Here is a 56,831-nt window from a genome sequence, read left to right as displayed (position 1 = left end):
GCCCGGCCAACTCGTTCGCGTCAAACAACGTACTGCCTGGCACGGCTGTTCCGCGAGTGGCAATACTTGATGGTCAATCCGGTCGTCGTGGTCCCCGATCATCCATGGTCCACGAGGGGAGAGCTGTGGCAACCCATCGCCGCCTGGGCAGACGTGCTGGGCTCGGCCTCGTGCTGCTGGCGATTGTGCTGGCCCTCGGAACGCTGGCCGGGCCCGTTCGCGGCTTGGCGGACCCGCCCGGGCGGGTCACGCTGTATTTCTTCTGGGGCGAGGGCTGCCCGCACTGCGGGGCCGCGAAACCGATGCTCACGCAGCTACGAGAACGCTATCCGGGCCTGGAGGTACGCGACTTCGAGGTCCGCGGCAACAGCGACAACCAGCGGTTGTTGGTCGACATGGCCGATAAGTTCGGGTTCACACCCACCGGTGTGCCGGTGTTCTTCCTGGGCGATCAGCATTGGGTCGGCTACTCAGAGCCCTCGACGCCACGACAGTTGGAGGCCGCGGTGGCCCGATGCCTCGCGCACGGCTGCCCGGACGCCGGGGCGGGCGTCGTCGTAGCGGGGCCGGAGCAGTCCGCCGACTCACGACCGCCTCCGGAAGGACCGGGCCCCATAGCGGACGTCATCCGATTGCCCCTCATCGGGGACATCGATGCCAGCCATCAGTCGCTGGTGCTGACCACGCTGCTCATCGCCGCAGTCGACGGTTTCAATCCGTGCTCGCTGTGGGTGCTCTCGGTCTTGCTGGCGCTGACGCTGCGTACCGGCTCGCGGCGCACGATCGCCACGATCGGGCTGGTCTACATCTTCGTGACCGCGCTGGTGTATGCGCTGTTCATCGCGGGGCTGTTCTCCGTCTTCACGGTCCTGAGCCTGGCGCCCTGGGTACGTACCGTTGTCGCCCTGATCGCCGGGGTGTTCGGGCTGATCAACATCAAGGACTTCTTCTGGTTCAAGAAGGGTGTGTCGCTCTCGATTCCGGAAGGCCAGAAACCGGGCATCTACCAACGGATGCGCCGCGTGCTCGCCTCCGCTGATTCGATGCCGGCCCTCATCGGCGCCACCACCCTGCTGGCGGCCGGCGTGTCGTTCGTCGAACTCGCCTGCACCGCGGGTTTCCCGGTGTTGTGGACCAATCTGATGGCGTCCCACGAGGTCACGCCGGTCATCTTCGTGCTGCTGTTGGCCCTCTACATGGTGGTGTACCAACTCGACGAGCTGGCGATATTCGGCGCCGCGGTGGTCACGATGCGGGCGACCAAGCTCCAGGAGCGCCAGGGTCGGCTGCTGAAGCTGATCGGCGGGTTGGTGATGCTGAGCCTGGCGGGCGTCATGCTGGTCAATCCCGCACTGATGAACGATGTCCGATTCGCGGTCCTGGTGTTCGCCGGCGCGGGTGCGGCCGCCCTGCTGGTGCTGCTCCTCGACCGTCTCGTGGCGGGCCTACGCAGTTCCCGCAGTTCTGACGAGTAACGTCGCGCCGAGGAGTTTCGACCCGGCGGTCTTGTGACGAATGACTCCTGCGTGGGTCGCCCCCCGTATCTAGCGTCGAAACCAAGAAGACTCAACGAGAGGATCTCGATGACACGCGGAGAATCACCGCAGGGAGTTATCGCGGGCGTCGACGGCTCGGCGTGTTCGACCACCGCGGTGCAATGGGCTGCCCATGATGCCGAGTTGCGCGGCGTGCCGCTCACACTGGTCTATGTCGTGGCTCCGATCATCTTGGCGGCCGAACCGTGGCCGGAGGTCACGGCGCCGGCGGAGTACACCCAATGGCAGGAGGACGAGGCAGACCAAGCTCTCGCCCGGGCCCGCGAGGCGGCGCTGGCAGCGTCCGCCCTTTCCGCCGAACAGGTTTCGACCGAGATCCTGCACGGCCCGATCGTCTCCACGCTCGTCGACCTGTCCGATTCGGCCGACCTGTTCGTGGTGGGCTGCCGGGGACAGGGCGCGGTGTCTCGCGCCCTGCTCGGCTCGGTCAGCTCCGGGCTCGTCCACCACGCCCACTGCCCGGTCGCGGTGATCCACGAGGAGACCCCGCCCACCGCGGCTACCGCCGGTGCGCCGGTGATCGTGGGTATCGACGGCTCGGCGTGCTCGGAGTACGCCACCGAGATCGCGTTCGACGAGGCATCGCGTCGCGGTGTGGACCTGGTGGCGATGCACGCCTGGAGTGACATGGGGCCCATCGACTTCGCCAGCGTCAACTGGGCGCCGATCGAGTGGAGAAACATCAAGGTGGCCGAAGAGGAGGTCCTCGCCGAACGCCTCGCCGGGTGGCGGGAACGTTACCCCGATGTCACCGTGCACAGGCACGTCGTGTGCGACCGACCGACCCCACGGCTACTCGAACGGGCGCAGAGTGCCCAGCTCATCGTGGTCGGTAGCCACGGTCGGGGCGGATTCGAGGGAATGCTGCTCGGCTCGGTCGGCGCGGCAATCGTCAATTCCGCACTCATCCCGGTGATCGTCGCTCGAACCCGTTCCGCTAAGAGCTGATTCGTCGCATCTGGATGACGTTGTCGATGAGGCGGACCTGCTGGCCGTCGGGCCCGACGGCGTCACGTTCGGCGGGCCCCAGCCGCACCGTCTCCCACTGTGCGTCGTCGAGCGTCAGTCCGGCCAATACCTCCTGCGCGGACGGGAATTCGTGGTGATGCACCTCTTCGGGGGCCCATGGCGGGGCCGCACCATGGTCGACGATCAGCAAGGTGCCCCCCGGCGCTACGGTGGCGGCCGCCCGGCGCAGAATCGCCAGCCGGTCCATCTCCAGCATGGTGTGGAAGAAGTGTGCCGACACCAGATCGAACGGGCCCTCCGGGAGGGTCTGAGTCAGATCGTGTTGCTGGAAGTCGATGTGCCCCAGTACCCCTCGCGCTCGGGCGTCTTCGGCGGCACGGGCCAGCGCGGTCGTGGAGACGTCGACGGCGACGACCTGCCAGCCGTGTTCGGCCAGCCACATGGCGTCGCCGCCCTCGCCGCAGCCCAGATCCAGGGCGCGGGTACCGGTGAGCTCGGCTGCGATCTCGGCGAGGCGAGTGTTGGGGCGTCCGCTCCAGATCCGCGGCTTCTCCGCGTAGCGCGTCTCCCAATGGGCGTGGTGGTCGGTATCCATGTCCCGAGCTTGCCCAAAGCACACCCATGGTGGCAATGTTTTTTGCCATGCAGGCAAACGACGACGTAGATCTCCGGGTGCGCAGGCGGCTGCGGGAACTGCGCGGGCGGCTCGGCCTGACCCTCGAGGACGTGGCGTCGCGGGCCGGTATCGATGTGTCGACGTTGAGCCGGCTGGAATCGGGCAAACGCCGGCTCGCGCTCGACCATCTGCCGAGGCTGGCCGCGGCACTGTCGGTCAGCACCGACGAACTGCTCGGGGCCTCCCCGGCCCTCGACCCGCGGGTTCACCCGTCGTCCCACACCAGGAACCTGATCACCTTCTGGCCGCTGACCCGCCACGGCGGGGCCGGCGGGCTGCAGGCCTTCAAGATCCGGATCAGTGCGCGGCGGCAGACCCCGCCGGCCGAATTGCCCACCCACGAAGGTCAGGAATGGCTCTACGTGCTGTCCGGCCGGTTGCGGCTGATCCTGGGCGAGCAGGACTACGTCATCTCCCCGGGTGAAGCGGTGGAGTTCAGCACCTGGACACCGCACTGGTTCGGCGCCGTCGACGGCCCGGTGGAGGCCCTTACCCTGTTCGGCCCACACGGGGAACGGGTGCACCTGTTGGGTTAGGACTCAGCCGAGGTAGGCGGTCTGGTTCACCAGCCGCACCGACGATCCGCCGTCGGGATAGAACTCCGCGATGCTCAGCGACGCCAGGTCCAGGTGCAACCGGTGCAGGATGCCGGTGCCGGCGTCCAAGGCCAGTCGCAGCAGGGTCTTGATCGGCGTCACATGCGAGACCACCAGCACGGTGCCGCCCGGATGGTCAGCGAGGATCCGGGTGCGGGCCCGCTGAACCCGATCGGAGACTTCGTCGAAACTCTCCCCGGCGGGCGGGTGCAGACTGGTGTCGCGCAGCCAGCGGCCGTGCAGTTCCGGGTCACGTTCGCGGGCCTCGCCGAACGTCAGCCCCTCCCAGGCGCCGAAATCCGTCTCGATCAGATCCTCGTCGACCGTCACGTCCAGTCCGAGCGCCGCCGCGGCGGCCGCGGCGGTGTCATACGAACGCCGCAGCGGCGACGTGATCACCGCGTCGATACCACCGCGCTCGGCGAGGTAGCGGGCCGCGGCCTGCGCCTGGCCACGACCGGCATCGGTCAGTTCGGGGTTACCGCGGCCCGAATAGCGGCGCTCGCGCGAGAACTGGGTCTGCCCGTGCCGCAGCAGCAGTAGCCGGGTCGGGGCACCCTGATTGCCCGTCCAGGCCGCCGGAGGCATAGCCACCGCTGCGGCCGGTGGGTCGGCCGCGTTGGCGGCAGCGTTCATGGCTTCGTTGGCCAGCCGGTCGGCGTAGGGGTTCTGTTCGCGTGGAATCCATTGGTAGATCACCGAGTCGAACGTCGACGCCAGCGCACGTGCCTGCTGGTGGAGCTCGGCCAACCCGGCGTGTTTGACCTTCCACCGGCCGGCCATCTGCTCCACCACGAGCTTCGAATCCATAAAGACGTCAACCTCATTGGCGCCGAGCCGGCGGGCCTCCTCGAGTCCGGCGATCAGCCCGCGGTACTCGGCGACGTTGTTGGTGGTGATCCCGATCGCCTGCCCGTGCTCGGCCAGGACCGTCTGGTGATCGGCCGAGTAGACAACACATCCGTAGCCGGCCGGGCCGGGGTTGCCCCGCGATCCGCCGTCGGCCTCGATGAGCACCTTCACGACTACGCCCCGCCGAGGCGTAGCAGGATGGCCTGACATTCCGGGCAGCGCACGACCTCGTCCTCCGGTGCGGCCGAGATCCTGGCCAGCTCACCGCGATCGAGTTCGATGCGGCAGGCGCCACACCGTCGGCCCAGCAGCCGGGCGGCCCCGGCACCAGACGCCGCGCGCTGCCGCTCGTAGAGTTGCGCCAGCGACGGGTCCAGCCCGGCGATGATCGCGTCCCGCTGAGCCGTGCGCTGACCACGCAGCTGGTCGATCTCGGTCAGCGCCTCGTCGCGATTGTGCCCCGCGGTGGTCAGACCCGCTTGGAGCGCTTCGACTTTCGCGCGTTCGGCAGCCTGGTCGCCGGTCAGTTGTTCGACCCGCTCCATCACCTCGAGCAGCGAATCCTCCAGGCTGGCCTGCCTGCGCTCCAACGTCTCCAGCTCGTGCTGCAACTCTTCGAGCTGCTTGGGGTTGACGGTGCCGGAATCGAGCAGTTTCCGATCGCGGTCCTCACGTTGGCGAACCCCCTCGATTTCGGATTCGAACCGGACCACCTGGGCGTCGATATCCTCGAGCGCGATCGCCAGCGCGGCCAGTCGATCACCGGCTTCGCGATAGTCGGTCTGTGCCTCCTCGTAGCTCTGCTGCTCGGGCAGATTGGCCGCACGGTGGGCCAGCCGGGCCAGCTCGGCGTCCAGCTCGGCCAGCTCCAGGAGCGAACGCTGCTGTGCCAATTCAGCTTTCACGACGTGCCTTTCGAACTATCGATGTTCCACGGGTCGGTGCGCAGAGTGCAGACATCGACGGGCAGCGCGGCGCCGAAATGGCCGCGCAGCAGCGATGCGGCCTGCGCGCACCACGGATACTCGCTGGCCCAGTGTGCGACGTCGATCAACCCGACGCCACTGGCCCGTCGATGCTCGTCGGCGGGATGGTGGCGCAGGTCGGCGGTGAGGTAGGCGTCCACCCCAGCGGCGGCGGCCGCGCCCAGCAGGGAATCGCCGGCGCCCCCGCACACCGCCACGCGGGCCACCGGCGCATCCGGGTCGCCCGCGGCGCGTACCCCCCAGGTGGTCTGCGGTAGCACCGCGTGAGCTCGTGCGACGAAATCGCCGAACCGCAGCGGGTGCGCCAGTGTGCCGATCCGGCCGATTCCCACCCCGGCCGGCAGCGGGGCCCGCGGCACCACGTCGAACGCCGGCTCCTCGTAGGGATGCGAGGCCCGGATGGCCGCCAGAATCTGAGCGCGCAGCCGCGTCGGAGCCACCACCTCGACGCGGTCCGCGTCGACCCGCTCCAGCGAGCCAACCGTTCCGACGGCCGGTGAGGCACCGTCGAGTGGCAGGAACTGGCCGGTGCCGGCCACACTCCAACTGCACTGCGCGTAATCGCCGATGTGGCCCGCGCCCGCGGCGAACACGGCCGCCCGGACCGCTTCGGCGTCGGCGGGCGGGGTGAAGATCACCCATTTGTCGGTGTCGGGACCGGCGGCGATCGGATCGAGTACGCCGTCGACCGTCAGCCCGAGGACGTCGGCCAGCGCGTCAGACACCCCCGGGTTGGCCGAGTCGGCGTTGGTGTGGGCGGTGAACAGCGCGGCCCGGGCCCGGATCAGGCGGTGAATCAGCGCGCCCTTCGGGGTGCTGGCCGCCACCGTGTCCACCCCGCGTAATAGCAGCGGGTGGTGAGCCAGCAGCAGCCCGCGCGGGCCCACCGTCGCCACGACGTCGGTGGTGGCGTCCACGGCCACAGTCACCGAGTCGACGACGTCGTCGGGGTCGCCGCATACCAGGCCAACGGAGTCCCAGCCCTGCGCCAGGCCGGGTGGGTAGACGGCGTCGAGCACGGCGATGACCTCGGCCAGTTTCACGCTCATGACGTCTGCTCCACCACGTCAAGCACAGTAGTGCGCGACGATCGGCCACAATGGTCGGGTGACATGCACGGCCTCCGATACTCGTCCTCAGTTGGTGATCTTCGATCTCGACGGGACTCTCACCGACTCGGCCGACGGCATCGTGGCCAGCTTCCGGCACGCGCTGGCCGCGGTCGGCGCCGACGTGCCCGCCGGTGACCTGGCCGGCCGGGTAGTCGGCCCACCGATGCATCTGACCCTGGCCGGCATGGGGCTGGGCGAACGCGCCGACGAGGCGATCGCGGCCTACCGCGCTGACTACACCAGCCGGGGCTGGGCGATGAACAGCCTGTTCGACGGGATTCCGCAGCTGCTGGGCGACCTACGCGCGGCCGGGATTCGGCTGGCGGTGGCCACCTCCAAGGCCGAGCCCACCGCCCGGCGGATCCTCGAACATTTCGAGCTGGCCGACTACTTCGACGTGATCGCCGGCGCCAGCCCCGACGGTTCACGGTCAAGCAAGGCCGACGTGCTGGCCCACGCACTGCGCCAGCTCCATCCGCTGCCCGACCGGCTGCTGATGGTCGGTGACCGCGCGCACGACGTGGAGGGCGCGGCCGAACACGGTATCGGCACGATCGTGGTCGGGTGGGGCTACGGCGCGAGCGATTTCCTCGAGCCGCACGCCGCCGAGGCGGCCGCCGCCCACGTCCCGACGGTTTCGGCGCTGCGTGAGGTGCTCGGTGTCTAGACCAGGGGCAGGAGCGCAGCGACCCGGGGATCGGGCTGTGCACATCACGTTCGTGTGTTCGGGGAACATCTGCCGCTCCCCGATGGCGGAGAAGATGTTCGCCCACCAGATCGACCAGCGCGGCCTGGCCGACCTGGTCCGGGTGACCAGCGCCGGGACCGGTAACTGGCATGTCGGCGACGGGGCCGACGAGCGCGCCAACATCGTCCTGCGCCAGCACGGCTACCCGACCGAGCACCGCGCGGCCCAGGTGGGCGACGACCATCTGGGGGCCGATCTGGTCATCGCACTGGGCCGCAATCATCTGCGGATGCTGACCCACCTCGGCGTCGAGCCTGAGCGGGTGCGATTGCTGCGGTCGTTCGACCCGCGGTCGGGTCGGCATCCCGACGATGTCGAGGACCCCTACTACGGCGGCCACGCCGATTTCGAGGAGACGTTCACCGTGATCGAGGCGGCCCTGCCCGGCCTGCACGCCTGGGTCGACGAACGGCTGGCCGGGGCGGACCTGACCGGCTGATGAAGCGGCTGACGTTCCTGCTGCGCCCGGGCTGGCTGGCCCTGGCGTTGGTGGTGGTGGCCTTCGCCTATCTGTGCTTCACCGTCCTGGCGCCATGGCAGCTGGGTAAGAACAGCAAGGCCAACCGGGAGAATCACCAGATCGAGACCTCGCTGAAAGCCGATCCCGTCCCGGTGACAACACTTCTGCCGCATCAGGATTCGTCGGCACCAGACGCGCAGTGGCGTCAGGTGACGGCCACCGGCCACTACCTGCCCGACGATCAGGTGCTGGCCCGCCTGCGCGTGGTGGGCGGCGCGCCCGCCTTCGAGGTGCTGGTGCCCTTCGCGGTGGACGGTGGCCCCACGGTGCTGGTCGACCGGGGTTATGTGCTCGCGGTACAGGGTGCGAAGGTGCCCGATATCGCGCCCGCGCCGTCGGGCACGGTGACGATCACCGCGCGGCTGCGTGACTCCGAGACCGCCCCGGCCGACAAACCGCCCTTCAGCGAGGGCGGCTACACCCAGGTGTACGCGATCGACACCCAGGTGGTGTCGGCGGTGAAGCTGGTGCCATTGGCGGGTTCGTATCTGCAGCTCGTGGAGAATCAGCCGGGCGCGCTGGGAGTGGCGGAGTTGCCACATCTGGATGCCGGGCCGTTCCTGTCGTACGGCATCCAGTGGATCGCTTTCGGCATCGTGGCGCCCATCGGGCTGGGCTACTTCGCATATTCGGAGATCCGCGCCCGCCGCCGCGAGGCCGCGGCCGCCGCCGCCAAGCCGGCGGGCCCGGTCACCGTCGAGGACAAGCTCGCCGACCGCTACGGCCGACGGCAGTGATACCGACCGCGACCAGCGCCGCGGCCGCCTGAACCGTGCGCGACAGCCGCACCGCCCGGCGCAGGTCGTCGACGCCGGGGATGTGACCGTCGCCGAGAGTGGGGCGGATCTCGAGCTGATGGTGGTACTGGGTCGGGCCGCCGAGGCGTGCACCCAGCGCACCGGCGAACGCTGCCTCCACCACGCCGGCGTTCGGGCTCGGGTGCCGCGCCGCGTCGCGGCGCCACGCCCGCAGCGCGCCGCCCGGCGAACCGCCGACCAGCGGCGCGCATACGACCACCAGCGCGCCGCCTACCCGCGCCGCCGCATAATTGGCGATATCGTCCAAACGTGCTGCCGCCCAACCGAACCGGGCATAGCGCGGCGAGCGGTGCCCGATCATCGCATCCAAGGTGTTGACGCCGCGATACACCACGACGCCGGGCACTCCCCCGACCGCGGCCCACAACAGCGGCGCGACGTGGGCGTCCGAGGTGTTCTCCGCCACCGATTCCAGGGCCGCCCGGGCCAACCCGTCGGCGTCGAGCGCCGACGGGTCGCGACCGCACAGCGACGGCAGCAGCGCCCTGGCGCCGTCGATGTCATCGCTGGCCAGCAGGTCGGCCACCCGCTCACCGGTGCGGCCCAATGTGGTTCCCCCGAGGGAGGCCCAGGTGGCGGCGGCCGTTGTCACGGCCAGCAGCGGGCCGCGGGCTTCACGCTGCACCAGCACACCGGCGCCGGCCAGTCCACCCAACAGCACACCGACATGCAGTGCACCCGCACCCCGGCTGTCGCGATAGGTCAGCTTCTCGAGTGCGGCTGCACACCAACCGAACCCCGCCACCGGATGACCGTGCGAGGGATCACCGAGAACCATGTCGGCCAGCTGCGCGGCAAGGATGCCGACACCGGCCCACCGTCTGCGCGCAAACACCCCGGCACTCTCTCACACGTGATGTACTGCCCCCATGAGGGCGCGATGACGCGACATCCCAGGAGGGTTTCCGACCTGCTCAATCCGGCGGCGGTGCTGGCGCCGGCGGCCAACGTCATCATGCAGCTGGCCCATCCCGGCGTCGGCTACGGCGTTCTCGAGAGCCCGGTGGACAGCGGCAACGTCTACAAGCATCCGATCAAGCGGGCGCGCACCACCGGCACCTATCTGGCGGCGGCCACCATCGGCACCGATGCCGACCGTGACCTCATCCGCTCCGCGGTGGACACCGCGCACGCCCAGGTCCGTTCGGGCCCGGCCAGCCCGGTCTCCTACCGCGCCTTCGATCCGCGGCTGCAACTGTGGGTGGCGGCCTGCCTGTATCGCTATTACATCGACCAGCACGAGTTCCTGTACGGTCCGCTCGACGATGCCGCGGCCGACGCGGTGTACGCCGACGCCAGCCGTCTGGGCACCACGCTGCAGGTGCGGGCGAGCATGTGGCCGCCCGACCGCGCGGCTTTCGACGAGTACTGGAAGCGGTCGCTGGACGACCTGAGCATCGACCCGCCCGTACGCGAGCATCTCAAAGGTGTTGCGGCCATGGCGTTCATGCCGTGGCCGGTGCGGGCGACGCTGGGCCGGTTCAACCTGTTCGCCACCACCGGGTTTCTGCCGCCCGAGTTCCGGTCGATGATGCGCCTGCCGTGGGACGCGGGTCGGCAGCGCCGCTTCGAATGGCTGCTGGCCGCGCTGCGGCTGGCGGATCGGCTGATCCCGCACCAGGCCTGGATTTTCGGTTATCAGCTGTATCTGTGGGACATGCGGGCCAGGGCCCGGCGCGGGCAGCGGATAGTCTGAAGACATCAGAAATCGTTGCGAGGGGGAACATGTCGACGAAGATTCTCACGGCCGGGACCGTCATCACGATGGATCCGGCGCGACCGCGCGCGGAGGCCGTCGCGGTGTCCGATGGCCGGATCACCGGCGTGGGCTCGGTCGCCGATTGCCGGTCGCAGTACCCCGATGCCGAGATGATCGACACCGGCGTTGCCGCCCTGTTGCCGGGACTGGTTGAGCCGCACAGTCATCCGGTGATGAGCGGGGTTGCCACCCAGCTGCCGGCCCGCTCGATCGCCCCGTGGGACGCCCCGACCTGGTCGGATGTCGAGGCGATATTCGCCGATGCAATCGCCCATACCGACCCGAGTACACCGTTGCTGTTCGCCGGGTTCGACGCACTGCTGCACCAGCGCCCGTCCCCCAAGGGCCCCGAGCTTGACCGGATCTTCGGCGACCGGGTCGCAGTCGTCACCGACAACTCCGGCCACGGCGTGTACTTCAACACCGCGGTGATGAAGCGCAACGGCTGGGATGTCAATCCCCCGGCCGATCCGGCCGGAGGGCACTACGGCCGCAACCCCGACGGCACCCTCGACGGACAGGGCTTCGAGACGCCGGTATTGATCGGCGTCGCCGGACCGATCCTGGCCGAGTTGGGCAACCCACTGGTCAGCGCCGCCGAGTACTACGCGTTGATGGCCCGCGGCGGCTACACGTCGACCTCGGACATGACCTACGACCCGAAACTCAAGACCGCATACGAGGCGCTGGCGGCCGCGCCGTCCTGCCCGTTGCGGATCAGCATGTGGGAGATGTCGACCACCGGCACGTACAACAATCCGGAATCCTTCAGTGCCGCAGAAACATTGCTGGTCAAGCAGGGCGTCAAACTCTGGACCGACGGCTCGCCGTGGATCGGCAACATCGCCATCTCGTTCCCGTATCTGAGTACCGACGCCACCCGGACCGCCGGCATCGACCCCGCGGTGGCCGGCGGGCCGCAGTCGATGAACTACAACCGCGAGCAGCTCGACGCGATCCTCGACGTCGCGGCCCCCGCCGGCTGGCAGATGGCCTTTCACGCCAACGGCGACCTGGCCATCGAACTCGCCCTGGACGCCTACGAAGGGGCGCTGCAGCGGCACAATCTGATCGGCACCGATCATCGCTGGCGTCTGGAACACCTCGGTGCAGGTACCCGCAGGCTGTTCGACCGGGCCGCGCAGCTGGGCGTTCACGTCTCGATGGCGCCGTTCCAGTACTACTACTGGGGTGACCTGCTGGACGGTGAGATGTTCGACCACGAGCACGGCAGCCAATGGGCGCCGTTCGCCGACGCGGTGGCCTCCGGAGCGGTGGTCTCACTGCACAACGACGGGTCGGTATCCCCTCCCACGCCGGTGCTCAACATCCAGACCGCGGTGACGCGGCGGACCCGGGCCGGCAACGTGCACGGGGCCAACCAGGCGATCACCCTCGATCAGGCGTTGCGGGCGCACACCATCAACGCCGCCCGGACGCTGCACCGGGACACCCTGATCGGGTCGCTGGAGGTCGGCAAGCTCGCCGACTTCACCGAGCTGGCCGCCGACCCCTATGCGGTGGATCCGACGCAGCTCGCCGACCAGGCCCGGGTGACCGGGACCTGGTTGAGCGGCGAACGGATCGACCTAACCGCGTTCGTCGGTGCGGTCGGCCGTACCGATCCGGGCCGGCACGCGCACCTGGCCGGTCAGCCACGTCACACCTGCTGCTGAACCGGTGGCGGTGCTGATTCGTCAGCACTGGAGAAATGAACCGAAGACAAGGACGTCCCATGACCTTTCCCACCCTTGCTCATGTTGCGGTCACCGTGCGTGACCTGTCGGTCAGCGTGCCCTGGTATCGCGCGCTGATCGGCTCGGATCCGGTGCTCGACGAGGACACCGACGCCGGGTTCCACCACTGTGTGTTCCTGCTCGACAACGACACCCTGCTGGGGTTGCACCAGCACACCACCGCGCCGTCGGATCAGCCGTTCAGCGAGCACAACGTCGGGCTGGACCACATCGGGTTCGGTTGCGCCGATCGTGCCGCCCTGGAGCGGTGGGAGGCCCGGCTGAACGAGCTGGGCGTCACTCATGGCGGCATCGTCGACGCCCACTACGGTTCGGGGCTGAGCTTCCGCGATCCCGACGGCATCACGCTGGAGTTCTTCGCACCGCCGGCGGGTTAGGCGAGCGTCGTCTTCATCAGCTGCACGTTGTAGTTCCCCCAGATCGACAGGTTCCAGTAGATGTCCTGGCCGGTCGACCACGGGTCCATCATCGGCGCGTAGAGCCCCGGGTACTGCACCGACGTCACCAGCGTGGTGGCCGCCGACCAGGTGCCCTGCGGCGAATCGGCGGTGCGCATGATGACGCTGCCGGTGCTGCTGGTGTACATCGCCACATATTTGTCCAGGTAGGTGTTGTACTGCACCGACATCTCGCTGACATGCCCGCTGGGCCCGCCGACCCCGAACAGCCCGGCCACCCAGCTGCCGAAGAACAGACCGAGCTGGCCCAGGATTCCGCCGGCGTACTGATTGCTTCGGGTCGCCGGCAGGATCGGGACGGCCGCCCCGGGCTTTCCGGCCACCCACGTGTCGCCATCCCAGTACTCGTACTTCGTCAGATCCAGGATGTCGGCCTCGTTGACCCGGGATACGTAGGCCGAGCCCAGCCGGCCCGACGGGGTCCCGTAAGAGAAGACGTATCCGGCGTCGGGCGAGTCTTCCGGCGGCTTGACGAAGGCACCCTGCTGAAAGTTCTGGTTTCCGTATATGAATGACGTGCTCGACCGGAGCCAGCTGGCGGCACGGATGGTCTGCGGCGCGACGGTCCAGTTCTGACCGTTGTCGTCGGAGTAGGCGATCGCGGAGTAATTGGTGGTCCACGCCCCGCTGAAGTCCCAGGATCGCACCGACATGAAGTTCACGTACTGGCGCACGCCGTACTGATTGTCGTAGGGCGCCGAGATGGCCGCGGTCGGAATGATCGTCACCTCCGAGCCGAACGGGCCGAGATAACGGGCACTTCCGGCGATCACCTGCTTGGATATCCCGGCCGAGGTCAGCGGTGAGCCGGCGAACGGGTCGGTGGTCGAACCGGGGGCGAAGACGCGTGCGATCGGATCGGAGGTCCGCAGCAGCACGTTGGAGCGCCATACCCCAGTCATGTTCGGACGGCTGAAGGTGTCACCGAAGACCGTCAGCACCTGGTGGTCGGCACCGGCCATGCCGTTGTCCCACATGATGCCCAGGTCGGTGCCGTAGATGCCGAACCGGCTGGGCGTCAGCGTGTTCGAGCCGGTCACCCAACCGACCTTGGTGGTGACCGGTGAGGCGGCGACCGCCGAGGTGCTCGCCGCGGGGGTGAGCTTCGATACCGTCGTCTCGGACAGATCGGGTACGTTCGGTGCGCGGGATGCGTTGTTACGCAGTGGTCTTGCTACCTTCGGCGCGGTCGCGAAGCGGTGCCGGGATGCCGCGGTGGCCGCGGGTTTGGGTCGCGGCGAACGACCGACAGATGAGTGGGCCGACGACGAGTGGGTCGATGACGAGCCCGAGCCGGCCGGTTCGGCCGATGCAACTGCGCAACCGGACATGATCGCGGCGCCCACGCCCAGCGCCACCGCGAGCCCACCGATTCCACCGATATACACGCTTGCGCGCATGGCCGCCCCCTGTCGTTCGCCCGTCCAGTATTTGCCGGAAGGGCCGAGAACGGAGCGAAATATCCGATCGTGTCGAAAACAGTGCCGATAGCTCGGCGAGCTAGGGGTAGGTCAAGCTGCTGTCGTACGTACTCGGCGGAGGGGCCGAGGTCAGCTGGAGCGGCTGACCGATCACCCAAGTGGCGTCCTGACCGGGTTGGGTCAGCATCGTCGCTTTGGTGCCGTCGGGTCCATCGATCACATCAGGCATGTCTGCGCCGACGTTCTGGATCACGTAGGTGGTATTGCCCTGCTGCACCGTCACATCACCCGTCGTTCTGATGAGAGCCCTGCTCTTCCAGACGATGAACCTGCGGTCCGGGGGCGCCGAACCCGCCCACTTCTGGGTGTACTTGCGCCCGGTGGTCCAGGTCGCATTGAACTCCGCGCTGATCTCCGCGCCGATGGCGTCCAATATCTTGAACGACGCTTTTCCGGTTATCTTGAAGCCGAACGCCCATTGATGACTGACTTCGAAGGTGTCCTCCGGCAGCGGCTCGGACTGAGTCTTGTTGAAGTTGTCATATACCGGGAGCGCGCGGACGAATGGGCTCCACACATATTTCTTGGTTCTCGTGCCCCACGTGCACTTGACGCCGTCCAATGCGCAGAACTCCTGCATCACCTGTTCTTGCAGGGGCGCTTCGTCGGGGCCGATTTTCCGCGTCGTCCCCGGGCGGTCCAGCAGTACGACGGAGGCCGTGTCGTAAAAGCCACTCGGCCCACCTCCACCGTCACCAAGATCCCAATCTCCACTGTTGCCTGGAGTGCAGGGTCCGGTGCACTTCACAACGCCACCGTTCAACTTGGGGATAAACCGTTGCGGTACACCCAAGTTGACGGTATATGAGAATGGGTCCAGCGCCGTGTTGGTCGTCGTGAATGTCAGTTCCGCGTTCGACCACCTTCCGTAGTTCAAGATGACGCTGAATTCCATCGTGTTGCCGGGCTTGAGAATGGTGCCGTCCGGCGGAGGGTCTTGGAGCAACGCCGCCGTCGTCGAGCCATAGGACAACCGCACTGAATCGCTGGACTGGTTGTACACCTTGAAGTTATAGACAACATTGCCGTTCGCACTGGCACCGGCTGCCGCCGTTCCCGTTCCGGCCGTCACCGCTGCCGTCGACGGCGTCTCCGACGCGGGGGGAGTGACCTTTGGTACCGCCACGGTGACGTCCACGGTGGTAGGTCCTGCGCTGTCGAAGAGGTGCCATCCGACGCCGTGCGCCTCGACCGTGAAGCTGTCGGTTCCACCGGTGAGGGCGAGCTCGCTCTCGGGATCGACCTTGTAGTAGTAGCCGCCGTTGTCATCGATGATCACCGTTCCGAACGTCGGCTGTTTGGTGACGATGAAGACTTGGGGATCCGAGTTCGGGTCCACCGAGTCGAGGGTTCCCAGCACCACGCCGGTCTCCGCATCGGCGAGCACGTCGATGGGCTTGACTACCGGAGACTTGTCGAACAGCACTTTCTCCAGGTAGTCGCGCATCGACTGGAGCGCACCCGGCCACCTGCCGAACGGCTCCTCCGCCAGCGGTTGGCCAGCTGGCGGCGGCGGCTCGACGTAGTTCGAGGTGTCGATCGCGCTTACCCAGACGTCCACGTTCTGTATTCCGGGCTCGACACTGTCGAAGAGGTGGAAGCCGATGTCGTTGTATTCCACCGTGAAGGCGTCCCAGCCGCCCTCGGCCGCCAATTCCAAGGTCGGGGTGTACTCGTACGTGCCCGCTATATTGTCGATCCGGACTGTGCCCCTGCTCGGATCACTGATGACGGTGAAGGCCACCGGATCGCTGTTTTGGTCGTAGACACCGAAGGACCCTTTCACCACGCCCGTCTGCACATCCTCGGAAATCTGAGTGATGTTGAGAACGGGTGCCTTGTTCTCCAGAACGTTCTCCAGATCGCGGGACGCTGCACTCAGCGCACCGGTCAGCATCGCGAAAATTCGCGACGTCCCGTCGGCGGGCGGAACTGCTCGCCCGGCCGATGCCACTCTGGGCGCTGCAGTCGTCGTGCCCGCCAGCTTGCGTGACTGCGATAGCGGCGCCAACGCCCGGCCGGACTGCACGGAATTCCTAGGCCCGGCAACACCGATGCCTGACTTCCGGGCGTTCGCCGACGTAGGTTTCGCTGACGAAGAGTTGGTTGCGCGCTTATCCTGCGATGTCGTCGATCTGCCGGCCGACCCCGTATCACCGGTATTTGCAGAGGCCTCTCCCGACATCCCGGTGATCACCGCTCCGATACCCAGGGCGACCGCCAGCGCACCGACTCGCCCCACGAACTGGACAGACTTCATGGCTTCATCCCTCAACCCTTGCTCGACATGCGCAGTAAAGGACACTGGTGTGCTGAAAAGTCGCCCGCCGCAACGAACGCAGCGCGCAACCGACCTGTGCGTCAATTTGTGATGAGAAGAAAATAACAACGCTCACAGTCGATATACAGCGCAATGTCAGTGCACTATGAAACGTCAGTGGCGAGTCACCCCACCGCTATCCGGCGTTAAATCAGAATTCGACTCCGGCGGCGATGAGCGCCGACACGAAACGCCAAACCTCCCGCGATCGGTGGATCCGCAATCCGTCCGCTTGGCGGACAGACGCACAACTATCCCGGACTTTTCGTCAGTGCCGTCGCCGCCGGGGCGCTGGCCCTGGGCCGGGGCTTCACCCCCACCGCGAGCGCCGCGCAGGGTTGCGGCTACGGCGACCAGCACTTGCTACTGAGACCACACAACTTCCCCAATCGCTGTGGTGGTATCAATCCGGTATCATCGGGCGATGGGTATGACTTTGCGTACCAGCGACGAGCAGACCGAAGCGCTACGTAGACAGGCAGCCGCCGAGAGACGCTCGATGCAGGCTGTGGCGCTGTCGGCTATCGACGAGTACATCGCCCGACGGGCGCACAAGTCCCGTGTCGAGGCTGCGCTCGAGCGCGTAGTGGCCGAAGAGGCCGGCGTCCTACAGCGACTCAAGGACGCATGATCGACTACCTCGATCTCGAAGACCTCCTTGAAATTGCCCGGCGCGCAGTCGGAGACGATGTCGCAGTCCGTGACCACGGGCTGCTCGCCTCGGCCCTGGCTCGACCACGCGCATCGGTATTCGGTCAGGATGCATACCCCGAACTCCACGTGAAAGCCGCTGCGCTGCTGCATTCCTTGTTGCGCAACCACGCACTGGTGGACGGCAACAAGAGGCTCGCGTGGACCGGCTGTCTGACGTTCCTGGCCATCAATGGTCAACGGATCAGCGCATCCGAGGACGACCGCTTCAACTTCGTCATCCGAGTGGCCGGTGGCAGCCACGACGACCTCGGCAAGATCGCCGATCAACTTCGTGCATGGAGCCATGCAAATGGCTAAATCACGTGCCACACAAGGTTTTGCAACGACCCTTTATAACTGATCTCCGATTGACGTAAGCAGCCGTCTGTCCCCCGATCGGTGGATCCGCAATTCGTCCCGCACAACCTCCACTTGGCGGACAGACGAGGGGTATGGCCAAGCGCACTATTCCTGTCGAGCCTCGCTCACCACACACCTGACAACTCGGAGGACACGATGACTGCACAAATCACCAAGGGTGCCGCAGGACTTTTCGCCAGTGCCGTCGCCGCCGGCGCGCTGGCCCTCGGCCTGAGCTTCGCCCCCACCGCAAGCGCAGCCGACGGCTGCGGAATCGGCTACCACCTCGACGGACCCAACTGCGTGCTGAACGTACCCGGACCCAACGCCCACTTCATCAGCCCCAACTGCTGGATCAACGTCAACGGCGACGAGCGCTGCTACGCCCCGTAACAATCCACAACTCCATACCTTCCCGCCCGGGCCCGCACGGCCCGGGCGGGTTCATGTCTGACAGACCTCCCGGAAGGGATATTTCGGGCGCTCGTTCGGGCGTATTGCGGGGCAAGGCGATACCGCGGCCCCGGCGAGGTGAATACCTTGTGGCCCCATGAGCACCCACTACGACAAGTTCCTGATCGGGGGCCGGTGGACTGCACCGAGCTCGAGCGAAGAGATCGTTGTGGTCTCCCCCAACGACGAGCGGCGGCTGGGCAGCGTTGCCGCGGGTGTTCACGCCGATATCGACGCGGCGGTGGCAGCAGCCCGGGCCGCCTTCGATGCCCCCGGCGGCTGGCCGACGTGGCCCGCGGACAAGCGGGCGGCGGCGATGGAAACCCTTGCCGATGCGCTCGATCGGCGCGGCGAGCAACTCGCCCAGGCCGTCAGCACCCAAAACGGTATGCCGGTCGCGATCGCGAGCCAACTCGAAGCCGTCTTCCCTCAGATCTTGCTTCGCTATTACGCGCAGCTGGCCTGCACCGAGCCGTTCACCACCGAGCGCGCCGGCCTGCTCGGTGGACAAACCACCATCACCCGCACTCCCGTCGGTGTGGTGGGCGCGATTGTGCCGTGGAATTTCCCGCAGACACTCGGCGCGTTCAAGTACGCCCCCGGGCTGGCCGCGGGCTGCACGTTCGTGATCAAGCCCGCACCGGAGACGGTCTTCGACGCCGTCCTGTTCGCCGAGGCGGTCGCTGAGTCCGACATCCCGGCCGGGGTGATCAACGTGGTGCCGGGCGGACGCGAGACGGGCGCCTATCTGGTGTCACAGCCCGGAATCGACAAGGTCGCGTTCACCGGCTCCACCCAGGTCGGTCGTGAGATCGCCACGGTGTGCGGCGGATTGCTGCGACCGGTGACACTGGAACTCGGCGGCAAGTCTGCGGCGATCATCCTCGACGACGCTGACCTGGATTTGAGCGTGATCGGCGAGAAGCTTTTCGCCGCAACGCTGCTCAACAACGGCCAGACCTGCTTCCTCGGGACGAGGATCCTCGCGCCGCGAAGCCGCTACGCCGAGGTCGTCGACGTCGTGACCGCACTGGCGGCCTCGCTGGCCGTCGGCAGTTCACTGGATCCGGCCACCCAGATCGGCCCGTTGGTCACCGCACGCCAGCGCGACCGCGTCGAGTCCGTCATCGCCACCGCCCGCAGCAGCGGCGCCCGGCTCACCACCGGCGGCGGCCGCCCGGCCGGGATCGACACCGGATGGTTCGTCGCACCCACGGTTTTCGCCGATGTCTCCAATGACGCCGAGATCGCCCGGGAGGAGATCTTCGGGCCGGTGCTGACGGTCACCGGCTACGACGACGACGAGGACGCTGTGCGCATCGCGAACGCCAACGACTACGGCCTGGGCGGCTCGGTGTGGACCACCGATCCGCAGCGCGGGTTGGCCGTCGCCAAAGGCGTGCGGTCGGGCACGGTGGGGATCAACCACTACCTGCCCGATCCGACCGCGCCGTTCGGCGGTGTGAAGGCCAGCGGATTGGGACGCGAACTCGGACCCGAGGGGCTCGCCGCGTATCTGGAGCTCAAGTCGATCTATCAGCCCGCCGGCTGATCAGACCTTGAGGGAGATGCCGTCGAGAAGCTGGTCCAGCCCGGATCGGAACTCCCCCAGGTGGCTGTCGTCGCCGTCATCGAACGCGCCGGCGGCGAGCGCGGATGCCAGCGCCGGGAACCGATTCGCGTCGATCACGCTGCGCAACAGACCGGGGTAGTCGGGACCGTCGCCATCGGTGGGGGCCTCGATCGCCAGCGCGGCGGCACCGCGGGCGAAATGCAGCACCGCCAGGACGGCCGCCAGCTTGTCGCGCTCACCCATGTCCGTCGCGCGTAGTGCGGCCAGGCCGGCATCCAGCCAGGCCAATTGACCCGGGTCTACGGGGGGTCCGGCGGCGGACGCCGCCAGGATCCACGGATGTCGGTGGTAGACGTCCCATAGCCCGCAGGCCCAATCGGTAAGCGCGGCGCGCCAATCCGCACCTTCTAGCTGGGCCGGGGGTGGCCCGGACGCGGCCGAGAGCATGAATGCCACCAACTCCTCTTTGTTGGCGATATGCCGGTAGAGCGACATGGTGCCGCATCCCAGGCGCTCGGCGAGTCTGCCCATCGACAACGCGCCGAGGCCGTCGGCGTCGGCCACCTCGATCGCGGCCGTGATGATGCGCTCCCGGCTCAGCCCGCCGGCCCGCCGCGTGGGCGCCGGGTCGCGCCACAACGCGGCGAGTGCGGGGGGGATCTTCTCGTCGGGCATCGCATTCAGCCTAAACGACGCGCACCGGTGATGCGTATGACGTACGCTTTTGCGTATGACATACGCAAAGGTGCTTGCCGTGGTTGTCGTGGCATTCCTCGCCTTCTCCCTGCCGCCTTATGTCACCGGCCATACCCGGGTGCCGGCGACATTCGCGCTGCACTACCCGCTGCTGGTCGGGCACGTGATGCTGGCCGCGATGGCGATGGTGCTGACCGTCGTTCAGCTCTGGCCGGGGCTCCGTGCCCGGCATCCGGCGCTGCACCGCCGGTGCGGTCACGTCTACGTGGCCGCCGCCATCCCGGCAGCCGTCTGCGCACTGGTCATCGGTGCGGCGACCCCGTTCGGGCCGTTCCTGGCGGTGAGCAACGTCGTGCTGGCCAGCCTCTGGCTGTGGTTCACGACGACCGGGTGTCTCGTGGCACGACAGCACCGATTCCGCGAGCATCGCCGCCAGATGATCCTCAGCGCCACGCTGGCGTTGTCCATCATCACCAATCGAATCTGGACACCGATCATCTTCATCGCATTGCAGCCGTTGCAGGACATAGTCTTTGACGGCAACAAGGACCACTACGTGTGGTTCGCCGCAGGCCTCGGCGCGTGGCTCGGCTGGACGACACCGTTCTTCACGGTGCGACGGTGGCTGAATCGCCAGCCGGCTACCGTGTCCTGACCGGCAGCCGCGCCCAGCCCCGCACGCTGGATGTCCTTGCCCTGCTGGCATTCTCGTAGTCCACGTCCCAGTCAGTCCACCTCGTGAGGACCTCCTCGAAGGCCACCCGCGCTTCGAGCCGCGCGAGCGCCGACCCGAGGCAGAAATGCAGCCCCTGACCGAAGCTCAGATGCCCACCCGTGCGGTGGATGTCGAAGCGGTCCGCGTCGGTGAACCGCGAATCGTCCCGGTTCGCCGACCCGTTGAGCAGGAGCATGTGCGATCCCCCGGGGACGGTGTGCCCGTACAGCTCGACGTCGCGCACCACGTAGCGCGCCTGGACCGGCGACGGCGGCTCATAGCGCAGCGTCTCCTCCACCGCCGATGCGATCAGCGACGGATCCTCGACGAGTTCGTGCCGTTGCTCGGGGTGTTCACCCAGCAACTGGCCCATGAATCCGATGAGCCGGGCCGTGGTTTCATTGCCCGCGCCGGCGATCATCGCGGTGTAGGCGAGCACCTCCGTGCGTTCCAGCCGCCGGCGAGTCCCGTCCGGTTCCTCGACCTCGGCGTTGAGCAGGTCGGTCATCAAGTCATCGGAGGGGTGGGCCGAGCGCCACTCGATGTACTCGGCGAACTCCGCGATTGCGTCCTGGAAGATCGTCGGACTGATGTCGCCCGCTTCGGCGTCGACCGTGATCCGACTGTCGTTGCGGTCGCGAATGGCCTGCTGGCCGTCCTCGGGAATGCCCAGGAGGTAGCCGATCGTCCGCATCGGCATGATCGCACCGAGATCGCTGACGAAGTCGAAACCGTAGCTGTCCCGAAGCGGGTCGAGCGCGCGTGCACAAAGGCCGCGCACCAGATCCTCGACGGCCAGCATGCGCCGCGGGGTGAACACCCGGGACAGCAGGCGTCGGTGTAGATCGTGCAGCGGTGGATCTTCGAAGAGCAGGATTCCCGGTGGCACCTCGATGCCGCTGGCCAGGATGTCCAGCGTCGTGCCCCGACCGGATCGGTAGGTCTCCCAGTCCGGAAGGGCTCTCGACACGTCGTCGTATCGGCTCAGGGCATAGAAGCCGTGCTTGTCGTTTAAGTACAGCGGCGCCTCGTCGCGCATCCGCCGCCACACCGGGTATGGGTTGTCGTCGATCGCGAAATCGAAAGGGTCGTAGTACAACTCGACAGTCGCGCCGTTGTTCACAATGTGGACCTATCTGGGTTGGTTCGGCACGCCCGGGAAGAGCTGCTCGGTCGGGCCGACGGTCACATAGCCGCCCAGCTTCGTCGCGAGGTGCGGCGCGAAGACGGCCCCGTACATGACGTGTCCAACGACGATGACCGCCGCAATCGAGAGCAACGCGGCGCCGACCCGGCCCGAGGATCGCTTGTCTGCCCACATTTCGATGACATTGCGGCCCTGCTCGTCGGTGCGCCCGAGCAGGTAGGCGAACACCATCATCTGCACACCCATCGCGATGGAGTCATAGATCGGGTACTGGTGTTTGGTTCCCTCGAAGATCGCCAGCCCGGGGATCACATAGCCGTAGTAGAAGACCCCGAGCTGGGCACCGACGACGGCGTTGAAGAAGAACGCCCAGCAGAATCCGACGGCGAAGCCGACAGCCAACAAGGTCTGCGGCCGCCGCCACCCGAAGCGCTTCACCAACCACCGGCCGATGGCCGCGCCGATCAGCGCCGGAAACACGAAGTACGAGATGTAGCCGATGGGCACCGAGGACGGCAGACCGCCGCCCCAGGTCATGTTCATCGGCCACCACGACGGCATCCGCGGGAGCGCGGGCGGGAACTGTGCGTACATCGCCCAGTCGTACGGCGCCTCGATCCACGAGAAGGAGATCGCCGAGATCGAAACCAACAGCAGCGGGTGGATTCGGCTGCGACGGACGCTCAAATACCCACCGACAGCCAGCAACACCACGCCGCCGATGTAGGCGAATGAAAGGCCGGCGATCATCACCGGCGTCAGCCCGGTGTTCATCGATCCCGTGCTTCCGGATCAAAGTAGATGACCACACCGAAGATCAGCACGATCAGACCCAACAACGTGCCGAGCATGATTACTGCGCCCACATCGGCCCCTTTCGGAATCAGTAATAGTGGACACTATTACATCGCGAGCGGTCAAGGCCCGACTATGGTGAAAACCGGTGCCCCAACACAAAGCCGTCAAGAAGCAGAGCGCCGCCGAGGTCCAGGCCGGCCGGCGCGCGCGCGGTGAGGCGCGCCGACTGCTGCTCGATGCGGCACGTGATCTGTTCGCGCGCAAGGATTATCGCGCTACCACCACTCGCGAGATCGCCGAGGCCGCCGGCGTGAGCGAATATCTGCTGTTCCGCCACTTCGGCTCCAAAGCCGGGCTGTTCCGAGAAGCCCTCGTCGTGCCGTTCACCAGCTTCCTCGACGAATTCCGGGAGACCTGGCAGGCGATAGTCCCCGAGGACACCGACGAGGAGGAGCTGTCGCGCCAATTCATCGGCCCGCTGTATGACGTTCTGGTCGAGCATCAGGGTCTGGTCCTGACCCTCGTGGCATCCGAGGGGCTCAGCGAGGACGACATCGAGGCCGCCGGCATCGCCGACATCCGCCGCGCCCTCAGCGTGCTCGGCCAGATCAGTGCAGAGGGCATGAGCCTGCGCGGGTTGCGCTCGAATCAGCCGGATCTGCCCGCGCATTCGACCGTCGCGATGATCGTCGGCATGGTGGCGCTGCGGTCGACCTTCTTCGGGACCCGGCCGCCGTCGCGGGAGGCGATCATCGACGAGCTGGTGCAGGCGACTCTGCACGGCTTCCTGCACCGGCCCGGCTGAATGCCGCTATCCCCCAGGGCCGTTGGGCCACTTGAGCAATGAGCCGGCATCCACGCGGATCTGCTGCCCGGTGATGTAGCGGCTGTCGTCGCTGGCGAGGAACACGCCGAGGTTGGCCATGTCCTCAGGCTCGATGTACGGGATCGGCATCGCCTGGAAGAGCGTGAACAACGGCTCGGCGTCTTCACGGCTGGCCTGCTTGCCCGCTTGAGTCAGGTCGGGCCGGAACATGCTGTACATCCCGTCGTTCTGCAGCAGGTGGGTGTTGCAGTTGGTCGGGTGGATCGCGTTGACGCGGATCATTCTGTCCGCCAGCGCCAGCGACATTTCTTCGACGTACTCGATGATCACCCGCTTGCTCCAGCCATACCCGCGTCCACCGGGCCCCATGTTCGGATTGTCGGTGGTCCCCCGGATCATGCCGGCCGTCGAACCGGTGATGATGACCGACGCCCCGCTGGGCAGGTGCGGAACCGTGACGGCGACGGTGTTCATCACACCGAGCAGGTCCACATCGCTGGCGTCGACGAATGACATCGCGTCGTGCGGACGCCCCATCGCCATCGGCAGGATTCCGGCGTTGGCGACGACGATGTCGATCTTGCCGAAATCGGCCACACCCGCCTCGACGGCGTCGCGCAGTTCGTGGCGCTCGCGGACGTCGGCCACTCGCGCCAGGACTCGACGGCCGATCTCCTTGATCGAGCGCTCGGTCTCGGCCAGGTCGTCGGGCGTGGCCAATGGATAGGGGTTCGACGGAATGTCGCGGCAGATGTCGACGGCGATGATGTCGGCACCTTCCCTGGACATCGCGATCGCGTGTGCCCGGCCCTGCCCGCGCGCCGCGCCGGTGATGAAAGCGACCTTGCCCTCCAGCTTTCCGGTCATCCTGTCTCCCTCTCTGCGGCCTGGTCAGCCGACCGGCGTGAACGTGATGTGCAGTTCGCTGAGCCCGCGCATGATGAACGTCGGCTCGTATCGGTAATGCCGGTTGTCGGCAGGACCGTGGTCGGTTTCTGAAATCCTGATGTCTTTCATGCGATCCAGGATCCGGTTCAGCGAAATTCGTCCCTCGGCCCTGGCCAGCGGTGCGCCCGGGCAGGAGTGTGCACCGCGGATGAACGCGATGTGCTCGCGCACGTTCGGCCGGTCGGCGCGAAACTCGTGCGGCTGCTCGAACTTCTCGGCGTCCCGGTTGCAGGCACCCGGCAGCAGCATCACGGTCGTGCCGGCCGGGACGGTCACATCGCCGATCGTCGTTGTCGTGCGCGCCATCCGGAAATGGGCCTTGACCGGGCTTTCCATCCGCAGGGTCTCTTCGAGGAACGCCGGAATCGTGCTGCGGTCGTCGCGTAGCGCTTGTTCGAATCCCGGGTTGTCACCGATGAACCGCACCGCCGAGCTCACCAGCTTCGTCGTCGTCTCACTTCCGGCAGCGAAGAGGAAGGTCGACAGGTTCACCACGTCCGCGAGATCGGGTGTCGACCCGTCTTCGTATTTCGCCAGCGCGAGTCCGGTGAGCACGTCCTCGCGGGGCGCGCGTCTGCGTTCGTCGAGATAGCGGTAGAACCTGTCGTTCAGCCACTCCAGCGGGTTGTGCGAGGTGGGCGCATCCTTGCCGAGTTCACCGACGGTCTCATTGGCGAACACCGTCTTGAAGTCCTCGTGGTCCTCTGCGGGTACCCCCAGCAGGTCGGCAATGACCAGCAGCGAAAAGGGCTTTGCATAGTCGGCCAGGAATTCGCACTGCCCCTTGGCGATGAAGGTGTCCAGCTGCTGGTCGGCCAGCCGCCACATGAAGTCTTCGTTTTCTTTGAGGCGCTTGGGCGTGATCAGTGTGTTCATCAAGCTGCGGGTGCGGGTGTGCAGCGGCGGGTCCTGCGACGTGATGTGTTCGGCCATCGGAACGTTGGCGCTGTGCTGCTCGATCAGCTCGGTGACGTCATCGATCTCACCCGGGGTGATCGGCATGCCCGAGAACGGCCCTGCGACCGATACGCACGACGAGAACGCCGGATTCTTGTACACGCTCAGTGCTGCGTCGTAGCCGGTGACGGCCAGCACGTTGAAGGCAGTGGCCGGCGTCACCGGGCATTTCGACCGCAGGTGATCGAAGTACGGATAGGGGTCGGGTACAAGCGCCTCGTCGGTGAAGAAATCCACGACGTCGAAGTCGGAGCCGCCGGGCCGGCGACCATCTGCAGGGGTCAAAACAAGATCTCCTAATTCGCGGGGTAGGCAACCGATTTGATCTCGGTGTACTGGTCGAATCCGGCAATACCGTTCTGTCGGCCCACGCCGCTGGCCTTGTATCCGCCGAACGGTGTATCGGCGCCGTATCCGGCCGTGCCGTTCAGACCGATGAACCCGGCACGCAGGCGTCTGGCCACCGCCAGGGCACCCTCCAGCGTGCCCGCCATGACATTGCCGGCCAGACCGTAGGGGCTGTCGTTGGCGATGCGCACCGCGTCGTCCTCGTCGTCGAACGGAATCACCGAGAGCACCGGGCCGAAGATCTCTTCCTGCGCGATCGTCATGGAGTTGTCGACGTTCACGAAAAGCGTTGGCTTGACGAAAAATCCCTTGTCGAGCCCTTCGGGTGCCTCGGCTCCACCGACGAGCAGGGTTGCGCCCTCCTCCACACCCTTGCCGATGTAGCCGCGGATGCGGCTGCGCTGCCGATCGGAGATCACCGGGCCGCACAGGGTTCCCGGGTCTTGCGGATCACCGGCGGCGACACCTTCGTAGATGCCGCGGAGAATCTCCACCCCCTCGTCGTAGCGGGACCGGGGCAAGAGCAACCGGGTGGGGTTGGCACAACCCTGGCCGGCGTGCATGCAGGGCGCGATGCCCATCATGCAGCCGAGTGCGAAATCCGCGTCCTCGAGCACGATGGTCGCCGATTTGCCACCGAGTTCGAGGAACAGGCGCTTCATCGTCGCGGCGCCCTTTTCCATGATCCGCTGCCCGACCACCGTCGATCCGGTGAACGAGATCATGTCGACCTTCGGCGACAGCGTGAGTTCCTCGCCGACGAAATGGTCCGATGCGGTGACGACGTTGACCACGCCCGGCGGGATGTCGGTGTTCTCGGCGATCAGCCGGCCCAGCCGGGTCGCGTTGTAGGGCGTGTTGGGCGCCGGCTTCAGCACGATGGTGTTGCCGGTCCCCAGTGCCTGACCGATCTTCTGGATGGTGACCTCGAACGGGAAGTTCCACGGGACGATCGCGCCGACGACACCCACCGGTTCACGCCAGACCTTGCGGGTGGTGTTGACACCGGTGACCGACACCACCGCGTCACCCAACGAGGTTTCCCAGGGATATTCGTCGATGAGCTGGGCCGGGTACCGCAGCGCGTCCGCCAGCGGCGCATCCAGTTGCGGTCCGTGGGTGATGGCACGTGGACAGCCGACCTCGAGGATGAGTTCCTCACGCAGCTCTTCCTGCTCACCCTCCAGCGCATCCTGCAGCTGCAGCAGGCACTTCTGGCGGAAGGCATGGTTGGTGGCCCAATCGGTGTCGTCGAAGGCCCGCCGCGCCGCGTCGATGGCGCGGTGCATGTCCGCCCTCGACGCATCGGCCACCTCGCCGAGGACTTCCTCGGTCGCCGGGTTGATGTTGGTGAAGGTGCCCGCCGCACCGTCGACGAGCTTGGCGTCGATCATCATCTTCGTCTCAAAGCGTGTGTCAGCCATTGTTTCTGCCCATGGAATACCAAACCTAACGTTTGTTCGGACCATACCCAGTCCCTCACCCGTCGTCAACGATAGAGGGCCCTGCAGGCGGCCAGCGTTCTGCTACCGTTTACCAAACATCTGGTCAGCCCTGGGAGGGGACGTGGAGCCTGCGGGCGTGTCGTCCGGCGACAGCGCCCGGCGCACCGAGATACTGCAGTCCGCGGCCGCGCTGATCGCCGTTTCCGGGCTGCGGACGTCACTGCAGGACATCGCCGACGCGGCAGGCATACAGGCGGGAAGCCTGTACCACCATTTCGAGTCCAAAGAAGCAATCCTCGTCGAGTTGCTCAGGCGCTACCACGACGATCTGGATCGGATCGCCGGGCAGGCCGAGAGTCGGCTCGACGATCCGGCCGCGTCGTCGGTGTTCGACCGACTCGTCGATCTCGGTTCGGCGATCGCCCAATGCGCGGTGACCCATCGGGCGGCGCTGCAGATGACGTTCTACGAGTTCCCGTCGCCGAATCCGGAATTGACCGCACTCGCCCGACAGCGGCCCACCGCGGTTCTGCAGGCCACCCTGCAGACTCTGCGGGCCGCGCGGTGGAGTGGCTATATCGGGCCGCACGTCGACCTTCCGGTGCTCGCCGACCGCTTCGTGCAAACCATGCTGCACGTCGGCCTGGATGTCATCCGGCACAATGCCGGCGCCGACAAGCTCGCCGCCCTGTTCTGCCGGATCCTGCTGGAGGGGCTGGCCACCGATACCGTCACCGACGCACAGTTGGACGGGTCTCCCGCCTACCTCGCGGCCGACGAGGTGGTGCGGTCGTGGCAGGAGATGAACGACCCCGCCGACGAGCGAACCCGCATCAGGGCGGTCGCCCGAGCCGAATTCGGGCGCAAAGGCTTTGAATTCACGACGATCAGGGACATCGCCTCGGCGGCCGGCCTTGGCACCGGAACGGTGTATCGGCTGATCGGTTCCAAAGATCAACTGCTGGCCGACATCATGCGGACATTCGGCGAAAAGATCGCCCCGGGATGGACCCGTGTTCTGCGTTCGGACTCCTCACCGCTGGAGAAGATCGACGCGATGGCATGGATTCACACCAACGTGCTGGACCGGTTCGGTGACGAGTTCCGCATCCAGTTGGCGTGGATGCGCCAGTCTCCCCCGGACACCCCGAGTCCCGGCTGGCTGTTCTCGACGCGGGTCAGCCAGATGAAATCGCTATTGGCCGAAGGCATCCGGACTGGCGAAATCAGCATCGACAGCCCGTCGAACGAGATGCTCGCGCGCGCCGTCATCGGCGTCAGCTGGATTCCGGAGAACATCCTGCGCGATCTGGGTGCGCGAGCCTCGCTCGTCCACGTCCGGGACACCTCCCTGCGCGGTGTCGCCCAGCGGCGAGCGTGAGCCGGATCAGCCGACAATCACCGGCAGCGTGCCCCATCCCCGTACGCTCGAGGTGTGCGCCATGGCGGCGTTGTCGTAGTCGACGTCCCACTCGGGCCAGCGGGTGAGCATCTCTTCGAGCGCCACTCGGGCCTGCATACGCGCCAGCGACGAGCCCAGACAGAAGTGCAGGCCCTGCCCGAACGACAAGTGGGCGCCGCCCCGGTGGATGTCGAACTCCTCACCACGCGGATAGTGGCGCTCGTCGCGATTGGCCGAACCGTTGAGCAGCAACATGACTGAGCCTTCGGCGATACGCCGGCCGTGGCATTCGGTGTCGCGGGCGACGTAGCGGGCCTGTACCGGCGAGGGCGCCTGATACCTCAGCACTTCCTCGATCGCCCCGGGGATCAGTAAGAAGTCGTCGACGAGTTCACGCCGCTGATCAGGGTGCTCGGCCAGCATTTGAGCGATGAAGCCGATCAGCCGGGTGGTCGTCTCGTTGCCCGCCCCGGCGATCATGCTGGTGTAGGTGAGCACCTCGATGCGTGTCAGCGGCCGCAGCTTGTCGTCCTCCTCGACCTCCGCGTTGAGCAACTGCGTCATCAGGTCGTCGGACGGATGGGCGGCGCGCCACTCGATGTAGTCGGCGAACAACTGGTACGCATTCTCGAACGCGCTGGCCGACACCGACTGAAAGGCGCCGTCCGTCAACCCGATTGCCTTGTCGGTGCTGTCCCGGATCTCTTGCTGCCCCGCTTCGGGGATGCCCAGCAGGTAGCCGATCGTCCGCATCGGGATCAGCGCCCCGAAATCGGTGATCACGTCGAACCGCGACACCCCGGCCAGCGCATCGAGGGCTCGAACGCAGAACTGCCGGGTCAGTGGCTCGATGGCGTCCATTCGCCGGGGCGTGAACACCTTCGACAACAGCCGTCGGTGAAGATCATGAAGCGGCGGATCCTCGAACAGGATGACCCCGGGCGGCACCTCCAGGCCGCTCATGATGATATCGATCGTGGTGCCCCGGCCGGACCGGTAGGTATCCCAGTTGTGCAGCTCCCGGGCGACATCGTCGTAGCGGCTCAGCGCGTAGAAGTCGTACTTCTCGTTGTAATAGAGCGGTGTCTCGTCCCGCATCCGTTTCCAGATGGGGTACGGATCATCGTCGATCTCGAAATCGAACGGGTCGTAGTACAGATCGACGGCGGTCATTCACTGCTCCGGTGGGTCGGTGTTTGCGCTTGCGGAAGAACCACGTCGCCGACCCGCTTCAGGTAGGGCCACGCGATGTCGGGCGGGATCCCGCCGCACAACGGCGACAGGTTGAGACGTCCACCGCTGCGGACGGTTTCGACAGCCTCGGCGACGCTGATGATGCGGTGGGACGGGAAGTTCTCCCGCAGGTCTACGACGTCGCGGGCGTTGGAGATGCCGGCCGAGGTGTCGTTGTCCTCGTTCCACTGCGCATACATCCGGGCGTCGTGCAGCAGGTGTTCGCCGATTTCGTCCCACGCCCGGTCGACGTCGTCGGCGACGAAGGTGACCGTCGGCGTATCCGATGGTGGCAGCAGCGTCGGGCCGGGCTCGTGGGAATGCGCCCGACATGCGGCCTCGTAGGCCTCCTGCATACCGGGGACGGCTCCGTTGGCCAGCAGGCCGAGTCCGTACCGGCCCGCGCGGCGCGCGGCGGCCAGGCTCGCGCCACCCCACATCAGCATCGGGCCGCCCGGGGTCTGCGGCGGCGGCGAGATACCACCGGCCAGCAGGGCGCGCAGCACGGTCAGCTTGTCGTCGGCAAGGCGTCCCCGGCGCGACACGTCCAGGCCGAAATGCTCGAATTCCTCGGGCCGGTAGCCGAGTCCGAACACGTAGGAAGCCCGGCCCTTGCTGATGATGTCGAGTACCGCGATCTCCTCGGCCAACCGAACTGGGTCGTAGAGCGGCAGGATCACGACCAGCGTGAGCAACAACCGCTCGGTCCGCGCCGCGATCGCCGAGCCCAGGATCAGCGGCACCGGCAGATAGCCGTCCTCGGATCCGTGGTGTTCACATATAACCGCCGCCAGGCCGCCGTGTTCCTCGGCCCACGCGGACATGTCGATCGCCGCTGCGTAGAGGTCCGTCGCCGAAGCACCGAAGGCCGGCGCCCGCATATCGAACCGGATCGAGAACAAGCGTTGTCTCCTTCTGGGTCAGTCGATCGCGTGGCGCGGCAGGGTGTTCGGCAAGTCCAGGGAGCTCAAGAGACCGGCCGGTGCGGCGACCACGTACGGGATCGCGTTGACCACTCGCATCGCCGTTGCGGTCATCGCGGCGTGACCGGCGCCGTGACCTTCGGCGGCACCGACGTTCATCGAGCAGTGGATGTCGGGGTCGCCCTCGATGTCCACGTGGTAGCTGGCGTCGAACTCCGATGCCGGCCAGTCCGGTGCGACGTCGCGCGCCATCCGGATGATGTGCTCGACGACGATGGCCTCATGGCCGTTGACCACGCCGGCTGCCCGGGTGCTGACAGCACCGCAGGTGCCCGCCTTGATCGTGCCGAAGGCCACCTCGATGTCTCGGTCGGTGAGCCGCCGGTCGAGGGTTCCCCTGACCTCGTCGACGTCGACCCCCAGTCCGGCGGCGATGAGGTAGATCGGTGCCCGCCAGGCCATCTCGATGAACCCGGGCGTCTTGAGCAGTGGCTCGAAGTCGAGCGGGTGGCCGAAGCCCATTCCGTTCATCATCACGTCGGCGACGGGATAGTGGTCGTTGAGCGCCACCTCGGTGACCTTCACCTGGTGGATCTTCTTGGACTGGGTCGACAGCAACAGGGCCAGCTGGTCGGATCCGAAACCGGGAAAGATGCCGGACGCGTAGAACGACGCATCGCCGGTCTTCGCGGCCTGCTCCAGCTGGTCGCGCCACTGCGGTGAGTAGTACGCCGGCGGGTACACCAGACTGGTCGATGACGTCGACACCACGTTGATACCGGCCTCGAGCAGCTTCAGGTAGTCGGGCACCGCGCCGCCGTCACGGTCGGGGCCGCTCGCGGCGTACACCACGCAATCGGGCTGCAGCGCAATGAGTTCGGCAGCGTCATTGGTCGCCGCGACGCCGATCGGATCGCCACCGGCCAGCTCCCCCGCATCTTTGCCGACCTTCTCGGCGGAATGCACCCACACCCCGACGAGCTCGAGATCGGGCCTGACTCGGATCGCGTCGATGGCGATCGAGCCGACACCACCGGTCGACCAGACCACGATTCTCAGTGGTGCGCTCACTGCTCCTCCTCTGGTGGTCATGCACGCTGGCTTGCTGTCGCGGCGCGCTCGAGATACGGCCACGCCACGACCGGGGGCACACCACCGCACAGCGGCAGCAGGGGAAGCGCTCTGCCGCCGCGGATGTACTCGACAGCTTCCTCGGTGGTGAAGATCCGATAGGCACCGCCTGCCTCACGCAGCTCGGACACGCTGGCCGCTCGCGAGATGCTCGCCACCGAGTCGTCCCCGTGGCGGTAGGACGCCGCCATCGTCGCGTCGTGCAGCAGGTACGACCCCAGCTCATGCCACGCGGAGTCGACATCCTCGGCGACGAAGACCGTGGTCGGCGCACCCAGGACGGGGAACTGTGCCGGTCCGGCCTCGAATCCGTTGGCCCGGCACTGGCTCTCATAGAACTCCTCGAGCGCAGGCGAAGCGGCCTGGGAAATGAACCCGAGCCCGAACCGCGCCGCCCGCCGTGCCGCGGCCCGGCTCCCGCCGGCGATCCACATATACGGGCCGTTCGGCGTCGCGGGAGGCGGTGTCACGTGTATCCGCCGCCCGTCGTGGTCGACGGGCTGTCCTTGCAGCAGGGCCCGCAGCAGGGCCAGCGACTCGTCGGCCAGCTTTCCGCGGCCACGTGGGTCGACGCCGAAGTGCTCATACTCCTCGATCCGGTGGCCGATGCCGAACGCGTACGAGACCCGGCCCTTGCTGATGATGTCCAGAACGCTGATCTCTTCGGCGAGCCGGACCGGATCCCAGAACGTGATGGGAACCGCGGCGAGCAGGATCGCCAGGCGCTTCGTCCGGGCTGCGATCGCCGATGCCAGGAGCTGAGGTGCGGGCAGGTGGCCGTCCTCGGTGCCGTGATGTTCGGACAGCACGGCCACCACAGCACCGCGGTCCTCGGCCCACGCACACATCTCGATTGCGGCCGCATAGAGGTCGGGGGCCGGTGCGGAACCCGCCGGTGCGCGCATGTCGAATCGCAGTGTGAACATTGGGCTCACCATAACCTAAACTTTGTTCCCGACTGCCAGAGTTTGATCGGTTCCTTGACCCTGTTGACGGGCGACTGTTACGTTCCGGATCAAACGTTAGGTTTCGGAGGTCATCATGACTGAAGGTCAGTACCGCGTGGTGGTGTGGTCGACGGGCGGCATCGGGTCGATCGCGATCCGCGCCATCCACGAGCGCCCCGATCTCGACCTCGTCGGCGTGTGGGTGCACTCGCCGGACAAGGACGGCCGCGACGCCGGCGAGCTGGCCAACGGTGACCCGATCGGCTTGGCGGTCACCACCGACGCCGACGCGTTGATCGCGTTGAAGCCGGACTGCGTGATCTATGGGGCCAGCGGGCCGGAGCGCGACGCCGGCCATATCCCCGATTACGTGAAGCTGCTGAGCGCCGGCATCAATGTGGTGACGACGAGCACCACCCGGTTGGTCAACCCGCACCACTACGAACCGGCGGAGTGGCGCGATCAGTTGGTTGCCGCGGCCAAGGAGGGCCAGGTCACCCTGTACGCATCCGGGATCGAGCCCGGGTTCGCCGCCGACTACCTGCCGCTGGTGCTGTCCACGCAGTCATCGCAGATCGAGAAGATTCACTGCTACGAGATCGGGCTGTACGACGACTACGGCGTGCCCGACATCATGAGCGACGCACTGGGATTCGGCCGGCCCCTGGACTATCAGCCGTGGATCAGCTTCCCCGGAGCGATCGCGGGCGAATGGCACGGCCAGATCCGCATGGTGGCCGACGCGCTCGGCGTCGAATTGCAGGAGGTGCGTGAGACGTTCGACCGTGCGGTGACGGAGCGGACGCTGGAGGTGGCGATGGGCACCGTCGAGGCAGGCACCTGCGGCGCCTTGCGGATGCAGGCCATCGGTGTGGTCGACGGACGCGAAGCCATTGTCATCGAGCACGTCACGCGCCTGGCTCCCGACGTGGCACCGCGTTGGCCGACGCTGCCGAATGCGCTGGGATATCGCGTCGTGGTGACCGGCACACCGGATATCGATTGCACATTCGATGTCACGCTGCGGGACCGCAAGAAGGCCGGGATCGAATCGATGACGTCGGGGGCCGGCGCGATGGTGGCCACCGCGATGCGGGTGGTCAACGCGGTGCCGTATGTGGTCGACGCAGAACCGGGTCTGGTGAGCTCGGTGGACCTGCCGCTGACCATTCCCCGGCACGCGTTCAATCCCGCGTAGCCCAGCGCGAAAGCAGTTCAGCCACACCCGAATTCAGCTGGCCGATCACCTCGGCGGCAGATCGGACGGCGGTCAGCTCCCCGACACCCTGGCCGGCGTTGATCGGCGCCTGCGTGTAATCCTCGGCCGCGATCGCCCGGGCCAGCGCTGCAGCCGCGCCGGAATCGACGCTCAGCGACTCTTCGTCACCGTCCCATCGATCGCTGAAGCTGTTGCGTAACACGCGTTCCGGCAGCGACGGGGGCCAGGGATATCCCTGCGCGATGTCGAATACCCGGGTGTTCACGGTGTCGGTGTCCCCGGCCGCCAGCATCGTGTCACGCGCCTTGTCGGACAGCAGCGATTCGGTGCAGGCACAGAATGCCGTACCCAGCCACGCCGCCGACGCACCCGCGGCGAGAACAGCGGCCAGCCCGCGTGCCGACCCGATCCCCCCGCCCGCCAGCACCGGAACGGGGACACGATCGAGCAGCGCGGTCAACAGCGGCAACGTACCGACGAGCGGTTGGCCGTGACCGCCGCCCTCAGCCCCACGGGCAATGACCACGTCGACGCCTGCCGCGACCGCACGCTCGGCGCTGTCCAGATCACTCACCTGGGTCGCGGCCACCACGCCCGCATCGTGGGCGCGCCGCACCCAGTCCCCCGTCTCGCCGAAGCTCACACACAGCAGCGCCGGATTTGCGGCCAGGGCAGTGGCGAGCAGGTCCGGCTGACGAATGGCGACCCACTCCACGAGGCCAATTCCGAAGGGGCGAGCCAGGTTCGACACGTGACCCAGTTCCGCGTCCAGCCGCTCGGCGGTGCCGGCACTGCCCATCCCGATCATGCCGAGGCCACCGGCGCGGGAGACCGCAGCGGCCAGCGCACCGCCGGCGACGCCGCCCATCGGGGCGTTGACGATCGGCACATCGATACCGATGGCCCGCGACCAGTCCGTCGACAACATGCCACGCTCCTAGTCGTCGTAATATCGGGCCTCGACCACGTTGCCGTCGGGATCAGGAAAGTAGAAACCCTCCGGACCCCACCCGCGGGCGCCGAAGGTGGGCCTCAGCCGGGCGCTGGTGTCGATCCCCTCCGCCTGCAGGCGCTGATCCAATGCGTTGTATTCGGACTTGGTCATCGCCAGACACACGTGGTTGACACGATGCCCGGCGCTGTCGGTGACCCTGGTGAGACTCTCGGTGTCGGCAATGCCGTCGATCGGCACCAAGTCGATGATCGAATCCGCGGACACCCGCACGCTGGGGAACGGTGCCTCCCCGGCCGCGAACTCGTCAAACCGCACGGGGGCGAGCCCGACCACCCGCGTATAGAAGTCCATGGCCGCGACCGGATCCTCGGTCCACAACACAACGTGATCCAGCCGCATGATTCGGATGCTACCGCCGGCGCTGCCGACTCCAGCCGCCGAGCAATCGTTCCAACCATCCTTTCTTTAAATTCAAATGAATTCCCAGCCCGGCTAAATCCGCATTGCGGAACATTTTCGATTAAGTCCGCATTGCGGATCAAAGTTACGGCGCGTCGATTCTGACTCTGGCAGACGCCAATTCATAAAATAGCGCACAGATAATCTGATTTTGCTCTTGTCGGGAGGGCTCTACTGATGGACCAATCCAGCATTGCCATGACCCGCCGGGCCAAGTCCCGTCGGATTGCGCCGTATTCCTGGCTTGGGGCCAGTGCCCTTGGCCTGGGGGTCGGTGCGGCATTGGCCGGTGCTGCGCTGACTGGCGGCTCGGGTATCGCCGCCGCGGATACCCGCACCGACACTCATGCCGACAGCCCTCGCACGACCACCGGGGCGGCGCACGCGGCCAGGCGGAAGCCCGCAACCAAAACTCCTCGTACACAAGGAGTCTCGGCGAGTCCCGCACACAAGGCGAGCGGCAAACCGGCAGCGAGACCCAAAACGACCAGCGCCCCAGTAGCTTTGAACATTCCGTCGGCGTCGGCATTGCCGGCGTGGCAGCCGGGTTTGGTCGCGAACGCCATCTATTCGGTTTTCGTGTCCAATGGCACCGCTGATCATCCGAATGCTGGGTTGTTGGTCGGTAACGGCTACAGCTACAGCTCATCGGATGTGCAGTGCACCGGGGCGATCGTGTGCCATGGCGGCAACGGCGGTCTGCTACTCGGCGCCGGCGGTAATGGATACAACGGCGGGAACGGCGGCAACGCCGGGTTGTTCTTCGGCAGCGTGTTCAAACCCGGCAACGGCGCGGGTGGTGCTGCGGGGTGCATGGGTCCGGCGTGCAACGCCGGCCACGGTGGCAACGCCCTGCTGTTCGGTCCGGGCGGGGCCGGCGGCAACGGCACGGATGCGGTCTACGACAGCACGACCGGGTTGTTGGTGTCGGCGGCCACCAATGGCGGGCGCGGCGGTAACGGCGGGTTGCTCGTTGGTGACGGTGGCACCGGCGGGTACGGCGGCGCCGACAACGGCAGCGTGAATTGGTTTGGGGCGACTGCCGGTAACGGCGGTAACGGCGGTAACGGCGGCCTGCTCTCGGGCAATAGCGGCAGCGGCGGAGTCGGCGGCTATGTGTCCTTCGCAGTGAACGGCTATGCCACGGGCGGCAATGGCGGCAATGCGGGCCGGACCGGCCTGTTCGGCAACGGCGGCGCCGGCGGTGGTGGCGGTGCCGCCACCCAGAACTGGGACGGCATTGATGCTGACGGGGCGGCGGGCACCGCGACGGGCGGCAACGGCGGCACCGGCGGCCGGGGTGGTCTGTTGGCGGGCAGCGGCGGCGCCGGCGGCAGTGCGTGGGAGGGCGTCGTATTCAGCACCCACGGCGCCGCGACCGCCGGCAACGGCGGCGCGGGTGGAGACACCACGTGGGGCAACGGCGGTGCAGGCGGAACCGGTGGTGGCGGGGCCTCGGCCAACATCGGCGACACCGGTCTGGGCACACCGGGATCAGGTACGGCCACCGGCGGTTCGGGTGGCCGCGGCGGTTCGGTGCTGTTGGCCGGCGCGGGTGGGGCCGGCGGGAACGCGGACCTGCCGTTCGCCGGCAATGGGGCGATCAACCTGGGCGACGGGGTGGCGATCGCCGGCAACGGTGGCGACGGCGGCAGCAGTGGCATCCTCGGCGCCTTGTTCGCCGGCGGCGCGGGCGGTGCTGGCGGGGCCGGCGGCTCGGCCACCGCGAATCAGTCGGCGACGGGCGGTGACGGCGGCGACGGTGGTCGCGGGTCGATCGGTGCCGCTGGCGGCGACGGCGGTGCGGGCGGCTTCGCGCAGTCCTTGATCAGCGACACCGCCACGGCCGCAGGCGGTAATGGCGGCGACGGCGGTCAGGCTGGCATCTTCGGGCGCGTCGGCGGTGCGGGCGGTCTTGGCGGCAGCGCGAAGGCCGATGGCAGTGGCGCGGCGATCGGCGGGGCCGGTGGGCAGGGCGGTTCGGGTGCATTGTTGGCCGACGGTGGCGACGGTGGCTTCGGCGGCAGCGCATCCACCGGCTCTGCCAGTGGTGGCGACGGCGGAAGCGCCACCGCCGGGGCGGGCGGTGAGGGTGGCACCGGCGGCGCGTTCGCGACCGGCGGAGCCGGTGGCTACGGCGGCAACAGCAGCGTCTACACCACCGACGCCGCCACCACCTCGGTGAGCACCGGCGGCAACGGCGGGGCCGGCGGCGCCGGGGCGATGCTGTTCGGCAACGGCAACGGCAACGGCAACGGCAACGGCGGCGACGGCGGCGACGGCGGCGACGCCGGTAGCGCTGGGGCAGCAGGATCCAGCGCTGCTGAGGTCACGCGGGTTGTCGGGGCGGGCGGGGCCGGCGGCGCGGGCGGGTTCGGTGGCAGCGCCGGCGCCGACGGTAGTGCGGGTTCCACCTTCCTGGTGTCCACGATCGACGTCGGCGGCTTCTTGGGCGGGGTGAGCGCAGCCGGTGCGGGTGCCGCCAACGCCGGCAATGTCTACCTCACTGATTTTGGCGGGACGCTGCCCTACATCACACCCACCGGCACGGTCGTCACCGGTATCACGGTGGGCGACAGCCCGAATGGCGTGGCGGTCAGCGCAGGCGGCGATATCTATGTCGCCAACAGCGGCGACAACACGGTGTCGTGGCTCGACTCCGCCGGCACTCTGGTCAACACCATCGCGGTCGGCAATAGCCCGAGTGTGGTGGCGGTCAGCTCGACCGGCTTTGTCTACGTCGCCAGCAACGCAGATGGCACGGTGTCGGTGATCAATCCGGCCGGCAACGTCGTCAACACCATCACGGTCGGCAATAGCCCGAGCGGGGTGGCGGTCAGCGCAGACGGCAGTGTTTACGTCACCAACTACGACGACGGCACGGTGTCGGTGATCAACGCCGCGGGCACGGTCGTCGACACCATTGGCGTCGGCGCCAATCCGCAAGGGGTGGCGGTCAATTCGGCCGGCTACGTCTACGTCGCCAACAGCGGGGCCGGCACGGTGTCGGTGATCAGCCCCGCGGGCAGTGTCGTCAAGACCATCACGGTCGGCGACAGCCCGCAAGCCGTGGCGGTCAATTCCGTCGGCTACGTCTACGTCACCAACGGCGGGGACGGCACGGTGTCGGTGATCAACCCCGCCGGAGTGGTCATCAACACCATCGACATCAGTGCCTTCGCCTACGGAGTGGCGATCAGCCCCACCGGCGACAACGCCGGCAACGTCTACATCACCACCCTGTCCGGGGCGGTGTCGGTGATCAGCGCATAACAACCACTAAATCGCTTCTGCCGAAAGGGAACACGATGTCGACACGCAGCAAGAGCACGATCGCCGCATTATTCGCAGGGGTGTTGGTGGCAGCCACCTCGGCGGCCGCGCCGGCCGCTGCCGTAGCGCCGAATACAGTGGGGAATTCCGCTCCCAATCTGAGTATCTTTACACCCCAGAAGGGCGGGATTTACGTTGGGGGACAACTCTTCTCCGTGGTAATTCCCGCTGGCACGACGTTGCAGACCAGTACCCTGCCATGGGTAGATTCGTCGAGCAATTCGATTGTGATCGCAAAACTGCCCACGGTGAGTGGAAATGTGACGGCCAAGGATATCGATCCTCGCGGCAGCGTTTTCAAGGTGACGTCGGACAAGAATTATCGGTACTTCAAAGGCAATGGCCTGCCCACCACTCCGATGGGGAAATTCGGACCAGTTCAATCCGGCACTCCCGCCTATCCCTATTACGCAGGGGCCCCGGGCGGTACTAACACCACACCGGGTACGCCCGGGTTCGGGCAGCCCTATCCGAACGCCGCTGCCATTGGAATTTCTCCGTACAACCTCGACATCAAAGTGCCGATAGCCCCCAAGTACCTCGCCACGCCGCAGGCAATCCAGTACTTGATCACCGGCGTCACGCTCACCGGCACGGTGTGGCATGCCGAAATCGCAAATGCTTCCGGTACCGCTTGGTACAACCCGATTTCGATCTTGCCGTTGGACCAATGCTTCGGGCACCCCTACAGCCAGCAGTATCACCTGCATGCCTTCTCCTGGAAGTGCTTCCCCAATCAAGGCACCCGCGGTCAATCGCCCCTGGTCGGCTACGCCTTGGATGGATTCGGTATCTACGGACCCCGGGGCGCCGATGGCAAGGAAATCACGAATGCCCAGCTGGACGAATGCCATGGGATGACGTCTCCGGTGCTGTGGAACGGCAAGGTCCAGAACATCTATCACTACGTGCTCAACAGCGAGTATCCGTACTCGGTCGGCTGCTTCCGAGGAGTGGTCGACCCGGCGAATGTGGCCAACACCGTCGTACCGACCCTTGGCCAGCCGATGCCGGCGAGCATGCCAGGTATGGGTCACTGACTTTCTTGGTGGGCGCGGACGGTATCGAACCGCCGACCGCTGGTGTGTAAAGGGACCGGAAGTTGTGCACCATTGTTCGATTGCGTCCGATACGTCCAGCTCGGCGCGGTGTGCGTGTCCAGCCCGTGTCGACTTTTCCGGTTTTCCAGACCATGGATGCACGTCTTGGGACACTGGCGGGACACTGACGAACGGGCGTTCGACACGGGCAAGCGGACTCGCCGGGCGACACGCCTAGACGTGTCGGGGCCTCCCGTAACAATCGCTTCATGGCCTCCACCAACGCCGCCGCTCAGACACCACTGGTCGTTCCCTCGGACGGCCCACACGCGAAGTTCCTGCGTTACGCCCGCGCCGTCGCCAAGGAACACCAACAGCTGTTCCCGATCACACCCGCGACGCGGGCCCTCGTCGTGGGGCTCGACCTCCGCACCCTCGGCCTGCAGCCCGCCGACTACGAAGACCTGGTGCATGTCCTGCGCCGCGATGTCGTCACGCCGATGCTGCTGACGTTCTCCGACGACGATGCCGGTCTGGCCGAGGAGTGGATGCAGGCGTGCGAAGTCGAGGAGCGCTACGTCATCGACTTCACCGACCGGGCGAGCGCAGGCCGATTCCTGGACGCGATGGAGTTCGGGGTCTCGAAGATGCGAGGCGAGGAGCGACGGGGTTACCGCAACTGCCGCACCTTCGACGTCTACTCCGAGATCGACGCGCACTACGCGCCGACGACCGATCTGACCGTCGATGACCGCGTGCGCGCGGCGGTACTCGCCGCCACCGGCTTCGGGTTGGGGACCGACGTCATCGTGTCGCTGGGGCCGACGGTTGGGCGCGCCGACGTGGGCGACAACGACATCGTCACGACCGTTACGCCCGAGGACTTGCACCCCGTGTTCGGCCACTATCTGCGGATGACCGGCAACCGGACTGTCGCCGAGTATCGGTACAGCGCAACATTCGGCAATGTCATCGAGAAGATGGAACCACCGTCGCTCACCAAGGTCTACGACATAGGACTGTCCAGCCTGCTCTCATGGTTCGACGCGTTTCGCATGGTCACTGGCGGGCTCATCGGGGACGCTCAGGCGCTCGCCGAGATCGACACCATACAAACACGCATCCGCCGGGCAGCGCGGGCGCTCGATGACGTCATCGCGGCATTAAGCAGAACCAACGGACGCGACGCCGCGCCCTCGGCGGACACCATCGAGTTCGTCAGCGAGGCGTTCGACCGCGAGCTGCTGTACCTGATGGCGGTGTTCGACGGGTACGGGCGCGCCTTCGTGCGCTGGCTCGACCCGACCACAGGCAAAGACGTCCGCAAGTCGCTGCACTCGTCCAAGACGCTCGATGACTACGTGGACACCAACTACCCTGGCGCTCCGCAGCTGACCCGGCTGCATGAGTTGCAGCGATTCGCCTTCACGTGCTCCCAGCTGCGAAACCGGATCCACGATGCCGTCCTTCCCACCGGGTCGTTCACCAACCGGACCTACGGCAACGGTCAGGCGATCGCCATCGATCTTGGCCAGACCGACGTCGAACTGACCCAGGAGCTGGTCGACCGTCTTGGGGTCTGGCAAGGCCAGTCCCCGACCATCTTCGGTCAGCCGACAACCGTGGCGGAGATCGCCACCACCGCAGTCGAGTTGTTCACCGCCAGCCTGGAGTATGTCGACCTGTTCACATACCTGATCATGTGCAACAGACCGGTCGACGCCCCCAACGCCGCCAGGTTGCTCGGCAGTGTGAACGACACCGGTTTCAGACCGCCCCAACCGCATCCGACCGAAGCGCTCTACCGTCAGCTGTTCCGCTGGGACTGAGCCCCGGGCTGCCTACCCCGCCGCCTCGGTGAAGGTCGGCACCCAGCCGTCGCAGTCCTCGCAGCCGTGAAAGGTGACCACCGTCAGCTCGCCCGACCGCTGCGGCACCTTCACCGTGGCAGACGGCGGCAGCTAAACGTGAGTGGCGAAAGAAGTTTGCCTCAAATAGCCGCTACATGGAGGCGACGGCGAAGAGACGCCACTCGCCAGGCACGCCCTTGAGTTCGTGAGTGCCGCGCTCCTCAAACTCAAGCCCCGACCCGATCACCAGGTCGCGCAGCGTGCTGGACACCAGCACGTCGTTCGGCCCAGCCAATGCGCTCACGCGTGCGCCGATGTGCACAGCGATCCCGCCGATGTCGTCACCGCGTACCTCGCACTCGCCGGTGTGCAATCCGGCGCGCACCTCGATACCGAGGGCTTGCACGGCGTCACGAATTGCCATGGCGCAGCGGATCGCTCGCTGAGGGCCGTCGAACATCGCGAGGAAACCATCACCCGAGGTGTTCACCTCGCGACCGCGAAACCGAGTGAGTTGCGACCGCACCGCAACGTCGTGCGCATCGAGCAAAACATGCCAGTCGCGGTCACCCATCTCCGCTGCCCGGCGCGTCGAGTTCACGATGTCGGTGAAAAGCACTGTGGCAAGCACCCGGTCGTCGGCAACATCGGCCTGCTCGCCGGTGAGAAACTCGGCGATCTCTTGGAAAGACGCTCGCCATCCCGGCTCGACGAAGTGTAGAAGATTGCACCCTGGGAGTTCGACGAATTTAGCGCCGGAGATGTGGTCGGCGATATCCTCGCCCCACTCGGGCGGGACCAAGACGTCATCGGTGTGGTGGAGTACGAGGGTTGGCACGTGGATTGTGGGAAGCACTGCGCGCACGTCCATGTCGGCCGTCAGAGGCATCGTGCGGGCGATAGTTGCTGGGCTCGCAGCCAGGCGTTCGTACCGTGCCCATATTGCCCGGATCTCCTCGTTCCACGGCATGTCCGGATTCGAGAGATGCTGCCACTCTCCCGTGCCCCACATGGCGACGTAGGCAGCGGCGTTTTCCTCGAGGGCTGCCCCTCCTGTGCGTTCAGCCATCGGGTCCGCAACGCCTTCCAGCACGACCAGCGCGGATGTCCGCGACGGATGTGTTGCCGCGAACAGCGCCGCAGCCGGGACAGCGCCATTGGATGCGACGAGGACCGCTTGACTGCTCCCGAGAGCATCGAGTACCGCAGTGATGCTGTCGGCCCATTGCTCTAAGGTCGGCGGCGCGCCCGACGTAATGGGATCGGACACTCCTGTGCCCGGCGGGTCGAAGAAGATGAGCCGACCGAGCGATGTCATCGCCTTGACCCACCCTTGAAGCGACGCGAGCTCCGGAAAGACCTCACAGTTTGTGTTGGGAAGGGCGAACACGATGTCACGCTCACCCTCACGGGACGCGCGATAGGCGACCCGCAAGTCCCCGTTCATCGCATACCGCGTCTCCAAGAACATGGCCGAAGTCTAAGCCGCGAAGTAGGCACGGAAGCGCCAGTCGCGAGGGTCAGCCTGGGGGATGACCCCCGGCCCCGCCTGGAGTCTCGACCGGGACGGTCTCGCTCGACTTTCGCACATTGCGCCCGGACTCCGCTGGTCAGGGCCATATTCCTCGTTTCGGGATGCGCCAACCGCATAAACGCAGTTCAGAGGCTTTTACTCTGATGAGACCTGACGTAGCACAACAACTTTCGTGATCGCACAATAACCGCAGCTCAGAGGCGCCTTTTGTCGAACCGAACCCCTTTCTGACGACGTGGGCCCTGACTTGTATTCCATTGTCCATCAATAGTTTCGACGGTCCCGCATAAAATCGGGGGCATGGTTGCTAGACGTTCTGCGGGTGCGAAGCTGCGGGCCAAGCTCAACGCCGCGTTGCGCGCCACCGGGATCGCGGGCGCGGAGTTCACCGAGCTCGAGACCGAGGCCATCGACGCTGCGGTCCAGGCCGCTGACCGAGCGAGAAGTTGCGCGAAATGTTCGATGCCGAGTTGGCGGGTGAGGCCAAGCCCACGACACTGGCCCGCCTGTCCGCCGAGGCCCGCCATTGTGAGCGGCGCGTCGTGGACCTGGTGGCCATCGTGCAATTGGAGCCGCAGCCGGTGACGTCGCCCGGCATCAGCGGGAGGCGCGTGCCCGCTGGATCGCCGGGACGGGCTTAATCAGCCGGTGGCCGGGTGCAGTTGCTATCCGCGTTGCTATCCATGTCGGGTAATCAGCCTTCCCTGCTCACGGGGGTTTGACCGCATCAACACAGTGGGGGCGCCCGTAGTGCGCCGTCGAACACTGCGTGAAACTCCGAGGGTGCGAGTGCGACATCGGCCAATGCGTACTCGTTGGTCAGCACCGAGGCCAGGTGGGCGATGCCGCCCGGATCCCCGTCCCGGATCTCGCGGGCGTGCTGTCCCTGGCGAACCAGGTCGGTCATCAGATTCATTGCGTCGGCGTAGCGCCCATAAACATCCTCGGCGAAAGCGTCGAGGACAGGGCCGAGGATCGCTGATCCTCCTTTGATCTGGCGCAGCACCGACCTGAAGTGGGCACGCTCGCGGAAGTACGCGGCCGCAGTATCGACGATGAGATGTAGGCGATCCAATGGCGTTCCGTCGGACTGCGCAGCCTGCCTCAACTCGTTCAGATACTCGTCTCCTCGCCGGGTGAGGACCTCGGCGACCAGATGCTGCTTGCTGTCGAAGAACTTGTAGATCGCAGCTGTCGAGTACCCCGACAGGTTGGCGATCCGGCGCAGCGACCCAGTCCGCAGCCCGTCTTCGCCGAAGACCCGTTCCGCCGCGTCGAGGATCTCGCTTCTGTTCTCTGCGCGCCGTGCGGCGCGCCGTTGGCTGCGTAACTCCGCAGGAGCCGTGTCCGTCACGAACCCACCCTAAACCAGTTGGGCTTGAATTATGGACGTACATCCATCAAAGTGGACGAGTGTCCACAACTCCCGCATCCGGCGAGCCCGACGCAGCTGGCAGCCGGGACGAGGACCTGATTCGTTGTGCGGTCGCCAAGCTGAACGCCGGCGACGTCGAGGGCTACCTGGCCGGGTTCTTTCCCGACGCCCCGCGGTGGGTGAGCGGACTGGACAGGCCGCTCACGATCAGCGACATCCGGGCGAACCTCGCCCAATTGAACGAAGCGTTCGACCGTTTGCACCTGGGCGAGGATCTGCTGTTCGGCGCAAGGGGTTTCGTCTGCGCCCGCTGGACGCTGCGGGGTGTCCACGTCGGTGAGTACGGGGGCATCGCGGCGACTCATCGCGACATCGCCGTGGAGAGCTGCGAGATCTACGCCCTCGCCGGGGCCAAGGTTGTCGAATCGTGGGTCTACAGCGACATGACGAGTCTGTTCGATCAGATCGCTCAGCGCCCATGACCCGGTTGAGCAGTTCGATGTTGCTAGACCCGTCGGTGCTTGCTGACCCGTACGACTTCTACCGAACGTTGCGCGAGCACGCACCGGTCTGGGCGGTGCCCGGAACCGACGTCGTCACGATCAGCACCTTCGACCTGCTCTCGGAAGCGGTCGCACGCCCGGAGGACTTCTCGTCCACTATGCGCTGCCTGCTCTACCGCGACGAGAACGGCCTGCCTGCCCGCCTCGACTTCGGCGACGCCGCCACCCCCACCCTGGCAGCCGCCGACCCTCCGCTGCACACCGCCCATCGGCGGGCGGTGTTCCCGGAGCTGGTGGCACGGCGCATGCGCGCCCTGGAAGACGACATCCGCGCGCTGTCAGCGACCACCGTCGCTTCGGCCCTGCGCCACAACATCTTCGACTTCATGGCCACGATCGGCAACATCGTGCCGATCACCGTGGTCGCCAACCTGATTGGCTTCCGCGACATTAACCCGATGCAGCTCCTGCAGGCCGCGTTCGAATCCACCACAATGGTTGGAGGAACCATGCCACTGGATCGGCTCAACGACCTCGTCACCCGCATCGGCGTCATCCAAGAATGGATCGCAGACCAGGTCCGGCACCCCGGTGAGGGCGATGACGAAACAATCCTGCTGGCGGTGCGGCGAGCACTGGACGCCGGCACCCTGCAGATGGGTGAGGTGCAGACCATCCTGCACACTCTGCTCAGCGCTGGCGGAGAGTCGACAACCAGCCTGCTCGGCAACGCTGTGAGGATGCTTGCTGAAAACCAGGCGTTGCAGCAGGAGCTACGCGAAAATCCCGACGAAGTCGACGCTTTCGTGGAAGAAGCCCTCCGCCTCGAATCGCCGTTTCGACAAATGATGCGCAGCGTTCCCCACGACACCACACTCGGCGGCACCCACATCGCAGCGGGTTCCACAGCGTTGCTGTTCTTCGCTGCCGGAAATCGAGATCCCGCCCAGTTCGACGATCCCGATCGTATAGACCTGACACGGGGATCGCCCAAGCGTCACTTGGCTTTTGGGCACGGCATCCACTTCTGTGTCGGAGCAGCACTCGCCCGCATAGAAGCCCGCGCCGTACTCAGCGAACTCCTTGAGCAGACCCAAAACTTCGCGCTCGACCCCGACCACAACCCTCAGTGGGTGGACAGCATCCTCGTCCGCAGACACGAGCAACTCCATCTGCACGCCACTCCGTCATAGAGGCAGCGCGACGATTCCCGTCAACCGCTAGTACGCGATCAAAACACGGGCAAGCCGGCTTTGACTGCACCGGTGATCCCACCGTCGACGACGAGGTCGGTGCCAGTGATGAAGCTGGCAGCCGGGCTGAGTAAGAACTCGACGGCGGCCGCGATGTCATCAGTTGTGCCGATTCGCCCTGCAGCGGATAGGTCGATCATCGACTTGATCACCGTGCCCGAGCTGCCGTTGAGTTCCTGCCTGCCCATGGCCGTAGAGATGACTCCAGGACTGATCGAGTTGATTCGCGCGCTGCGCTGGCCCCACGCAGATGCCGCACCCGCAACCCGAAGGTGGTTGGCGCGCTTGGCGAAACCGTAGGCCTCCTGAGGGTTGCGGAACAGTTTCGGAGCACATGCCGGTATCGCCATCAGGTGCTGCGATTGAGCACTTGCCAACGCGTGCTCAATCCCCGCGCCGGATGAAAATGGCCCGCCATGCTGGCGATGACCACTCCTGCTCCTCCCGCCTCGATCACTTCGCCGAACTGCTCGAGCACCACAGCCACACCGAGCAGGTCGACGTGGAGGATCGTGTCGATATCGGCCTGTTCGGGTGAGACACCCGCGGTATGAACGAGATTCGTGATCGGTCCGAACGCGCTGGCGTACGCGGCGAGATCGGCTACGGAACGTGGCGAGGTTACATCGACAGTCTTCGCGTGAACGTCGTGTCCGTCCGCATCCAGGACCCGGGTAACGGCCTCGAGATTCTGCGGGTTCACATCGGACAGCACGATAGTGCGTCCCGAGCCGAGGCGATGCGCGATCGCTACACCCATTCCACCGGACCCGACGATGACGATGACGTTGTTACGCATCAGCGTCTCAGCTGGCCTTCTGAGCCGATGCGGAGAAAGCCTCTAGTTCAGCGGGGACGTCAGGACCGGCGGGTGTGTAAATGACTTCCGTGATGCCTTGCTCGCCCGCCTCGTCCATTCGCGCAGCAATCGAATCGGGATCACCCGACCAGCCGCAGTCGAGGAGCGCCTTACCCGCAGCGGCGACAAGGACGCGATCACGATCAGTGACTGTCGACAAGTGCCCCTGATGAACGACGAGGTGGCGCTCGCCTTCAGGACGCTCACCCTTGACCCCCTCGTGCCACTCCGCACCGCCTGGCACAGACGCGACGGCATCGGGGGCGTACTCCCACAGCCCGTGGACGCTGGTGGTGTAGCCCGGGCCGGCGGCAGCATGCACGCGTTGCGATGTCTCGTCCTCCCCCGGTCGGAGGACCGTGCCGAAAACCAGAAGGCCGCGGTGGGCGCAATCAAGAGGTTCGCTCGGCGGTGACACCACGAGGACACCGTCGACGCCCAGCTCCCGGGCAGCACTCATGCCTTTAGGACCCGAGGGCGCGACCCAGAGGGGAACGGCGATCGGTCTATTCGGCGCGAGCTCGTCGACGTGCATCATCTGGCAGGCGCCGCCGTCGATCTCGACGACATCGCCGTCCAGCAGTTTGCGTACTTGCCGGGTGTACTCCGTGAGCGCCTTCCAGGTCATTGACTTCTGCCCCATCGCCACCCGAGCTGTGAAACCGGTTCCGAACGCCACGACAAGTCGACCGGGTGCCAGTGCCTCGACGGCGGCGATAGCCGAGGCGGTCACCATCGGGTGTCGCATGCTGGGGACGGCGACACCTGTTCCCAGGCCGATGCGGTCGACGGCGTCGGCGATGCGCGCCAACGAAATCCAGATGTCGGTGTACAGGGCGGGCGAGTCGAACAGCCATACGCGCTCGTACCCGAGCTTCTCCGCTATCTGGCTGTGTTCGACTGACTGCAATCCGGGCGGACAGGCGAACGAGATTTTCGGCCGTGACATTGGACAACTTTCTTAGTCGGGACACTTCACGAGACGCCGCCGTCGATGGTCATCAACGATCCCGTGGTGTAGCTGGACGCATCCGAGAGGAAATATATGGCGGCACCGACGATCTCGTCCGGACGTCCGACCCGCCCCAGTGCGATGGGCCGCACGACCTCGGGCAACAGGTCCGCGTTGCGGACGAAGCCCGCCGCGGCATCGGTATCGAAGGTGCCGCAGATGATCCCGTTGACGCGGATGCCGGCGTTGGCATACTCCAGTGCGGCCGCCTTCGTCAGCGCGTTGAGTCCGGCCTTAGCAGCGGAGTACACGGGGGCCGTCGAGATGGGTTTGACCGACGCCAGCGAGCTGATGTTGATGATCGACCCTCCACCGGTGGCCTTCATCGCGTCGGCGGCCAGGGCTGTCAGCCGCGTCGGGCCCTTGAGGTTGACGCCGATCACCTTGTCGAACAGCGTCTCTGACGTCTGCAGGAGCAACGGCACCAGCAGGCTCATCCCCGCGTTGTTGATGAGTCCGTCGAGGCGCCCCCAGCGTGTTGTGGCTTCCGCCACGACCTGGTCGAGGGACTCCCAATTGCCGACATGACAGGCCAAGGCGAACGCGTCGCCGCCGCTGCCTCGGATTTGTGCGGCCAATTCCTCGCAGGCGTCGATCTTGCGGCTGGCGATCACCACGCGCGCCCCGCGTTCGGCCAGACCCAGAGACATCGCTCGGCCCAGTCCGCGGCTGCCGCCGGTCACCAGAACGACGCGGTCGGCAACGGAGAACAACGGATCGGTCACCGAGCGAACCTCTTTGCGCGCGAGAGCAGTTCGTCCACGACGAATCCGAAGACCTCGTGGTGTGGGTTGGCGGACTCGCCGCGACGGAATTTCGCGTACGAGGCTTCCAGGACGATTGCCAACTTCCATGCGCTGAAGGCCTGATACCAGTCGAATCCGGACAGATCGCGGCCGGTCGCCGCAGCGTACCGCCCCGCCAATTGTGCTGGAGTTTGGCATTGTTCGGCATCGATGCCATTCGGAGTCCCCGGCGCGGCGAGCGCGATCAGATTGCCCTCCTCCGGCCAGAAGATCAGCGCCCAAGCCAGGTCAATGAGCGGGTCCCCAATGGTGGTCATCTCGAAATCGACCACGCTGATCACTTGCGGGGGCGGCTGCCGCGACCACAGCACGTTGTCGAGTTTGTAGTCACCGTGCATCACCGTCAGGTCACCGCGTGCCGGCTGGTTCGTCGCCAACCATGCCGCGACATCATCGACACCGTCCAACTCGCGGGAACGGTAGGACTCCAGCTGGGCCATCCAGCGATCCACCTGCCGGGCCAGGAAGCCCTCGGGGTGCGACAGCTCCGCCAACGGCGTGGACCGCCAGTCCACCTCGTGCAGGTCGACGAGAGTGTCGATCAGACCCTCCCCCACCGAATGGTGTGACTCTGGTTGTCCGGCAATGGCTTCAGGGAGGCCGTTGCGGCGCACCACCTCGCCGTCGATGAAGGACATGACAAAGAAGGGGGCCCCGATGATCGCGGGGTCGTCGCCGACGGCCAGGATGGTCGGCACCGGTACCGCCGACCCGGCCAGTGATTCGATCACCCGAGCTTCGCGGACCACATGGTGCGCGGTGTCGGACACCGACGTCAGGGGCGCGCGGCGCACCACCCACGATTGTCCGAGCCGCTCGACTCGGAACATCTCGCAGCTGGCACCCCCGCTCATCGGTGTCACCGTCACCTCGGCAGGCTCGCCGGTCGCCTGACCTAGCCAGTCGGTGAAGCGCACGACGTCGAACTCCGCCGCGGTGTGGTTCATGCGCTGGCTTCCAGCAGGTGGGCGAACCGCGCACGGGCCTGGGCCAGCCGGGTCGGGACGTGCTCGCTGGGCCAGCCCTCGACCGCCTCATATCGGGCCAGCTCACTCTTGGCGACGCTGACCTTGTGCACCTCGTTGGCGCCATCGACGAGACTGGCCATCCGGGCCATCCTGTACATCGACTCCAGTGGCATGTCGCCGCTGTAGCCCAGGGAGCCGTGGACCTGCAGCGCCCGGTCCACGACGTTGTGCACCACCTGCGCGTTGTACACCTTGCACATCGCGATGTCGCTGCGCGCCGCCCGATTTCCGTCGCGGTCGAACTTCCACGCAGCCCGCAGGGTGAGGAGTTTGGCCGTCTCCAACTCGATGCGGGAGTTGGCGATGTACTCCTGAACCATCTGGTGGCGGGTGTAACTCTTGCCGAACGACGACCGCGACTGGGCGCGCTCGCACATCATGTCGAACGCCCGCTCGGCCTCGGCGAGCCATCGCGTCGCATGATGCAGCCGTCCCGGCCCCAGTCGGACTTGCGAGAGTACGAAACCATGCCCCTGCGGGCCGATCAGATGGTCGCGCGGCACGCGCGCATCGTCCAGCACGACCTCCGCGTGGTTGCCGATCCGACCGAATGCCACGTCGGGATCGTGCATCGAAGGGATGTCACGCAGGACGGTCAGACCCGGAGTGTCCTTCTCCACAACGATCATCGAGCAGCGTAGATGTGGTGCGGCATCTGGGTCGGTGACCACCATGAAGATGATGAAGTCGGCGATCGACGCATTGGTGATCATCCACTTGCGGCCATTGAGCACCCACTCGTCGCCCTCGAGCACTCCCGTCGACTCGATCTGCGTCGGATCAGTCCCGGACACCCACGGTTCGGTGATGGCGAACGCACTGCGGAGGTCACCGCGGAGGTTAGGCCACAGCCAGCGGTCCTTTTGTTCCTCGGTGCCGCCCTCGGCGATCAGTTCGGCATTGCCCGAGTCCGGGGCCATGTTGCCGAAGACCTCCATCGCCAAGCCCACCCGACCGGTAATAAGGTTCATCTGCGCCAGTGGCAGCTGGCCGAAGCCGTTGCCGCCCATATCCTTCGGCAGATGCGCGGCCCACAAGCCACGCTCTCGTACCTGTTCCTTGAGCGGGTCCAGCAGGTTCTTGGTCTGCAGCGGTGAGAGGTGCGGAAGCAGCGGCTCGATCGGGTGTAGCTCGTCGTCGACGAAACTCCGTACCCAGTCGAGCGTGGGTTCGAAGTCCTTATCCGCGCAGAAGTCCCATGCCATGCAAACTACCTCTCCGGCCCGGTGGACTGGCTTCTGCCGGGTCAAGTATTAGAAAAACACTGTTTTCGCAATTTTGCAAAGGCCGTGTTCAGTCGCTCCACACCAAGTCCGGATCAGTGGCGACGCGGGCGGGCGCTTCGGGAACGCCAGGTACGCTGCGCGAGAACCGGGGCGCGACGGAAGCCTGCATGACGCCGTCGATGACGCTCACGGCTCCGCGAGCAGACATGTGCGCGTCGTCGGCGGCCTCGGCGAACGTCAGCACCGGCGTGACGCACGCGTCGGTGCCGTCGAACACCGCGGACCATTCATCGCGGGTACGGCTCCGGAATGCGTGCGTGAACATCTCCCGCAACGTCTCCCAATGCGCCCTGTCGTTGCGATCAGGCAGGTTCGCTCGATCGGACAGGCCGAGGCCGATGAGTAGTTCGGTGTAGAACTGGGGCTCAATGGCCCCCACCGCCATGTACTTGCCGTCGGCGGTTTCATACGTGTCGTAGTACGGCGCACCGGTGTCGAGCATGTTGCCGCCGCGTTCGTCGCTCCATAATCCGATTCCACGGAACGCCCAGATCATCTGGCCAAGCACCGAAACCCCGTCGACGATGGCCGCATCGATCACCTGACCGCGGCCAGAAGTCTGGCGTTCGACGAGCGCCGCGAGGACGCCGACGAGCAGGAACATCGAGCCTCCCCCGAAGTCACCGACCAGGTTCAACGGCGGCACGGGTCGATCGCCTCGTCGCCCGATCGCATGCAGGAAACCGGTCAAACCCAGGTAGTTGATATCGTGGCCCGCTCGGGGCGCGCGCGGACCGGTCTGACCCCAGCCGGTCATCCGGGCGTATATCAACCGTGGGTTGAGCGACTGCATATCCTCTGGGCCGTATCCCAGTCGTTCCATCACCCCCGGACGGAAGCCCTCGACGAGAACGTCGGCCCGCGCAATGAGTTTCATGACCGAGGCCTTGTCGTCATGGTCCTTCACGTTCGCCTCCACCACGGCTCGCCCTCGCAGCATTCCGTCGGCGTTGAACCCGGCGAGAGGCAACACCCCGCGTCGCTGAATGCGCACCACATCGGCACCCAGGTCGGCAAGCACCATGGCCGCGTGCGGCCCCGGACCCACGCCGGCGAACTCGATCACCCGTATCCCGTGCAACGGACCCCGGTCAGGGGAGTCTGCAGCAACACCGTCATCCATAAAGTGCATTAAACAACATCGTTTTCTAAAATGACGCAGACCTTGGCGGTGACCTGTCGCCTAGCGGCGACGGCTGGTAGCCAACCCCGAAAGCACTTCCTGACGGACCCCGGCGACGATCCAGTCGATGGTTCGCAGATAGGACTGCTGCCGCTTCTTCGCATCGAGGGCGCCCGCGCGGGTGGGCGGAACCTGGCGCAGCGCCTGCGCTTCGACGATGGTGTGGTTGATCGTCGTATTCACCAACGAACGGCAGCAGTCAGTGGCGATCCTGCGGTCGATTCCTGCCTGTACCAGCGACTTCAGCAGTTTGTCGACATAGGAGGTAACAGCACCACGGTCGTCGACGTTCATCAGTTCGGTGAGGAACGGATGCGCTTGCAGCGCCTCGTCCAGCGCGAGACTCCACTGCACGGCGGTGGACTCCCACGAGTCATATTCGTGGAAGTCCAATTGCAGCTGGGAGAAATGGCGGTCGATGAGTGCCCGAATCAGCTCTTCGCGATTTCCCACCTGCTGGTAGAGCGTGCGGGTGGAGCACCTGAGATCGGCGGCGAGACGTCGTGCGTTGAGCGCCTGCGCACCCTCGGCGTCGATCAGCGCCAAGGCATGTTCGTAGATCGCGTCGACCGGTATGAGCGGCTTAGCCATTAGCAGGCTCTCGCTGTTGCTTGGTAGTGGAACGAAGCGACGACATGCCGTCATCTTACGGTGACGACGTTGTTTTAACAGCGCACCCGCCGTGTCCGGGTTCGTCAGCACCGTCCCCGCCCCAGCAGGCCACTTTGTGAGCAGGACCACCATGCTGTAGAAAAACAATGTAGTTTTACGGTGGACTTCGTGTATCTAGCCGTTTGGAAGGAGTCGGCGCATGGCACCGACGCTGAGGGAGGACATCGTGACTTTGACTCCTGATCTCGTCCACGAGGCCGTTCGCCGGTTCACCGCCGCCGATGGAATCTTCGCCGTGACCGAGCGGCAGGTGGCAGGAGTACCCCGACGCGTCTTCGCACATGCTGCACCCACCGTCCTCGACATCCTCACCTCGGGTCGCGGGCACGGCGGTACGGACTTTGTGGTCTTCGGTGACCGACGGTGGTCCTTCGAGCAGTTCTTCGCCGACGTCGACGCACTGGCCGCCGTGCTGCAACACGACATGGGTGTCAACCGCGGCAATCGGATCGCCATTGCGATGCGTAACTGTCCTGACTGGGTCCTGGTCTTCGCCGCTGCGGTCCATGTGGGCGCTGTCCCGGTGCTGATCAATAGTTGGGGGTCTGCGGAGGAACTCGAATTCACCCTGCGTGACTCGGACCCGACTGTGTTGGCCGCCGACCTGCCCCGTACCAGACTGGCCACCGAAACACTGCGACAACGCCGAATGGCCCTGCTGTTCAGCGATGTCGATGGTGGCGCAGAACAACTCGATGGCCACCCCCTAGCGGATCTCGACATCAGGAACATTGAGGACGCCCTGGCCGCGGGCCGCGGGCGCAACTACGCCATCGTGCATCCTGAACCCGAAGACATGGCCATGCTTCTCTACACCTCAGGCAGTACTGGCCATCCCAAGGGCGTGATCTATTGCCATATCTCAGTAGGTCAGGCACTAATGCACATGATGCTGGCCGGCTTCCTCCCCCTCGAATTCAGCGGGGCGATCGAACTGCGTGGTGGCGCGACCACTGAAGCGCAACTGGTTACGGTGCCGCTGTTTCACGCGACTGGATTGTTCAGCGGCTTCCTGCTGCCCTGCGTGGTCGGTCAGAAGGTGGTGCTGCTGCGCAAATGGGACGCCGTGACTGCGATGCAGACCATCCAGAACGAGAAGGTCACGATGGTCGCGACGGTGCCTGCGATCCTCAAGGATCTGTTGACTCATCCCAGGTTTGACGACTTCGACCTCTCATCCATCTCGCGGGTCGCCGCGGCCGGGGCCGCCACCCCGGCAGGGCTTCCCGAGTTGTTGCGCCACAGACTCGGCATCGAGAATCGGTCAGCGGGCTACGGGATGACCGAGACGGCGTCGGTGTGCGCAACGATGAGCGGACCGGTGTTCGATCTCAAACCCACGGCCGCAGGCATCATTTCACCGATCATCGACCTCCGGGCTGTGGACTCTGCGGGGAATGTCCTGCAGTCCGGGTCGGAGGGCGAGATACAGCTGCGGGGCGTCACCATCACCCCCGGATATTGGCAGCGCGATGACCTCACCGAAGAAGCGTTCACCCCCGACGGGTGGCTGCGCACCGGCGACCTGGGAAGCGTGGATGCCGATGGTTTCCTGCACATCACCGGACGGATCAAAGAGATCGTCATCCGCGGCGGAGAGAACATCGCCCCCGCCGAAATCGAGAACGTCGCCTACCGACACTCATCCGTCAAAGAGGTCGCGGTCTTCGGCGTCCCCGACGATGCCATGGGTGAAGAATTGGCCATGGTGTGCCACCCCCAACCAGGCTCCTCGCTCACCGAGGACGAGCTTCGCGCGCACCTGCGCGAAGCGCTACCAACGTTCAAGGTGCCGAAATACGTTGCACTGACTGACGAGCCACTACCCCGCAACGCCAGCGAGAAGATTCACCGGCTGGCCCTTCGCAACGCCTTCGTTGCGAACTGAATTGCCGCCACGAAGCGAGGAGAGATCTCGATGAACGTACGTCGCGTGGTGACCGGCCACGACGAGCACGGCAAGGCGGTCATCGTCGACGATGGCGTCGTCGAGCCGACGACGGTGGCGCTGACGCCTACTGCCTACCACGAACTTTGGCGAGCAGATTCACCACCGACCCTTCCCGACGCCGGCACCAACGCGCCCAAGACGACTTTCTTCCCCCCGGTCGGCGGGTACCGCTTCTTCCTGTTGACCTTCCCGCCCGGCGATGGGGGCACCAATTTCGAAGACCTCGAAATCGAAGCGGGTCTGCGTGAGTTGCAGGAGAAGCTACCCGGCATGTTGGAAACCAACGAGTTCGACAACCCCGGCATGCACACCACGGACACCGTCGACATGGAGATCGTCATCTCCGGCGAGATCGTCCTCGAACTCGACGACGGCGTCGAGACGACACTGCGCCCAGGCGATGTGAACATCCAGAACGGCACCCGGCACCGTTGGCACAATCGCGGCACCGAGCCCGCGGTCATGGCCGTGGCCATGGTCGGTCTGCCACGAACCACCTGACGAAAGGGAGCGGCGATGGAGCTCTACGACGTCATGCGAACCACATTCGCGGTGCGTGAGTTCACCGACGATCCACTTCCAGATCCGGTCCTCTACCGAATCCTCGACAATGCCCGCTTCGCGCCGAGCGGCGGCAACCGGCAGGGCACGCACATCGTCGCAGTTCGGGATGTGGCCCTGCGCGAACGGCTCGGCGACCTGAACGTCCCGGGCGCACAACGCTACTTCGCCCAGATATCGGCGGGCGAAAGCCCGTGGAATGCCGTTGAACCGAGCGGCGTGCCTGCTGAGACGATCGCGGACACGGTGGTACCCGACGAGTTCACCGCGCCATTCCGGCGAGCAGCAGTCGTGCTGGTGATCACCGTCGATCTGACGTGCGTGGCGGCGATGGACCAACAGCTGGATCGGATCGGGTCGCCCGATCGCATGGTCTGAGTGATCAAGGCATCGATTGCCGGCCCTTCAAGGCGAAGAAAGGAGGTCGTATAGTTCGGCGTAACTACGACAACGTCTTTTGTCGTCGAAAAGCGTTGTTGCACAGCGCGTACGACTCTGCGCTGGTCTCCTGGCACGGACAGGTCCGCCGCGAGGACGATGTAGTAAGTCATCATTGGCGAGTAATGGTTGGTTGCTTCGAACCATTGTCGGATCAGAGTCGCCACAACGTCTTCCTTCAACAGCTCGATGTGACTTTTCAGGCTCTTCACGATTGACGGTGTAGTTGTGGTCTGAATCCGCCGGTTTCCAGTAGCGATCGGGCGATGTAGTTGGTGAGGTTGCGGAAGCCCAGGGCCGATCCGCGGAGG

At 66.0% G+C, this 56,831-nt stretch carries 52 protein-coding genes, 1 other RNA gene and 2 pseudogenes (1 of these 55 running past the window's edge); 26 read left to right on the top strand and 29 right to left on the bottom strand.

Annotation, left to right across the window (positions count from 1 at the left end; all coding sequences use genetic code 11):
* Positions 1-14, bottom strand: an RNA gene (gene rnpB, locus ORI27_RS20520) — RNase P RNA component class A (it extends 378 nt beyond the left edge of the window).
* Between the two features lie 111 nt (positions 15-125).
* Between rnpB and ORI27_RS20515 the strand changes: the two genes are divergently transcribed.
* Together ORI27_RS20515 and ORI27_RS20510 are read left to right on the top strand one after the other, a co-directional pair.
* Entirely contained in the window at positions 126-1,475 is a 1,350-nt protein-coding gene (locus tag ORI27_RS20515; RefSeq protein WP_265998861.1) for a hypothetical protein, read from the top strand.
* Positions 1,476-1,583: 108 nt separating this feature from the next.
* A complete protein-coding gene (locus ORI27_RS20510; protein ID WP_265998859.1) occupies positions 1,584-2,504 on the top strand; it encodes a universal stress protein in 921 nt (306 codons plus the stop codon).
* Here ORI27_RS20510 and ORI27_RS20505 read toward each other — a convergent pair.
* A complete protein-coding gene (locus tag ORI27_RS20505; RefSeq protein WP_265998858.1) occupies positions 2,494-3,120 on the bottom strand; it encodes a class I SAM-dependent methyltransferase in 627 nt (208 codons plus the stop codon). The two genes, ORI27_RS20510 and ORI27_RS20505, sit on opposite strands and share 11 nt — an antisense overlap.
* Positions 3,121-3,167: 47 nt before the next feature.
* On the opposite strand from ORI27_RS20505, the gene ORI27_RS20500 reads away from it, so the two are divergent.
* Positions 3,168-3,737 (top strand): helix-turn-helix domain-containing protein, encoded by a 570-nt coding sequence (locus tag ORI27_RS20500; RefSeq protein ID WP_265998857.1) that lies wholly within the window; start codon positions 3,168-3,170, stop codon positions 3,735-3,737.
* Positions 3,738-3,740: 3 nt separating this feature from the next.
* Here the strand turns inward: ORI27_RS20500 and ORI27_RS20495 are convergent, their stop codons facing one another.
* Genes ORI27_RS20495 through ORI27_RS20485 form a run of 3 tightly spaced genes read right to left on the bottom strand, consistent with a single transcriptional unit; the run spans position 3,741 to position 6,684 of the window.
* Positions 3,741-4,820: a bifunctional RNase H/acid phosphatase gene (locus tag ORI27_RS20495; RefSeq protein ID WP_265998856.1), complete on the bottom strand. Its 1,080-nt coding sequence runs from the start codon at positions 4,818-4,820 to the stop codon at positions 3,741-3,743.
* Between the two features lie 2 nt (positions 4,821-4,822).
* The gene (locus ORI27_RS20490) at positions 4,823-5,554 is read right to left on the bottom strand and encodes a zinc ribbon domain-containing protein (protein WP_265998855.1); all 732 of its coding nucleotides are present in this window, start codon (positions 5,552-5,554) and stop codon (positions 4,823-4,825) included.
* Positions 5,551-6,684, bottom strand: a complete 1,134-nt coding sequence (locus ORI27_RS20485; RefSeq protein WP_265998854.1) for a Nif3-like dinuclear metal center hexameric protein — start codon at positions 6,682-6,684, stop codon at positions 5,551-5,553. Before ORI27_RS20485 ends, ORI27_RS20490 begins: the two co-directional genes overlap by 4 nt.
* Before the next feature lie 58 nt (positions 6,685-6,742).
* On the opposite strand from ORI27_RS20485, the gene ORI27_RS20480 reads away from it, so the two are divergent.
* The 3 genes from ORI27_RS20480 to ORI27_RS20470 are packed head-to-tail and all read left to right on the top strand — an operon-like array spanning position 6,743 to position 8,752.
* Complete coding sequence (locus ORI27_RS20480) at positions 6,743-7,414, top strand: HAD-IA family hydrolase (protein ID WP_265998853.1); 672 nt, start codon at positions 6,743-6,745, stop codon at positions 7,412-7,414.
* Positions 7,415-7,451: 37 nt separating this feature from the next.
* On the top strand, positions 7,452-7,934 hold the full coding sequence (locus ORI27_RS20475; RefSeq protein ID WP_265998851.1) for a low molecular weight protein-tyrosine-phosphatase: 483 nt from the start codon (positions 7,452-7,454) through the stop codon (positions 7,932-7,934).
* Complete coding sequence (locus ORI27_RS20470; protein ID WP_265998849.1) at positions 7,934-8,752, top strand: SURF1 family cytochrome oxidase biogenesis protein; 819 nt, start codon at positions 7,934-7,936, stop codon at positions 8,750-8,752. The genes ORI27_RS20475 and ORI27_RS20470 overlap by 1 nt, the downstream gene beginning before the upstream one ends.
* Here the strand turns inward: ORI27_RS20470 and ORI27_RS20465 are convergent.
* Positions 8,706-9,611, bottom strand: coding sequence for a cobalamin biosynthesis protein (locus ORI27_RS20465; RefSeq protein ID WP_265998909.1), 906 nt, complete (start codon positions 9,609-9,611; stop codon positions 8,706-8,708). The genes ORI27_RS20470 and ORI27_RS20465 overlap by 47 nt on opposite strands.
* 102 nt (positions 9,612-9,713) lie before the next feature.
* On the opposite strand from ORI27_RS20465, the gene ORI27_RS20460 reads away from it, so the two are divergent.
* The 3 genes from ORI27_RS20460 to ORI27_RS20450 are packed head-to-tail and all read left to right on the top strand — an operon-like array spanning position 9,714 to position 12,726.
* Positions 9,714-10,529, top strand: a complete 816-nt coding sequence (locus ORI27_RS20460) for an oxygenase MpaB family protein (RefSeq protein ID WP_265998848.1) — start codon at positions 9,714-9,716, stop codon at positions 10,527-10,529.
* A 29-nt stretch (positions 10,530-10,558) separates the two neighbouring features.
* Positions 10,559-12,268, top strand: coding sequence for an amidohydrolase (locus ORI27_RS20455; protein WP_265998847.1), 1,710 nt, complete (start codon positions 10,559-10,561; stop codon positions 12,266-12,268).
* Between the two features lie 59 nt (positions 12,269-12,327).
* Positions 12,328-12,726 carry a VOC family protein gene (locus tag ORI27_RS20450; RefSeq protein ID WP_265998846.1) on the top strand — a complete coding sequence of 133 codons (399 nt, stop codon included), beginning with the start codon at positions 12,328-12,330 and terminating at the stop codon, positions 12,724-12,726.
* Here the strand turns inward: ORI27_RS20450 and ORI27_RS20445 are convergent.
* Positions 12,723-14,207, bottom strand: coding sequence for a DUF4185 domain-containing protein (locus ORI27_RS20445; protein WP_265998844.1), 1,485 nt, complete (start codon positions 14,205-14,207; stop codon positions 12,723-12,725). The genes ORI27_RS20450 and ORI27_RS20445 overlap by 4 nt on opposite strands.
* A 100-nt stretch (positions 14,208-14,307) precedes the next feature.
* Entirely contained in the window at positions 14,308-16,317 is a 2,010-nt protein-coding gene (locus ORI27_RS20440) for a VCBS domain-containing protein (RefSeq protein ID WP_265998843.1), read from the bottom strand.
* A gap of 715 nt (positions 16,318-17,032) precedes the next feature.
* Here ORI27_RS20440 and ORI27_RS20435 point away from each other — a divergent pair.
* The 4 genes from ORI27_RS20435 to ORI27_RS20420 all read left to right on the top strand — a co-directional run bounded on the left by ORI27_RS20435 (position 17,033) and on the right by ORI27_RS20420 (position 19,666).
* Positions 17,033-17,239, top strand: coding sequence for a CopG family transcriptional regulator (locus ORI27_RS20435; RefSeq protein ID WP_265998842.1), 207 nt, complete (start codon positions 17,033-17,035; stop codon positions 17,237-17,239).
* Complete coding sequence (locus ORI27_RS20430) at positions 17,236-17,619, top strand: type II toxin-antitoxin system death-on-curing family toxin (protein WP_265998841.1); 384 nt, start codon at positions 17,236-17,238, stop codon at positions 17,617-17,619. Before ORI27_RS20435 ends, ORI27_RS20430 begins: the two co-directional genes overlap by 4 nt.
* A gap of 198 nt (positions 17,620-17,817) precedes the next feature.
* The gene (locus tag ORI27_RS20425) at positions 17,818-18,054 is read left to right on the top strand and encodes a hypothetical protein (protein WP_265998840.1); all 237 of its coding nucleotides are present in this window, start codon (positions 17,818-17,820) and stop codon (positions 18,052-18,054) included.
* A 157-nt stretch (positions 18,055-18,211) separates the two neighbouring features.
* The gene (locus ORI27_RS20420; protein WP_265998839.1) at positions 18,212-19,666 is read left to right on the top strand and encodes an aldehyde dehydrogenase; all 1,455 of its coding nucleotides are present in this window, start codon (positions 18,212-18,214) and stop codon (positions 19,664-19,666) included.
* Here the strand turns inward: ORI27_RS20420 and ORI27_RS20415 are convergent, their stop codons facing one another.
* Positions 19,667-20,362: a TetR/AcrR family transcriptional regulator gene (locus ORI27_RS20415; RefSeq protein WP_265998838.1), complete on the bottom strand. Its 696-nt coding sequence runs from the start codon at positions 20,360-20,362 to the stop codon at positions 19,667-19,669.
* Between the two features lie 55 nt (positions 20,363-20,417).
* On the opposite strand from ORI27_RS20415, the gene ORI27_RS20410 reads away from it, so the two are divergent.
* Positions 20,418-21,038 carry a DUF2306 domain-containing protein gene (locus tag ORI27_RS20410; RefSeq protein ID WP_265998837.1) on the top strand — a complete coding sequence of 207 codons (621 nt, stop codon included), beginning with the start codon at positions 20,418-20,420 and terminating at the stop codon, positions 21,036-21,038.
* Here ORI27_RS20410 and ORI27_RS20405 read toward each other — a convergent pair.
* Together ORI27_RS20405 and ORI27_RS20400 are read right to left on the bottom strand one after the other, a co-directional pair.
* Positions 21,025-22,197, bottom strand: coding sequence for a cytochrome P450 (locus ORI27_RS20405; RefSeq protein ID WP_407666381.1), 1,173 nt, complete (start codon positions 22,195-22,197; stop codon positions 21,025-21,027). The genes ORI27_RS20410 and ORI27_RS20405 overlap by 14 nt on opposite strands.
* Before the next feature lie 33 nt (positions 22,198-22,230).
* Complete coding sequence (locus tag ORI27_RS20400) at positions 22,231-23,019, bottom strand: spirocyclase AveC family protein (RefSeq protein ID WP_265998835.1); 789 nt, start codon at positions 23,017-23,019, stop codon at positions 22,231-22,233.
* Between the two features lie 169 nt (positions 23,020-23,188).
* On the opposite strand from ORI27_RS20400, the gene ORI27_RS20395 reads away from it, so the two are divergent.
* On the top strand, positions 23,189-23,848 hold the full coding sequence (locus ORI27_RS20395) for a TetR/AcrR family transcriptional regulator (RefSeq protein WP_265998834.1): 660 nt from the start codon (positions 23,189-23,191) through the stop codon (positions 23,846-23,848).
* Between the two features lie 6 nt (positions 23,849-23,854).
* Here the strand turns inward: ORI27_RS20395 and ORI27_RS20390 are convergent, their stop codons facing one another.
* The 3 genes from ORI27_RS20390 to ORI27_RS20380 are packed head-to-tail and all read right to left on the bottom strand — an operon-like array spanning position 23,855 to position 27,546.
* Positions 23,855-24,736 (bottom strand): mycofactocin-coupled SDR family oxidoreductase, encoded by an 882-nt coding sequence (locus tag ORI27_RS20390; RefSeq protein ID WP_265998832.1) that lies wholly within the window; start codon positions 24,734-24,736, stop codon positions 23,855-23,857.
* Between the two features lie 24 nt (positions 24,737-24,760).
* A complete protein-coding gene (locus ORI27_RS20385; RefSeq protein WP_265998831.1) occupies positions 24,761-26,059 on the bottom strand; it encodes a cytochrome P450 in 1,299 nt (432 codons plus the stop codon).
* Positions 26,060-26,070: 11 nt separating this feature from the next.
* Complete coding sequence (locus ORI27_RS20380; RefSeq protein WP_265998830.1) at positions 26,071-27,546, bottom strand: aldehyde dehydrogenase family protein; 1,476 nt, start codon at positions 27,544-27,546, stop codon at positions 26,071-26,073.
* A gap of 157 nt (positions 27,547-27,703) precedes the next feature.
* Between ORI27_RS20380 and ORI27_RS20375 the strand changes: the two genes are divergently transcribed.
* Complete coding sequence (locus ORI27_RS20375; protein ID WP_265998829.1) at positions 27,704-28,948, top strand: TetR/AcrR family transcriptional regulator; 1,245 nt, start codon at positions 27,704-27,706, stop codon at positions 28,946-28,948.
* Positions 28,949-28,954: 6 nt separating this feature from the next.
* Here the strand turns inward: ORI27_RS20375 and ORI27_RS20370 are convergent, their stop codons facing one another.
* The 4 genes from ORI27_RS20370 to ORI27_RS20355 are packed head-to-tail and all read right to left on the bottom strand — an operon-like array spanning position 28,955 to position 33,182.
* Positions 28,955-30,142: a cytochrome P450 gene (locus ORI27_RS20370; RefSeq protein WP_265998828.1), complete on the bottom strand. Its 1,188-nt coding sequence runs from the start codon at positions 30,140-30,142 to the stop codon at positions 28,955-28,957.
* On the bottom strand, positions 30,139-31,104 hold the full coding sequence (locus tag ORI27_RS20365; RefSeq protein WP_265998827.1) for an LLM class flavin-dependent oxidoreductase: 966 nt from the start codon (positions 31,102-31,104) through the stop codon (positions 30,139-30,141). The genes ORI27_RS20370 and ORI27_RS20365 overlap by 4 nt, the downstream gene beginning before the upstream one ends.
* Positions 31,105-31,122: 18 nt before the next feature.
* On the bottom strand, positions 31,123-32,217 hold the full coding sequence (locus tag ORI27_RS20360) for an NAD(P)H-dependent amine dehydrogenase family protein (protein WP_407666379.1): 1,095 nt from the start codon (positions 32,215-32,217) through the stop codon (positions 31,123-31,125).
* Entirely contained in the window at positions 32,214-33,182 is a 969-nt protein-coding gene (locus ORI27_RS20355; protein ID WP_265998825.1) for an LLM class flavin-dependent oxidoreductase, read from the bottom strand. Before ORI27_RS20355 ends, ORI27_RS20360 begins: the two co-directional genes overlap by 4 nt.
* A gap of 115 nt (positions 33,183-33,297) precedes the next feature.
* On the opposite strand from ORI27_RS20355, the gene ORI27_RS20350 reads away from it, so the two are divergent.
* Positions 33,298-34,401, top strand: a complete 1,104-nt coding sequence (locus tag ORI27_RS20350; protein ID WP_265998824.1) for an NAD(P)H-dependent amine dehydrogenase family protein — start codon at positions 33,298-33,300, stop codon at positions 34,399-34,401.
* Here the strand turns inward: ORI27_RS20350 and ORI27_RS20345 are convergent.
* Positions 34,388-35,350, bottom strand: coding sequence for an NAD(P)H-dependent flavin oxidoreductase (locus ORI27_RS20345; protein WP_265998823.1), 963 nt, complete (start codon positions 35,348-35,350; stop codon positions 34,388-34,390). The two genes, ORI27_RS20350 and ORI27_RS20345, sit on opposite strands and share 14 nt — an antisense overlap.
* Before the next feature lie 9 nt (positions 35,351-35,359).
* On the bottom strand, positions 35,360-35,776 hold the full coding sequence (locus ORI27_RS20340) for a VOC family protein (protein ID WP_265998822.1): 417 nt from the start codon (positions 35,774-35,776) through the stop codon (positions 35,360-35,362).
* Positions 35,777-36,013: 237 nt separating this feature from the next.
* On the opposite strand from ORI27_RS20340, the gene ORI27_RS20335 reads away from it, so the two are divergent.
* The 3 genes from ORI27_RS20335 to ORI27_RS20325 all read left to right on the top strand — a co-directional run bounded on the left by ORI27_RS20335 (position 36,014) and on the right by ORI27_RS20325 (position 42,038).
* Positions 36,014-39,109, top strand: coding sequence for a hypothetical protein (locus ORI27_RS20335; RefSeq protein ID WP_265998820.1), 3,096 nt, complete (start codon positions 36,014-36,016; stop codon positions 39,107-39,109).
* Between the two features lie 35 nt (positions 39,110-39,144).
* Entirely contained in the window at positions 39,145-40,209 is a 1,065-nt protein-coding gene (locus ORI27_RS20330) for a YHYH protein (protein WP_265998819.1), read from the top strand.
* Between the two features lie 269 nt (positions 40,210-40,478).
* The gene (locus tag ORI27_RS20325; RefSeq protein WP_265998818.1) at positions 40,479-42,038 is read left to right on the top strand and encodes a hypothetical protein; all 1,560 of its coding nucleotides are present in this window, start codon (positions 40,479-40,481) and stop codon (positions 42,036-42,038) included.
* Between the two features lie 172 nt (positions 42,039-42,210).
* On the opposite strand, the gene ORI27_RS20320 is transcribed toward ORI27_RS20325, so the two are convergent.
* Entirely contained in the window at positions 42,211-43,530 is a 1,320-nt protein-coding gene (locus ORI27_RS20320; protein ID WP_265998817.1) for an adenylate/guanylate cyclase domain-containing protein, read from the bottom strand.
* A 509-nt stretch (positions 43,531-44,039) separates the two neighbouring features.
* Here ORI27_RS20320 and ORI27_RS20315 point away from each other — a divergent pair.
* Positions 44,040-44,234, top strand: coding sequence for a hypothetical protein (locus tag ORI27_RS20315; RefSeq protein WP_265998816.1), 195 nt, complete (start codon positions 44,040-44,042; stop codon positions 44,232-44,234).
* An 86-nt stretch (positions 44,235-44,320) separates the two neighbouring features.
* Here the strand turns inward: ORI27_RS20315 and ORI27_RS20310 are convergent, their stop codons facing one another.
* Positions 44,321-44,947: a TetR/AcrR family transcriptional regulator gene (locus ORI27_RS20310; RefSeq protein ID WP_265998815.1), complete on the bottom strand. Its 627-nt coding sequence runs from the start codon at positions 44,945-44,947 to the stop codon at positions 44,321-44,323.
* Between the two features lie 59 nt (positions 44,948-45,006).
* Here ORI27_RS20310 and ORI27_RS20305 point away from each other — a divergent pair, with 59 nt between their 5' ends.
* Complete coding sequence (locus ORI27_RS20305) at positions 45,007-45,450, top strand: ester cyclase (RefSeq protein WP_265998814.1); 444 nt, start codon at positions 45,007-45,009, stop codon at positions 45,448-45,450.
* A gap of 179 nt (positions 45,451-45,629) precedes the next feature.
* A complete protein-coding gene (locus ORI27_RS20300; RefSeq protein ID WP_265998813.1) occupies positions 45,630-46,664 on the top strand; it encodes a cytochrome P450 in 1,035 nt (344 codons plus the stop codon).
* Between the two features lie 38 nt (positions 46,665-46,702).
* On the opposite strand, the pseudogene ORI27_RS20295 reads toward ORI27_RS20300, so the two are convergent.
* The 7 genes and pseudogenes from ORI27_RS20295 to ORI27_RS20265 form a co-directional block, all read right to left on the bottom strand.
* Positions 46,703-47,523 (bottom strand): annotated as a pseudogene (locus ORI27_RS20295) (SDR family oxidoreductase).
* A 7-nt stretch (positions 47,524-47,530) separates the two neighbouring features.
* Positions 47,531-48,532, bottom strand: a complete 1,002-nt coding sequence (locus ORI27_RS20290) for an LLM class flavin-dependent oxidoreductase (protein WP_265998812.1) — start codon at positions 48,530-48,532, stop codon at positions 47,531-47,533.
* A gap of 26 nt (positions 48,533-48,558) precedes the next feature.
* The gene (locus ORI27_RS20285) at positions 48,559-49,320 is read right to left on the bottom strand and encodes an SDR family NAD(P)-dependent oxidoreductase (protein WP_265998811.1); all 762 of its coding nucleotides are present in this window, start codon (positions 49,318-49,320) and stop codon (positions 48,559-48,561) included.
* Positions 49,317-50,348, bottom strand: a complete 1,032-nt coding sequence (locus tag ORI27_RS20280; protein WP_265998810.1) for a phosphotransferase family protein — start codon at positions 50,346-50,348, stop codon at positions 49,317-49,319. Before ORI27_RS20280 ends, ORI27_RS20285 begins: the two co-directional genes overlap by 4 nt.
* Positions 50,345-51,634 (bottom strand): acyl-CoA dehydrogenase family protein, encoded by a 1,290-nt coding sequence (locus ORI27_RS20275; RefSeq protein WP_265998809.1) that lies wholly within the window; start codon positions 51,632-51,634, stop codon positions 50,345-50,347. Before ORI27_RS20275 ends, ORI27_RS20280 begins: the two co-directional genes overlap by 4 nt.
* Before the next feature lie 88 nt (positions 51,635-51,722).
* The gene (locus ORI27_RS20270; protein WP_265998808.1) at positions 51,723-52,838 is read right to left on the bottom strand and encodes a CaiB/BaiF CoA transferase family protein; all 1,116 of its coding nucleotides are present in this window, start codon (positions 52,836-52,838) and stop codon (positions 51,723-51,725) included.
* A 60-nt stretch (positions 52,839-52,898) separates the two neighbouring features.
* Positions 52,899-53,642 carry a TetR/AcrR family transcriptional regulator gene (locus tag ORI27_RS20265; protein WP_265998807.1) on the bottom strand — a complete coding sequence of 248 codons (744 nt, stop codon included), beginning with the start codon at positions 53,640-53,642 and terminating at the stop codon, positions 52,899-52,901.
* A 67-nt stretch (positions 53,643-53,709) separates the two neighbouring features.
* On the opposite strand from ORI27_RS20265, the gene ORI27_RS20260 reads away from it, so the two are divergent.
* From ORI27_RS20260 to ORI27_RS20250, 3 genes and pseudogenes are all read left to right on the top strand, one after another.
* A complete protein-coding gene (locus tag ORI27_RS20260) occupies positions 53,710-55,458 on the top strand; it encodes a class I adenylate-forming enzyme family protein (RefSeq protein ID WP_265998806.1) in 1,749 nt (582 codons plus the stop codon).
* 30 nt (positions 55,459-55,488) lie between these two features.
* Positions 55,489-56,022, top strand: a complete 534-nt coding sequence (locus ORI27_RS20255; RefSeq protein WP_265998805.1) for a cupin domain-containing protein — start codon at positions 55,489-55,491, stop codon at positions 56,020-56,022.
* A gap of 15 nt (positions 56,023-56,037) precedes the next feature.
* Positions 56,038-56,439: pseudogene (locus ORI27_RS20250) on the top strand (nitroreductase family protein); the annotation flags it as partial.
* Positions 56,440-56,831 lie beyond the last annotated feature (392 nt).

It is taken from the genome of Mycobacterium pinniadriaticum, assembly GCF_026242045.1.
In the GTDB taxonomy this organism is placed as follows: Bacteria; Actinomycetota; Actinomycetes; order Mycobacteriales; family Mycobacteriaceae; genus Mycobacterium; species Mycobacterium pinniadriaticum.
Note: the sequence above shows the minus strand (reverse complement) of the source record. Positions and strands in the feature narration are given on the sequence as shown.

Excerpts from the sequence above, each read along its gene's own strand:
- ORI27_RS20510 (WP_265998859.1), top strand. The coding sequence starts at position 1,584 with ATGACACGCGGAGAATCACCGCAGGGAGTTATCGCGGGCGTCGACGGC.
- ORI27_RS20505 (WP_265998858.1), bottom strand. The coding sequence starts at position 3,120 with ATGGATACCGACCACCACGCCCATTGGGAGACGCGCTACGCGGAGAAG.
- ORI27_RS20500 (WP_265998857.1), top strand. The coding sequence starts at position 3,168 with ATGCAGGCAAACGACGACGTAGATCTCCGGGTGCGCAGGCGGCTGCGG.
- ORI27_RS20485 (WP_265998854.1), bottom strand. The coding sequence starts at position 6,684 with ATGAGCGTGAAACTGGCCGAGGTCATCGCCGTGCTCGACGCCGTCTAC.
- ORI27_RS20470 (WP_265998849.1), top strand. The coding sequence starts at position 7,934 with ATGAAGCGGCTGACGTTCCTGCTGCGCCCGGGCTGGCTGGCCCTGGCG.
- ORI27_RS20465 (WP_265998909.1), bottom strand. The coding sequence starts at position 9,611 with ATGGTTCTCGGTGATCCCTCGCACGGTCATCCGGTGGCGGGGTTCGGT.
- ORI27_RS20460 (WP_265998848.1), top strand. The coding sequence starts at position 9,714 with ATGACGCGACATCCCAGGAGGGTTTCCGACCTGCTCAATCCGGCGGCG.
- ORI27_RS20455 (WP_265998847.1), top strand. The coding sequence starts at position 10,559 with ATGTCGACGAAGATTCTCACGGCCGGGACCGTCATCACGATGGATCCG.
- ORI27_RS20450 (WP_265998846.1), top strand. The coding sequence starts at position 12,328 with ATGACCTTTCCCACCCTTGCTCATGTTGCGGTCACCGTGCGTGACCTG.
- ORI27_RS20445 (WP_265998844.1), bottom strand. The coding sequence starts at position 14,207 with ATGCGCGCAAGCGTGTATATCGGTGGAATCGGTGGGCTCGCGGTGGCG.
- ORI27_RS20435 (WP_265998842.1), top strand. The coding sequence starts at position 17,033 with ATGGGTATGACTTTGCGTACCAGCGACGAGCAGACCGAAGCGCTACGT.
- ORI27_RS20430 (WP_265998841.1), top strand. The coding sequence starts at position 17,236 with ATGATCGACTACCTCGATCTCGAAGACCTCCTTGAAATTGCCCGGCGC.
- ORI27_RS20425 (WP_265998840.1), top strand. The coding sequence starts at position 17,818 with ATGACTGCACAAATCACCAAGGGTGCCGCAGGACTTTTCGCCAGTGCC.
- ORI27_RS20420 (WP_265998839.1), top strand. The coding sequence starts at position 18,212 with ATGAGCACCCACTACGACAAGTTCCTGATCGGGGGCCGGTGGACTGCA.
- ORI27_RS20415 (WP_265998838.1), bottom strand. The coding sequence starts at position 20,362 with ATGCCCGACGAGAAGATCCCCCCCGCACTCGCCGCGTTGTGGCGCGAC.
- ORI27_RS20410 (WP_265998837.1), top strand. The coding sequence starts at position 20,418 with ATGACATACGCAAAGGTGCTTGCCGTGGTTGTCGTGGCATTCCTCGCC.
- ORI27_RS20400 (WP_265998835.1), bottom strand. The coding sequence starts at position 23,019 with ATGAACACCGGGCTGACGCCGGTGATGATCGCCGGCCTTTCATTCGCC.
- ORI27_RS20390 (WP_265998832.1), bottom strand. The coding sequence starts at position 24,736 with ATGACCGGAAAGCTGGAGGGCAAGGTCGCTTTCATCACCGGCGCGGCG.
- ORI27_RS20380 (WP_265998830.1), bottom strand. The coding sequence starts at position 27,546 with ATGGCTGACACACGCTTTGAGACGAAGATGATGATCGACGCCAAGCTC.
- ORI27_RS20370 (WP_265998828.1), bottom strand. The coding sequence starts at position 30,142 with ATGACCGCCGTCGATCTGTACTACGACCCGTTCGATTTCGAGATCGAC.
- ORI27_RS20360 (WP_407666379.1), bottom strand. The coding sequence starts at position 32,217 with ATGACCACCAGAGGAGGAGCAGTGAGCGCACCACTGAGAATCGTGGTC.
- ORI27_RS20355 (WP_265998825.1), bottom strand. The coding sequence starts at position 33,182 with ATGTTCACACTGCGATTCGACATGCGCGCACCGGCGGGTTCCGCACCG.
- ORI27_RS20350 (WP_265998824.1), top strand. The coding sequence starts at position 33,298 with ATGACTGAAGGTCAGTACCGCGTGGTGGTGTGGTCGACGGGCGGCATC.
- ORI27_RS20345 (WP_265998823.1), bottom strand. The coding sequence starts at position 35,350 with ATGTTGTCGACGGACTGGTCGCGGGCCATCGGTATCGATGTGCCGATC.
- ORI27_RS20340 (WP_265998822.1), bottom strand. The coding sequence starts at position 35,776 with ATGCGGCTGGATCACGTTGTGTTGTGGACCGAGGATCCGGTCGCGGCC.
- ORI27_RS20335 (WP_265998820.1), top strand. The coding sequence starts at position 36,014 with ATGGACCAATCCAGCATTGCCATGACCCGCCGGGCCAAGTCCCGTCGG.
- ORI27_RS20330 (WP_265998819.1), top strand. The coding sequence starts at position 39,145 with ATGTCGACACGCAGCAAGAGCACGATCGCCGCATTATTCGCAGGGGTG.
- ORI27_RS20325 (WP_265998818.1), top strand. The coding sequence starts at position 40,479 with ATGGCCTCCACCAACGCCGCCGCTCAGACACCACTGGTCGTTCCCTCG.
- ORI27_RS20320 (WP_265998817.1), bottom strand. The coding sequence starts at position 43,530 with ATGTTCTTGGAGACGCGGTATGCGATGAACGGGGACTTGCGGGTCGCC.
- ORI27_RS20300 (WP_265998813.1), top strand. The coding sequence starts at position 45,630 with ATGCGCTGCCTGCTCTACCGCGACGAGAACGGCCTGCCTGCCCGCCTC.
- ORI27_RS20290 (WP_265998812.1), bottom strand. The coding sequence starts at position 48,532 with ATGTCACGGCCGAAAATCTCGTTCGCCTGTCCGCCCGGATTGCAGTCA.
- ORI27_RS20280 (WP_265998810.1), bottom strand. The coding sequence starts at position 50,348 with ATGAACCACACCGCGGCGGAGTTCGACGTCGTGCGCTTCACCGACTGG.
- ORI27_RS20275 (WP_265998809.1), bottom strand. The coding sequence starts at position 51,634 with ATGGCATGGGACTTCTGCGCGGATAAGGACTTCGAACCCACGCTCGAC.
- ORI27_RS20270 (WP_265998808.1), bottom strand. The coding sequence starts at position 52,838 with ATGGATGACGGTGTTGCTGCAGACTCCCCTGACCGGGGTCCGTTGCAC.
- ORI27_RS20265 (WP_265998807.1), bottom strand. The coding sequence starts at position 53,642 with ATGGTGGTCCTGCTCACAAAGTGGCCTGCTGGGGCGGGGACGGTGCTG.
- ORI27_RS20260 (WP_265998806.1), top strand. The coding sequence starts at position 53,710 with ATGGCACCGACGCTGAGGGAGGACATCGTGACTTTGACTCCTGATCTC.
- ORI27_RS20255 (WP_265998805.1), top strand. The coding sequence starts at position 55,489 with ATGAACGTACGTCGCGTGGTGACCGGCCACGACGAGCACGGCAAGGCG.